Origin of the sequence: Streptomyces sp. H27-H5 (assembly GCF_026627505.1) — a bacterium.
Taxonomy (GTDB): domain Bacteria; phylum Actinomycetota; class Actinomycetes; order Streptomycetales; family Streptomycetaceae; genus Streptomyces.
Genome location: NZ_JAPNLK010000009.1, coordinates 1 through 56,301 on the forward strand (window position 1 = coordinate 1; position 56,301 = coordinate 56,301).

Genomic DNA, 56,301 nt, shown 5'->3' on the forward strand with positions numbered 1-56,301 from the left:
CACCACCTCCGACCTGGACGATCTCCTGGCCAGGCTCGACCAGCACACCGCCGATCACCCAGAAGAATCCTCCGCCGCCAAGGCCGCGTGATCAACCCCCGAAGGACTTACGACGCAGACCACTTAGGCTCGGTGGGCCATCAGCCGACCCCGGGGGACCTCGCGCATGGAACGCCTACGTCAGGACGACCCCTCACACGTCGGGCCGTACGTGGTCCTGGCGCGGCTGGACGCCGAATCCGCGGAACGCGGCCTGCCCGAGCGCCGGTTCCTCGCCCGTACCGCCGACGGCCGGCGGACCGTCCTGCTGTGTCTGCCGCGCGTCGGCGCCGACCCGTCCCGGTGGGCGGTCGAGGCCGAGGGCGCACGGCGCCTCCGCGCGCCGCGTCTGCTCCCCGTCACGGAGGTCGGCGGCGCCGCCGGATCCCCCTGGTCCACCGCCCCCTACACGCCCGTGCTGCCCCTCCCGGCCGCGCTCGCCGCGTACGGCGGGCCGCTGCCCGAAGACCTCGTGCGCCGACTGGGCGCCGACCTCGCCGAGGGCCTGGCGGACCTGCACGACCGGGGGTTCACCCACGCCGGGCTGTCGCCGGCGGCCGTCCTCCTCACGGCGGACGGACCGCTGTTGACCTGTGTGGGTGCCGTACGGGCCGCCGCCCCCGACGGGACGCGTCGCTCCGGGCTGCCCGGCCTCGACCCGGGCTGTCTGGCCCTGGAGCAGGCCTCCGGCGGGCGGCCCACGCCGCCGGGCGACCTCTTCGCGCTCGGCGCCGTACTGGCCTACGCCTCGACGGGCCACACCGTGCCCGAGCAGAGCGAACTGCCTCCGGGGTTGCGGCGGTTGATCGGAACCTGTCTCGCGTCGGCGCCCGCCGACCGGCCGCGGTCGGCGCGGGAACTGCTCCACGGGCTCACCGCGCACGTCGCCGACGCCCCGCCCGGCGCGCCAACCCCGGCTCCGGCCGGTCCGGCCGCCCTGCCGGGCCGGGTCGTCGCCGCGCTCGCCGCCCAGTCCGCCGGACTCCTGGCGGCCGAACTGCCTTCCGCCGAGCCCACCCTCCCCCCGCCGTTCCCGACGGTCACCCAGAAGGTGCACTGACCCCGATGCCCGCCACCCCGGCCGACCGTTCCCCCCTCGCGCCGCTCACCCACGACGATCCCCCGCACCTCGGCGACCACCGGCTGCTCGCCCGGCTCGGCAGCGGCGGCATGGGCACCGTCTACCTGGCCCGTTCGCCGCGCGGCCGGACGGTGGCGCTGAAGACCGTGCACGCCAGGATCGCCGCCGACCCGGCCTTCCGTACCCGTTTTCGACTGGAGGCGGACGCGGCCCGGGTCATGGGCGGCAGGTACGGTGCGGCCGTCTTCGCGGCCGACGCGCTGGCGAGGACGCCCTGGCTGGCCACCGAGTACGTCATCGGCCCGCAGCTCGACGAGGCCGTCCGGCTCGGCGGACCGCTGTCCGAGGTGTGCGTCCGGAACCTGGGCGCCGATCTCGCCCTGGGGCTCGGCCAGTTGCACCGCTCCGACGTGGTGCACCGGGACCTCAAGCCGTCCAACGTCATGATCACGGCCGAGGGGCCCAAGGTCATCGACTTCGGCATCGCGCGGGCCCTCGGGGACGAGCGGCTGACGCGCGTCGGCGCGGCCACCGGCACCCCGGCGTTCATGTCCCCGGAGCAGGCCGGCGGACTCGACCACACGCCGGCGGGCGACGTGTTCGCGCTGGCGGGCGTACTGGTCTTCGCGGCGGCCGGGCACGGCCCGTTCGGCGGCGGTCAGGCCGCCGACCTGCTGTACCGGGTGCGCTACGCGGAACCGGACCTGACCGGCGTCCCCGAGGCACTGCTGCCGCTGCTCGCACGCTGCCTGGACAAGGATCCCGCCGGACGGCCCACGACGGCCGAGCTGGCCCGGTGGCTCGCCCCCGCGGGCGGTGTCTTCGCCGACGGGCTCGCGCCCGCCGTGCTGGCCGACATCGCCCGGCGCGGCGCGGCCGTCTGGGAGGAGCCGCCGGCCCGACTCCCGGCATCCGCCTCGGACTTCTCGACGGAGCCGCCGACCGTCGCACCGCCGGGCGGCACGTCCCGCCGCGGACTGCTCGCGTGGGGCGGCGCGGCCGCCGGCACCGCCCTCACCGGCGGCGGGCTGTGGGCCTGGCTTGCGAGCCGCGGAGACGAGGCGCAGACGGCCGAACCCCCGCTGCCCGGGGGCCCTTCGGCGCTGTGGGCGAAGGAGATCGCGCACACGAGCCGCCGCGCGGGACCGACCCGTACCGGGGACGTTCTCGTACATCCCGGCGGATCGGCCGTCACCGGCATCAACGTGAAGACGGGCAGGTACGACTGGTCCGAGGACGTCGAGGACGCCACACGGGTCGCGGTCGACGGCAAGGCCACCTACATCCTGCGCATGTCGACCGACGCGGACAAGGCCCTCGCCCTCGTCGCCGTCCCGCGCGCGGTCGACGACAAGAAGCCGCCCGTCCTGACGCTCGCCGCCTTCGACGGCGGCGAGCCGAGGAACCAACTGCTGTGCGTGCGCGACGGCACGGCCTACTTCCACGCGAAGGCCGTGTCGGGCGACGCGTGGTTCCTGCTGGCCGCGAACCTGGCGTCCGGAAAGGAACTGTGGCGCGAGCCGGCGCAGGCGCCTTCGGGAAAGTACGACAGGGTCTACCTCCTCGCCGATCTCACGAAGGGCGGGCTGCTGGTGTGCGGGAAGGCGCAGGCCATGAACGGCCTGACGCTGACCCTGCGCGACCCGGCCACCGGAAGGCAGCGGTGGGAGAAGACCCTGATCGTCCCGGGTGAGCCGCCCTACGGGTTCACGGCGGACGACGAGCACGTCTACTTCGGCGCCGACGCCCTCCAGGCCGTGCGGCTGACCGACGGAGGCGTGGCGTGGTCCTTCGGCGCGGACCGCGACCTCGGGAACAACGCCCAGGGGCAACGTCGTTACGGGATCCCCGCGGTCCGGAACGGGGTCGTCTACGCCGCGGAGGGCGGACGCGGGCTCGTCGGCGTGGACGCGCGCACCGGCGCCGGGAAATGGGCGGAGAAGACCCGGAAGGACACCCTCACCACGGGGGAGGCCGCACCGGTGGTGGGCGCCGCGTACGTGTACGACATCGACACGATCGGGCTGCGGGCCGTCGAGCTGGGCACGGGACGCCCCGCCTGGCGGTACACGTGCACGGCCGTGTGCCTCTCCGCGGACTCGGACGGCGAGCTGCTCTACGGCGTGGAGGCGCGCAAGACGATCGCCCTGCCGATGTCCTAGACCCCGGTCCCCGGCCCGGTCGCCTGCTCCGGCCCCGGCCCCGGCCCCGGCCCCGTCGTCGGCGCCTCGTCCGGTGGACCGGCAGGCGAAAACCGCCGTGCGGCCCCGGAGTCCGGAGCCGCACGGCGTGCGCTCATCCCTCGCGCGCACCCTCGCGCAGGCCGGTGCTACTTGGGCATCAGGACGGTGTCGACGATGTAGACGGTGGCGTTGGAGGTGGGGACGTTGCCGCAGACCACGTTGGAGGTTCCGTTGACCTTGTAGGCCTCGCCGGAGCCGGCCGTGGTGATCTTGCCCTTCTCCAGGGTGTCGAAGGAGCCCGAGTCGAGCTGCTTGGGAGCGAGCTTCTGGCCCACGACGTGGTAGGTCAGGATCTTGGTGAGCATGGCCTTGTCGGCGAGGACCTTGTCCAGGTCGGCCTTCGGGATCTTCGCGAAGGCGTCGTTGGTGGGCGCGAAGACGGTGATGTCCTTCGCGTTGTTGAGGGTGTCGACCAGTCCGGCCTGCTTGACGGCCGCGACCAGCGTGGACAGGGCGGGGTTGTTGGAGGCTGCGGTGGCGACCGGGTCCTTGGCCATCCCGTCGAAGGAGCCGGCGCCCTCCTTCGGCACACCCGCACACGCCGGGCCGAACGGGGCGTCCATCGCCATGGCGGGCGTGGAGGCGGCGTCCGTGCCGGGGGTGGCCTGCTCGGAGGCGGCGCTGCCGGCGCTCGACTTCTCACCGGAGTCCGAGCAGGCGGCCAGCGCGAAGGGAAGGACCGATGCGGCGGCGACGGCGACGGCGGTACGGCGGAAACGAAGAGCCATCATGACGGTTGTTCTCCTTGGGTTCATCTGGGGGTGATGCGGGGGGGGATCAGGCATGGGGGTGGTACGGAAGGAGCGAAGTGGGGGTGGCGGCACCGCCGCCGGGCGGGTCAGCCGGCGGGAACCACGACCGTGTACCGGCGGCTCGCGCGGCCGGTGGGGGGTCTGCGGTCCGGGCCGGGAGCACCGGTGGGCGCCGCGCCCGGCCGGTCGGGAGTACCCGACGCCGCCGAGGCCCGCGCGGAGTGCCCCGTCGCCGACGGGAGACCCCGACGGGTCACCACCGTCCGGACGGGTACTCCGGACGGCAGGACGGTCGGCGCCGCCGGGGCGTCGCGCTCGATGGTGCTGCCGTTGTCGCTCACACCCCGTCTTCGGCACGGGCGGACGGGTGGATTGGTCATTCCTCCTCTCGGATGACAACCGATCATCGGGTTGACGTCCTGCGAGAATCCGCGGATGGACTCGACCTCGTACGAAGCGCCCCTGAAGCTCCTTCCCGTCACCGAGGAACTGCGTCCCGTGGTGGAGCGGTTGGCTCAGCTGTACCGGCACGACATGTCGGAGTTCCTCGACTTCCTGCCGGGGCCCGACGGAAAGTTCGCCTTCCGTCCGCTGCCCCTCTTCTTCAGCGAACCCGGGCGCACGGTCCAGTTGATCACCCACGGTTCGACGCCGGCGGGCTTCGTCCTGACCCGGCCGACGGAGGACGGGGCGACGTCGATCTCCGCGTTCTTCGTCGTACGGGCGCTGCGCAGGCGGGGCCTGGGCCGGCGGGCGGCGTTGGAGCTGCTGCGGTCCCGGCCGGGGCGCTGGGCGATCGCCTTCCAGGAGGCCAACGCGGGCGCCGCCCGGTTCTGGCGCGGCATCGCCGACGAGGTCGTGGGCCGCGAGGCCTGGTACGAGGAGCGGCGTCCCGTCCGCGCTCCGGGGGCGCCGTCAGGGGTGCCCGACGACCACTGGATCCTCCTGGACACGGGCCCGGGGCGCGCGACCCGATAGGCGAGGAGGCTCGGCCGACGGGGTGTCACGTCCACGACTCGGTGATCGACGTACCGAGCGACGGGGCAGGCGAGGCCGGACACGGGCGAGGTCCTCGCCGCCCCCGGCGAGGATGCGCCGCTTCCCCTCGCACGGGACGCGGGGAAGGCGTCCACCGGGAGGCGGGCGAGGCGTGCCGGCAAGTGCGCCACGCGGTGCCCCGCGTCGGGGCCCTCGGGCCGGGGTCACCGTAGGGTGGTGGAAGGACTGCCCCGGTGGACGTGAGGCGAGGAGATTCCGGTGCGTGACGCAGACTTCTTCCGACGCTGGATGGACGCCGTCGCGGCCGTCGTCGAACGGGAGGCGGACCGGCTGACCGAGCTCGACTCCCCCATCGGGGACGCCGACCACGGCAGCAACCTCCTGCGGGGGTTCGCCGCCGTGCGGGCGGCCCTCGAAGCGCAGAGCCCCGGGACGCCCGGCGCGGTGCTGCAACTCGCCGGCCGGACCCTGATCTCCACGGTCGGCGGCGCCTCCGGACCGCTGTACGGAACGCTGCTGCGCCGCACCGGCAAGGAGCTGGGCGACGCCGCCGAGGTCTCCGACGAGGATCTGCGCAAGGCCCTGTACGCGGGAGTGGGCGCGGTCGCCCAGCTCGGCGGGGCGGCGCCGGGCGACAAGACGATGCTGGACGCGCTGGTGCCGGGGGTGGCGGCGCTCGCGACCTCGTACCGTGCGGCCGGCGAGGCCGCGCAGAACGGGGCCCTGGCGACGGTGCCGCTCCAGGCGCGCAAGGGCAGGGCCAGCTACCTGGGCGAGCGCAGCATCGGGCACCAGGACCCGGGAGCCACCTCGTCGGCGCTGCTGCTGGGGGCCCTGGCCGAGGTCTCGGAGGCGCGCGGATGAGCGCCGAGCCGCTGGTCGGGATCGTCCTGGTGTCACACAGCAGGGAGGTCGCGGAGTCGGTGGCCGCGCTGGCCACCGGTCTCGCCGCGGGCGGCGCGACGGCCCTGGTCGCCACGGCGGGCGGCGGCCCCGACGGCGGCCTGGGCACCGACCCGGAGCTGATCGTGACGGCCGCCCGGACCGTGGACCGGGGCGCGGGCGTCGCGATCCTGGTGGACCTCGGCAGCTCGGTGCTCTCGGTCAAGTCACTGCTGCTGGACGAGGAACTGCCCGAGGGCAGCCGACTGGTCGACGCGCCGTTCCTGGAAGGGGCGGTGGCGGCCGTGGTGACCGCCTCCACCGGAGCCCCCCTCGACGCGGTGGCGACCGCGGCCGAGGAGGCGTACGCGTACCGGAAGGCCTGAGCCCCCCGGCACGCTCCGACGGGGTGGCTCTAGCGACCGCGCAGGGTCTCGATCTCGCGGCGCTCCCGTTTGGTCGGGCGTCCCGCACCGCGGTCCCGGATGCCGACCACGGCCACCTCGACGGGCGTGGGCGGCGGGCTGTTGTCGGTGAGGCATTCGGCGGCCACCGGGGCGCCGACCCGCTTCGCGACCGTCCGCCGCACCACCACGATGCGCTCGCGCCCCGCGTGGAAGAGCCGCACCTCGTCCCCCACCCGTACGGGCTGCGCCGGTTTGGCGCGTTCCCCGTTGACCTTCACATGGCCCGCCCGGCAGGCGGTCGCCGCGGTCGAGCGGGTCTTCGTCAGGCGCACGGCCCAGATCCACGCGTCGACCCGAACTGTTCCCGATCCCTCTTCAGCCATGCCCAGACTTTAACGAGCGGCTCGGGGAAACCCGGAATGGCTTTTGGCGGAAACAACAATTGCCATGGCATCTGCCATGTACATCGGCCCAATGGAATTGCAAATGCGGGACAAGTGCCCCTACCTTGTCGCCCATGCAGTCCTACACCATCGGACAGGCCGCGCGTCTGCTGGGCGTCAGCCCGGACACGGCGCGTCGCTGGGCCGACGCCGGCCGGGTCGCGACCCATCGCGACGAGGGCGGTCGTCGCCTGATCGACGGCCGCGCCCTGGCCGCCTTCTCCGTCGAGGTGGGCCAGGGAGCCCACACCGAGGACGAGGAGCCCTACACCTCCGCGCGCAACGCCTTCCCGGGCATCGTCACGGCCGTCAAGCTCGGCGACGTGGCCGCCCAGGTCGAGATCCAGGCGGGTCCCCACCGTCTGGTCTCCCTGCTCACCCGTGAGGCCGTCGAGGAGCTCGGACTGGAAGTCGGCATGCAGGCCACCGCCCGCGTGAAGTCCACCAGTGTGCACATCGACCGCACCTGATCCCTCCCTCGTGGCGGGTCGGTGCGTCCCTGACCGACCCGCCGCCGATCAGCGGTCCCCGCACCACCGCTCAGCACCACCGAACGTCCCCACCCGCTCCGCCCGTCACCGGCGCGGGTCACCACCACGCGGTCCCGGCACCAGGCCGGCCGCCGACCCGACCGAGGAGCCCCTGCTCATGTCCCCGACGCTGAACCGCCGTCGTACCGTCGCCGCAGCCCTGACCACCGCCCTGCTCGTACCGGTCCTGGCCGCCTGCGGCAGCGGTGACGACAAGAAGGACGAGTCGGCCTCCTCCCCGAGCGCCGCCCCCTCCTCCGCGACGTCCGCCGCCCCCAAGGCCGCGAACCTGACCGTCCTCGCCGCGTCCTCCCTCACCGACGTCTTCAAGAACGCCGGCGCCGCCTACGAGAAGACGCACCCGGGCACGGAGGTCACGTTCTCCTTCGCCGGTTCGCAGGAACTCGCCGCGCAGGTCAAGCAGGGCGCCCCGGCCGACGCCCTGGTCACCGCGGACACCAAGACGATGGACGGCCTCAAGGCCGAGACCAACAGCCCGACCGTCATCGCCAAGAACCGCCTGGTGATCGCGAGCGCCAAGGGCAACCCGTTCAAGATCGACGAGCTGAAGGACCTCGCCGACACCAAGATCAAGGTCGTGCTCGCCGCGCCCGAGGTCCCCGTCGGCCGCTACAGCAAGCAGATCCTCGACGCCCAGAAGGTCGAGGTGAAGCCGGTCTCCCAGGAGCCCAACGTCCGCGCCGTGCTGAGCAAGGTGGAGCTGGGCGAGGCCGACGCCGGTCTCGTGTACAAGACGGACACCCTCAAGTCCGGTGACAAGGTCGCCGTCGTCGACATCCCGGACGGGCAGAACGCCGTGGCCTCCTACCCGGCCGCCTCGCTCAAGGGCTCCAAGAACGCCGACGCCGCTGCCGCGTTCGTCGCCTGGCTGAGCACCCCGGAGACGCAGAAGATCCTCCAGGACGCGGGCTTCCAGAAGCCGTAACGGGCCCCGCGCCCGCATGCCGAGAGGGGTTGCCTGGTCCGGGGGGACAGGCGGCCCCTCTCGGCTTGTCCCGTCCGCGAGTCCCGTGCGCGTGTCCCGTGCGCGTGTCCCGTGCGCGTGTCGCCCGACCTGCCGCGCCGTCCGCCCCCGTCGCCGTACGCTTCCCACCCGGCGAAGCCCCCAGCCAGGAACCCCCCATGACCAGAGTCCGTACCCGTGTCAGGCCGCCCGTGGCCCTGGCGCTCCCCGCCCTGCTCGCCGTCGCGTTCCTGCTGCTGCCCCTCGTCGGCATCCTGTCCCGCACCCAGTGGGCCGAGCTGACCACCCACCTGACCAGCCCCGACGTGGTCCAGGCCCTCGAACTCTCGCTCGTCGTGTCCTTCTGGGCCCTCGGGCTCTCGCTGGTCCTCGGGGTGCCGCTGGCCTGGTTGTTGGCCCGGGTGGAGTTCAAGGGGAAGGCGTTCGTCCGCTCACTCGTCCTGCTGCCCATGGTGCTGCCGCCGACCGTCGGCGGTGTGGCCCTGCTGCTGGGCTTCGGCCGGCGCGGCCTCCTCGGGCCCTGGCTGGAGGACACCTTCGGCATCACGCTGCCCTTCCACACCTCCGGCGCCGTCGTCGCCGCCACCTTCGTCGCGATGCCCTTCCTCGTCATCAGTCTGGAAGGGGCGCTCGGCGGACTGAAGCACAGCTACGAGGAGACCGCGTCCTCCCTCGGCGCCTCGCCGGTCCGGGTGTTCTTCACCGTGACCCTGCCCATGGTGGCCCCCGGCCTGGTCGCCGGAGCGGCGCTCACCTGGGCCCGCGCGCTCGGCGAGTTCGGTGCGACGATCACCTTCGCCGGGAACCTGCCCGGCGAGACCCAGACCCTGCCGCTCCAGGTCTACCTGCTGCTCCAGGACAGCCCCGAGGCGGCCACGTCCGTGTCGCTGCTGCTGCTCGCGATCGCCATGGGCGTACTGATCGCCCTGCGCGGGCGGTGGACGGGAACCCCCGTCGCCCGCAAGGACACCGAGACCCCCGCGGCGCCCGAGGACTCCCCCGCCGCCCACGTTCCGCAGGCACCGCCGGCCGCGGCCCAGGACGACGGCCGCTGGGCGTTGCACGCCGAGGTGACCGGCTTCAACCGGCTGACCCTCGACGCCGAACCCGGCACCACCATCGCCGTCGTCGGCGAGAACGGCGCCGGGAAGACCACCCTCCTGCGCGCGCTCCTCGGACTCACCCCCCGCGCCCACGCCCGACTCACCCTCGGCGGCGCCGACGTCACCGCCCTGCCCGCACACAAACGGCACGTCGCCTGGGTCCCCCAGGACGGCGCCCTCTTCCCGCACCTCACCGCACTCTCCAACACCGCCTACGGACTCCGCGCCCACGGCACGTCCCGCGCCCGCGCCCGTACGGAGGCCCGGCAGTGGCTCGACCGCCTCGGCGTCGGCCACCTGGCCCACCGCAAACCCGCCCAGCTCTCCGGCGGCCAGGCCCAACGCGTGGCCCTCGCCCGGGCCCTCGCCACCCGACCCCGGCTCCTCCTCCTCGACGAACCCCTCGCCGCCCTCGACCAGACCACCCGGGCCCGCGTCCGCCACACCCTGCGCACCCACCTCGCCGGCTTCGGCGGGGTCTGCCTCATCGTCACCCACGACCCCGTCGAGGCGGTGTCGCTGGCCGACCGCGTCCTCGTGCTCTCCGACGGCCACACCCTCCAGGACGCCCCGCCCGCCGAGGTCACCCGCCACCCCCGCAGCCCCTGGGTCGCCCGCATGCTCGGCCGCAACGCCTGGCCCGGCACCACCACCGCACACGGACTGGCCCTCGCCGGAGGCGGCCGGCTCGTGGTGCCGGAGACACAGGCCGAGGGGGCGTCGGCGCTCGCGATCATCGCCCCGGAGGCCGTGTCGCTGCACCGGGAGCGCCCGAGCGGAAGCGCGCGCAACGTCTGGTCCGGGACCGTACGGGAGATCACCGCGACCGGCAGCCGACTGCGCGTGCTGGTCGCGTCGGCCGAAGTGCCCGACCTGGTCGCGGAGATCACCCCGGAGGCGGCCGCCGAACTGGGCGTCGTCGACGGGGCGTCCGTCTGGTGCAGCGTGAAGGCCACCGAGATCACGCTGGTGTCGCTCTGAGCGGTGCCCGCGTCAGGGCGCCGTCGCCGAGCCGGGCAGGATCGAGAGCCACTCCCCCGCCGCGAAGGCGTCGACCCCGATCAGGGTCCGGCCGGCGCGCCCGACCGTGACGGTCGGCACGCCCTCGGTGCGACCGGCCGCGAAGCGGGGGGCGTCGAGCGTGAACAGGGCCGCGCGTTTGCCGCTCGCGCGCCGGAACTCGGCGAGGCGCCGGGTCAGCAGGGCGGCCTCGTTCCGGTCGACGATGCCCGGCGCGTACCGCTGTACGACGGCCACCGCGCCCGTACCAGGCTCCCGTGCGGCGGCCGTGAGGGCTTCGGCGAGGACCCGCATCCGGTCCAGCCCGCCGCCCGCGTCGAGCGTACGGCGGCGACCGTCGAGCGGCACGAAGCGCACGCCCCGGTGCGTGAAGCCCGGGCGGCCGTCCACCCCGGCGAGGACGAAGTCCGCGCCGGCGCCCGGCGCCCGCCCGTCCGGCGAGACCGCGAACCGCCAGGGCCGCGCCCGTACCCCGGCGGGGGTCGACACGACCGGGTCCGGGGGGAGGGTGACCCTCGGGGCGGCCCCGGTCGGCGGGGTCTCGGCGGTCAGCGTGTCCAGCAGCAACCGGGCCGGGCCGCCGCCCCCCTCGGTGGCCGACAGGCCGGTGAGGCGCAGCGGTCGCTCGGCCGTCGCCGGCAGCGGCAGGGTGATCCGGCGCCAGCCGGACCGGTCCGCTGCCGGGCCGCGCAGGGTGAGACCGGCCCCGTCCCCGTCGGTCAGGTGCACCGCCGGGCGCGCCCCGGATCCGTCTCCGCGGACCCACAGGGACACCGAACGGGCCTGCTCCGGCAGGGGGATCGGCCGGGGGGCGGCGGCGGTGGCGGTCGGGGCGGCGGCGGGGAGGGTGAGGGCGATCCCGGTGCCCGGGTGGCCCTCGCCCGGGGCGGCGGCCGCACCCGTGCCCTTCCAGCGGCCGGCGTCCTCCAGGTCGGCGAGGGGCAGCGCGTCCAAGCCCGCCCCGACGGTCAGTTCGGCGGTGGCGCCGGTGGCCGGGACGGTGAGGCGCAGCCGCCCGGTGGCCCGGGCGACCAGGGCTCGGACCGTGAAGCCGCCCCGGCCGTCGGGGGCGACCCGCCAACGGGAGCGGTCGTACCGCAAGGCGGTGTCCCGGGGTTCGACGGTGGTCGCGCGGCCCTGGGCGTCGTACCCGGTCAGGTCGAAACCGGCGCTCTCCGTCCGGTCGGCGAGCCCGATCCGGTCCCGGGTCGGGCGGATCCGGGTCAGCGGCCCGAGCACCTCCAGCGCCAACGAGCCCTCGGCCCGACCGCTTTCGGCCGGGCGGCCTCCGGGCCGGTCCGTGCGGGCCCGTACGGTGACGGGTCCCGGCCGCGACCCGCGCAGGACCCCCTCGGAGCCGATCCGGCCGGCGCCCTCGGCCGACCAGGAGGGGGTGCCGGGGGCCGGGCCGAGCGCGGAGTCGTGGCCGGTGGCGGTCAGGGTGCGGGTCAGTCCGGGAAAGAGGCGGGTGGCGCCGTCGGCGGCCTCGACCCGGTAGCCGGTGAGCCGCCCGGAGCCCATCGGGGCGGTGAGCGCGAGGCCGTTGGGGACCGGGCGGGGCTTCCCGTCCGACGGGGTGTTCTCCAGGATCGGGCCTGTCGCGCCGGAGAGTGCGGCGAGGAGCGTCGAGGAGCCGCCGCCGTCCAGGTTGAGCGCCTCGTGGGACCCGAGCCGGCGCATCATGCGGCCGAGCCCGGTCAGGGTGAGCCCGCCGCTGGCCCGCATGCGGCCGTCGGCGGTGACCAGCCGCAGCGACCGGCCGTCCCGCGAGAGGCCGACCGCCGTGCGCGGGGCGGCGGTGTTGTTCGGTTCGCCGTCGTGGTTCTGCGGGATTCCGGCCACGACGAGGGGCTCCCGCCCGCCGACGGCCGCCAGGGGTGCCGGTCCGGCCTCCGGCAGCGGCGCGGCGGTGACGCTCACGGGATCCCCGACGCGCAGCGCGCCGAGTTCGGGCGCCGCCGCCCCGGCCGCGGCCAGCAGGGTGGTGCCGGGAGCGGGGCGTGCACGGCGCGCGGGACGCCGCAGGACCGGTACCGCGACCGCGACGGCGACCCGGCCGTCGCGCAGTTCCACCGTCGGCCCGGTGTCCGGGAGGACGGAGCCGGGCCAGTCGGCGGTATACACGGCGAAGCCCTCGGCGAGTGGCCGGGCGGCGTTGTACCCGGCCGGGGTGCGCACCGCCCCGCCGGGCAGGGTGATGCTCCCGGTGAGGCCGAGGCGCAGGACGCGGCCGCTGCCGTCGGCGGCGAATCCGACGGCCGCGCCGCCGCCGGGGCCGGGAGAGGCGGAGTGCAGGAGCCGGCCGCCCCGCACCCCGGGGCCGAGGGGGGCGCCGGTTCCCCGGATGTCGAAGAAGTCCCCGTTGACGGCTCCGACGACGCGGCGCCCCGGCCCGGCCGGGTGGTGGGCGACGGCCTCGGCGACCGTCTCGGCCCCGCGCCCGCCCAGGTATTCGGCCCGTACCCCGCCGGGGGCGGCGAGGTCGACGACGAGTTCGTCGACGCGCAGCCAACGGTCGCTCTCCAGCCGGTCGTACGACTCCAGCCGCACTCCGGGGGCCACCGGGCGGGAGGTGCGGGCGGTCTCGATGCCGTCGTCGACCTCCGCGGCGAGCGCGGCCGGCGGTCCGGCGAGCAGGGCGCCGCAGAGCAGCGGGGCGAGCAGGGCCACCGGGGGCGGCCGGAGGATCGACACCCGGGAAGGATTCCGCGGCCCGGCGCGGCCCCGGGGCACGACCCGGGCCGGGAGCGGCGTGTTCAGCCATTCGCCGGGCGGCCGGGTGCCGACGGCCCCGGCAGGATCCGAAAGAGACGGCCTAGCCGGCCCGCCTCGGGACGATGAACTCGCACCACACGCACTTGCCGCCGCCGCGGGGCTCCACCCCCCAGTCGTCCGCGAGCCGGTCCACCAGCAGCAGGCCGCGTCCCGACACCGCCCAGTCCCCCGCCTCGCGACGGTGCGGCAGGGCGCTGCTGGAGTCCTCGACCTCGATGCGGATCCGCCCCTCCGCGGTCAGCCGCAGGCTGACGTGTCCCGCGCCGTCGGTGTGCACCAGGACGTTCGTCATCAGCTCGTCGGCGGCCAGCTCGATCTCGTCCGCGCGCTCCCGGGCGCCCCAGGCGGCCACCGCCGCCCGGATCAGGTGCCGGGCCAGAGCGGGGCCGTTCGGGTCGCCGGGGGCGAGTTCGTGGCGCAACGGGCCGCCGCCGCGCGGGGCGGGGGTGCCCCGGCGGCGCAGCAGGAGCAGGGCCATGTCGTCGCCGCCGCCCGCGTCCCCGACGAGGTCGCACAGCACGTCGGCCAGTCGCTCGACGTCGACCGGTCCGCCCCGGACGGCGTCCATGACCTCCCGCATCCCGGAATCGGCGCGGTCGCCGCGGCGTTCCGTCAGGCCGTCCGTGCAGAGCAGCAGCGTGTCGCCGGGGTGAAGTTCGACACTGGTCACGGGGTAGCCGGTACCGGTTCCCGGGGGATCGTGGGCGGGCAGGCCGAGCGGCAGTCCACCGGCCACCTGGATCCGGTGGCAACTGCCGTCGCCGCGGCGGACGATCGGGTCGAGGTGACCGGCCCGCACCAGGTGCAGCATGCCGGTGTTCAGGTCCACCTCGCCGTAGGTGCAGGTGGCGAACCGTTCCGTCGCCAGTTCCCGCAGGAAGGTCGAGGCGCGCGCCATCGCCGTGCCGGGCGTGTGTCCCTCGGCGATGTAGGCCCGCAGGACGATCCGCAACTGGCCCATGACGGCCGCCGCGTCGGTGTCGTGGCCCTCCACGTCCCCGATCACCACCCCGACCCGTCCCTCCCCGAGCGGGATCACGTCGTACCAGTCGCCGCCGATGTCCCGGCCCATCCTGGCCGCCCGGTACCGTACGGCGATCAGCGCGCCCGGCACCTCCGGGATCCTGCGCGGCAGCATGGCCCGCTGGAGTCCCTCCGCGAGGTCGTGCTCCTGCTCGAAGAGGATGGCCCGCTGGAGGCTCTGCGCGATGCCGCTGCCCAGGGCCACCAGCACGTTCCGCTCCTCGGTGGTGAAGTCCCCGTCCCGGCTGTAGAGCAGCCCGAGCGCGCCCACGGGACGGCCCTGGGCGATCAGGGGCAGGTAGACCCCGCTGCGCACGTCCAGCGGTTCGATGTACGGCCACAACAGCGGGTAGCTTCGCTGGAACTCCTCGCGGGAGGTGACGTAGACCGTCTGGAGGGTCCGTACGGCCTCGCTCATCGGGAAGCGCGCGTCGATGCGGGTGTACTCGATCTCGGGAACGTAGGAGCCGAGTTGTCCTTCGGCGACGAGGTGGACGCGGGCGCCGTCGACGACGCCGAGCATCACGCTGACGGCTCCGAGGTGCCCGAGGGCCTCGGGGTCCTTGAGCACGTCGGTCACGTCGTTGACGGTGCGCGCGTGGGCGAGGATCGCGGTGGTCCGTTCGACGACGCCGGTCATCCGGCGGCGCCCCTCGTTGCGTTCCCCGGCGGCTCCCGGCTCGACCGGGTCGTGGGCGGCGTCGCGGAGGATCCCGATGACGCGGTACGGACGGCCGTCTCGCGGGTCCCGCAGGATGTGGCCCTGGATGTGGGTCCAACCGAGGGTTCCGTCCCGGCTGCGGCTGCGGAAGTACGCCCCGTAGTGGCTGCGGCCGTCCTTCAGCGCCTGGGCGACGCGCGCGTCGATCCGCGACTCCTCGCCGGACACGAGCCGGATGCGCAGTCCGGCGGGGGTCCCGGTGAACTCGTCCGGACGCAAGTCGAGGACCTCGAGGGCGGTGGGATCCAGGTGCATCTGTCCGCTGTCGAGGTCCCAGTCGAAGGTGCCCATGCGGTTGAGCGCGAGACTCGTGTCGGGCCGCGCGGGCCAGTCGACCTCGGGGGTCGTGATTCCCCGCTGGTCCATGCAGCCAGGGTCTCACTGTTCCCCGGCCGGGGCGCGCGGTCACCCCGTGCGGGGGCTCGCCTGCGACGGGGGCGCGGCCGAGGACGGCGTGGGCGGCGGGGTGTCCGACGGGGCGACGCGGGCGGGCGGCGAGTCCGCCGGGGCCTCGCTCGGGGGGCTGTCGCTCGGGGTGGTGTCGGCGGGCGAATCCGAGGCGGGCTCCTGCGGGGACTGCTCGGAGGACCGGCCCGGGGGCTGCGCCGAGGACTCCGGGGGGCTGTCGGACGGAGTCACGCCGGGGGTGTCGCCCGGCGATCGCGTCGGGGCGTCGGTGTCCGTCGGCGAGCCGTTCCCCGGGGACGTGGGGGTGTCCGGGGGCGTGGTGCCCGTCGGGGTGGGGGTCACCGGCGGGGGCACCGGCTTGTCGCGCTTGCCGTCGTGGTCGGCGCGGCCGCGTCCGTACCAGGTCCCGTCGTGGTGGTCGTAGATCACGAAGGTGTTCACGACCTTCACCGAGGGGGCGACCACCACCACCCGCTGCGGCTGGTACGCGGGCCACGACTGCCCCGTGCGCTTCGCGTCGGCCCCGAGCGCCACCGGCTCCCCCAGCGGATTGCCGCACGCGCAGCGCACCCGCGGCACCCCGCGGTCGTCCACGAGCACGGCCGTCCCGGCCTGCAGCACCGCCTGGTAGGGGGTGGCCTTGCCGTCGCGGTAGCCGTGGTTGGTGACCCGGGTGTCCGCGCGCAGCCGCAGGGGGGTCAGGGAGCGCAGGTAGGCGGGTACGGCCGCGGGTCGGATCCCGAGGGCGGAGGCGAAGGCGGCGTTCTTGGCCGGTTGCCCGGTCAGCGCCGTGATCTGCTTCCCGACGTCGCAACTGGCGGTGTTCCGGGTCCCCCCGTACAGCCCGGGCGCGGCTCCGCTGACGCTGCGCGTGACCGTCGCGCCGGTCGCCGGCGCGCTGTCGCTCGCGGAGGGCGGCGGGCTCTGCGCCGGTGGTGTGGCCTCCTCGGCCGCCGTGGACTCGGTGAACGGGGCGGGCCCGGTCGCGGAGGCCGGTTGGAGGAAGACCTCCCCGCCGCCCGCCCGGGTGGACGAGGGCGTGCCGCTCGGCCGGGTGAGCACCACCACCAGCGCCACGACGGCCGCCAGGGCGACGACCGCCGCGGCCAACCGGGGTCCGGAACGCCACCACGGGCCCTTGCCGGACGGCCCGGTGGGCGCGGGACCGTCGGGGCCGGCGGGCCCCCCGGGCGGTGGCTCGGGCGGCCCTCCCCGGCGCCCGCCCGAGAGGGGGCCGGAAGGGGGACCGGACGGGCGCTCGGCAGGCGACTGTGACGCCCGCGGCGGCAGCGGCGGTTCCTGGCCGGAGGGTTGCGTGGTCACGGGCTCTTCTTCCCAGACGGAGGAGTCTTCCCTGACGGAGGAGTTCCGGTCCGGGGCGGACGTTCCGTTGCGGTGTACGGACATCTCCGGATTTCTTGCACTCCTGCGGACCATTGTGTGGGGCCTCCCGGTGGTGGCCGCAAGCCGAGGGTGCCTACCGTTGTCGGGTGAGCCGAACGTCAGCAACGACCTCCGGTGGCCCCGCTCGGGCCTGGCGTGACGCGCTCGTCGCCGTCGTGGCGGGCTTCGTGGTGATGATCGTGATCGCCGCGGCGGGACTGGCCTGCGCGGGTGCGGGCGACCTCCCGGAGGACGCGTTCCCCCGCGTGGTCGCCGCCGTGGTCGTGATGGCGGCCGGCGGCTCGATCGGGGTGTCGGGCGGCGCCGGATTCCTGGCCGAGGCCGACGTGAACCTGTCCGTGCTCCCGCTCTCGGTGACCCTGGCCGGCGCCCTGACGGTCGGCCTCTGCTTCCTGCGCCCCCTGCACAACCGGGCGGTGGCCCACCCGCGTGAACTGCTCCGACGGGTCGTGCCGTTGGTGGTGCTGTGGCTGCTCGCGCTCCTCGGTGTCGCCCTGGTCGCCAGGCAGGACTTCGGCATCTCCACGGGCGACTCCCCCGTCGGGGAGATCGGCGAACTGCTCGACGCGGCTCCGACGGTGGGCTTCCGGGCCGAGGTGCCGGCCACGCTGTTCTTCGGACTGCTCTGGATCCTGGGCCTGTTGGCGATCACCCTGCTGGTGTCCCGGCGTGCGCCGTTGCCCGCCGCCCTGGTGCGCTTCCACACGGCGGTGCGCCCGGCCGCCTTCGCCACGGTCGTGCTGCTGCTGGCGTACGTGGCGATCGGTGTCGTCGTCGGTCTGGTGGTGGCCGCCACCCGGGGAGACGCCGCGCAGACGTTCGCGGTGATCCTGCTGGGCCTGCCGAACCTGGCGTGGCTCGCACTGACCCTGGGCTTCGGCGGGTCCTGGGAGGGCCGCGTGGACGGGCCGTTCGGGCTGCCGATGCCGCGGTTGCTGGACCAGACGCTGCGCGGCCCGGACCTGTCCACGGTGGACGTCGCCTCGCTCGCGGAACACGATTCCCGGGCGTGGTGGCTGGTTCCGGTGGCCGCCGTCCTGCTGCTGGGCACCGGGGTGCTGGCGGCCGTACGCTCCCCCGCGCACGTCCGGGCGCGGCAGCACGCGCTGCACCTGGCGGTGGCCCTGGCGCCGGCGACACTGGCGGTGTGCCTGATGGCCTCCGTCCGGGCCGAGTTCGGTCTGTCGCTGCTCGGGATCGGCGACGCGGGCGGTCTCGGGGGCACGGTGGAACTCAGCCCGCACCTGTGGCGCAACGTCGGTCTGGCCCTGCTGTGGGGCGCCGTGGCGGGCTTCCTCGGCGCCCTGGTGGCCCGCCCCCTGCGGCGCCGCGGCCGGGTGGAGCGGCCCTGAACCCGGCAACCGCTGGGCCGTACGGGTGAAGAGCGGGATATCGGTTCATCGGGGCATCGTTTCTGCATGTCAACCTCACCTCCGTGAACACGTTTAAAGGCCTGTTCCGGCCGCTCCACGCCGGCGGCCTGCTTGCCGTCTCCGCCGTCGCCCTGACCCTGTCCACCGCCCTCCCCACGGAGGCGACGTCCACCGGCGCCCGCTATCTGGCCGGTCCGGTCGGCGCGCAGGACACCACGCCCCGCAAGGTCTCCGGGAGCGCGGTCTACTGTCCCGACGGCATGCTCGTGCAGTCCGGCGGCTACTCCCTGGAGAACGGTCGGACCGGCCCCGTCCTCGCCAGCCACCCGGTCGCCGGTCCGCATGGGCGCAAGGGTTGGTACGCCTCCGCCTCGCACGCGGACGTCCGGGCGTACGTGCTCTGCCTGCCCGTCGCCGACGGGGAAGGACCCTGACCCGCTTCCGGCGACAAGCTCCCACACCGCGACACGGGGACGGTGTCAGCCCCGGCCTCGCGGCCGGAAGACGGGCAGCGCCCAACGCGGTGGCGGGGGCGCCGGTTCCGACTCCCCGGGCGCCGCGGCGTCGACGGGCGACGCCGAGGCCGTCCGGGTGGGCGGGCGCCGGCCGGCCGCCCCTTCCTCCCCCGCCCGGCGCAGCGCCCCGGTGAACTCCAGGCAGGTGCGCCAGCGTTCCTCCGGAGACTTGGCCAGGGCCTTCGCCAGCACCTCGTCCACCGCGGCCGGCAGGTCCGGCCGCTCCGCGCTCACCGGTGGCGGCGGGTCGTACTGGTGGGCCCACAGGAGGGCCATGTCGTCGTCCCGCCGGAAGGGCGGTCCGCCGGCCAGCATCTCGTGGACGACGCACCCCAGGCCGTAGACGTCGCACCGCCCGTCCACCGGCTTTCCGGAGATCTGTTCCGGGGCCACGTAGTCCAGCGTCCCGACGAACTGTCCGACGCTCGTGAACCCGGTCAGCGACAGGGACTTCTTCGTCAGCCCGAAGTCCGTCAGGTACACGTGCTCGGGGTGTTCGCTGTCGGTGCCCTCCGCGACCAGGATGTTGCCCGGTTTGACGTCCCGGTGGACGAGGTCGTGATCGTGGGCCGCGTCCAGCGCCGAGGCCACCTGGCCCGCGATCCGCGCGGCCGTCGCCACCGGAAGCGGGCCGGTGCGGTCCAGCATCGCCCGCAGGTCCTGTCCGGCGACGTGGCGCATGGCGATGTACAGCAGGCCGTCCGCCTCGCCCGCCTCGAAGACGGGCACGATGTGGGGGTGGTCGAGGGACGCCGCCACCTTCGACTCGTGCGCGAACCGCTGTCGGAAGGTGTCGTTGCGGGCCAACTCGGGTGCCAGCAGCTTCAGTGCCACGACGCGGTCGAGGCGCAGGTCCCGCGCCCGCCAGACGACGGCCATGCCGCCGCGTCCGATCTCGCTCTCCAACCGGTACCCGGCGATGCGTGTCCCCGGCCCGGCCGGTCGGCCTCCCGCGGTGTCCGCGGCGGACATCACCGGCCCCCGCCCCCGGGAGTGTCGACGATCCGCGTCGGCTCGTGTCCGTCGGCCGGCCCGGGTGGCGCCTCGCCAGGGCCCTCGCCCGCCGCGGCCGCCCGTTCGTCGGGCGCGGGCTCGGACGTGGGCCCGGGCTCGGGCGCGGCGGGCTCCTGTGCGTCGGGTTCCGGGGCCTCGGCCGGCGGCTGTGGGCCGGGGGCGGCGCCCGGTTCCTCGACGACCGCGTAGGTTGCCCGCCGGGTGCCGTCGCCGTACATCCACCGCCCGGCCGTCTCGTCGTAGAGCCAGATCTCCGACCCGTCGAGCACCACCCCGGCGCGCAGGCCCCGGGTGGCGCGCCGGAAGCCGTCGGCGTCCGTCCGGCCGGAGGCGAGTTCGTCGGCGGCCCGGCGGTAGCGCTCCAGGGCTTCGACGCCGCGGGCGAGGAGCGGTCGGGGGTCCTCGGCGCGGGACAGGGGGCGTCCCGCCGTGGGCGGCGGCTGCGGGACGACGACCAGCAGTCGCCCGTCCACCCAGGCGGACCAGCCGTTGGCGCACAGGATCTCCGCCCATTCGCCGCGCCGGGACAGCAGTTGCACGGGCAGGAAGGCGTCCAGGGCCGCGGTGGGCCGCGAGACGTCCGGTGCCTCCCAGGCGGGCAGGCCGTCCCGGGGCACGACGTGGGTGGGCCGGAAGTCGGCGGCGCCTTCGGGTGCTTCGGGGCTCGTCACGCGGCCTACTTCCGCATGATGGCGGGTTCGTGGCGCCGCAGCAGTCGGGAGACCAGTACGCCGAACAGCAGGGACAGCGCGACCAGCATCCCGAGGTTCAGCAGCCACACGCCGACGGTGTGCGCGAACAGCGGGTCGTCGGTGAGGGGGCCGGGCACGATCGCGCCCAGGTCGATGGTGCCCGCCATCGCGCCGAGCGCCCAGCGGGAGGGCACCAGCCAGGACAGCTGTTGGATCACCGGCACCCCGTCCAGTTGCAGGAGCGCCCCGCAGAAGACCACCTGGACGATGGCGAGGAGGACCAGCAGCGGCATGGTGACCTCCTCCTTCCTGACCAGGGCGGAGACCAGCAGGCCGAGCATCATGGCGGTGAACGACAACAGGGCGACGGCGATCGTGATCTCGAGCAGCGGCGGCATGAGGACGCCCTTGCCGCCGGGGGCTCCGAGGTTCACGCCGAACAGGGCGACGAGGGTCAGCACGACGGCCTGGGCCACCGTGATCGCGCCCAGGACCACCACCTTGGACATCAGGTAGGCGGAGCGTGACAGTCCCACCGCGCGTTCTCGCTGGTAGATGGTCCGTTCCTTGACCAGTTCGCGCACCGCGTTGGCGGCGCCGGTGAGCACGCCGCCCACGCACAGGATGAGCAGGGCGTTGATCGCCGTCTCCTGGGTGAGGCGGCTGCCGGCCAGGGCGCGGGCCATGGCCCCCATCACGAACGGCAGCGCGATCATGATGGCGAGGAAGGTGCGGTCCGCGCTCAGCGCCGCCGCGTACCGCCGGATCAGGGTGGAGAGCTGGGAGCCCCAGCTCTGCGCCTTGGGCGGAGGGGCGACGAAACCGGCCGGTCCGGGCCTGCCGGCCGCGGCCGGGGGCCGGGCGGCGGCCCCGCGCACGTACCTGCGGTGCAGGGGGGATGCCGCGTACTCGGCGGCCCAGTCGCGGTCCCGTTCGTTCTCGAAGGCTTCGAAGGCCTCGGGCCACTGCTCGTAGCCGAAGAAGGCGAGGGTCTCGTCGGGCGGCCCGAAGTAGGCGACGCGCCCGCCCGGGGCGAGGACGAGCAACCGGTCGCAGACGTCGAGGCTGAGCACGCTGTGGGTGACGACGATGACGGTGCGGCCGTCGTCGGCGAGGTCGCGCAGCATGTGCATCACGGAGCGGTCCATCCCGGGGTCGAGGCCGGAGGTGGGTTCGTCGAGGAAGAGCAGGGAGGGTTTGGTCAGCAGTTCCAGGGCGACGGACACCCGTTTGCGCTGGCCGCCGGAGAGGCTGTGGATGGACTGGTCGGCGCGCTGCCCGAGGCCGAGCTCGCCGATCACCTCGTCCACCCGCGCCTGGCGTTCCGCCTTCTCGGTGTCCTGCGGGAAGCGGAGTTCGGCGGCGTAGGTCAGGGCGCGGCGCACGGTGAGTTGGGCGTGCAGGATGTCGTCCTGCGGCACGAGGCCGATGCGGCTGCGGAGTTCGGCGTAGTCGCGGTAGAGGTCGCGTCCGTCGTACAGGACGGTGCCCTGGTCGGCGGGGCGCAGGCCGGTGAGGGCTCCCAGCAGGGTGGACTTGCCGGCGCCGCTGGGGCCGACGACGGCGAGCAGGCATTTGGCGCCGACGGGGAAGGAGACGTGGTCGAGCAGGACCTTGCGGCCGTGGTCGACCGCGACGGAGAGGTCCTGGACGTCGAGGGAGACCTCTCCGGTGTCCACGTACTCCTGGAGCTGATCGCCGACCAGGCAGAAGGCGGTGTGGCCGATGCCGACGATGTCGCCCTCGGCGATGGGCGCGCGCTCGACGCGGGCGCCGTTGAGGTAGGTGCCGTTGTGGCTGGTGAGGTCGACGATCTCGTACGTGCCGTCCGCGAGCGCCCGCAGCTCGGCGTGGCGCCGGGAGACGACGAGGTCGTCGACGACGAGGTCGTTGTCCGAGGCCCGCCCGATGCGTACCTCGGTCCGCGCGGGCAGCGGGCGGACCGAGGTCGGCCGGGCGAAGGTGCCGGTCAGCCCGGGGTGCGACACGGAGGACGGTCGTGAGGTCCCGCCGGCGGAGCCGGTGGACGCCACGTACGCCGATGGCCACGCGGGGGTGGCGGACGGCTCGGGGGTCACGGGGGCAGCCGGGGCGGGCGGGGCCGGCGCGGGGGCGGATGACGCGGACGGGGCCGGCGCGGGGGTCGCCGCCGGCTCGGCGGACGGCCTGGCGGACGGCTCGGCGGCCTCGGCGGACGGCTCGGCGGGCTTGGCGGACGGCTCGGCGGGCTCGGCGGACGGCTCGGCGGGCTTGGCGGACGGCTCGGGGCCGAGCAGGAGGGCGCGCGGGCCGTCGTCGACGCTGCCGAAGCGCAGTTCGCTGCCGGCGCCGACGTTCCAGGCGTGGATGCGGTGGCCGTCGGCCCAGGTGCCGTTGGTGCTGTTCTCGTCCTCGACGGTCCAGTGGTCGCCCTCGGCGCGCAGCACGGCGTGGTGCCAGGAGACGCGGGCGTCGTCGAGGCAGATCTCGCAGAGCGGGTCCCGACCGACGTGATAGGTCCGGACCGGGCTCATCGCGGTGGAGCCACCGGGCGTTTCCAGAACGAGTTCGGGTGCGGTCGGCACACCGGGGCGCTGGACCATGGTCAGATTTTCCCACGATCCGACCAGCTCGGCATAACCGCAGGTCAGAGCCCTCTTAAGGGTAATGACAACGGTCCCCGTTGCAGCCTTTGCCCATCTTCGAAAGGTGCGCTTGACTTCACGCGTCGGAACCGAACAAACGGGGGACGCCATGACCGGGCACGACCACGCGAAGGATCACACCCACGGCCACGGCGGCCACGGCCACGGCGGTCACAGTCACGGGGTCGACCCGAACGCCGACCGCCGCTGGCTGGGAATCGCCCTCGCGCTGATCGCGGGCTTCATGGCCGTCGAGGTGGTCATCGGCGTCATGGCCCACTCCCTGGCGTTGATCTCCGACGCCGCGCACATGCTGACGGACGCCGTCTCGATCGTCCTCGCGCTGATCGCGATGCGGCTCGCCGCCCGGCCGGCACGCGGCGGGTTCACGTACGGCCTCAAGCGCGCCGAGATACTCTCCGCCCAGGCCAACGGCCTGACCCTGCTCCTGCTTGCCGTGTGGTTGGCGTACGAGGCGGTGCGCAGGCTGCTCGACCCGCCGCCGGTGGAGGGCGGGCTCGTCCTGGTGACGGCGCTCGCGGGGATCGTCGTGAACGTGGCGGCGGCCTGGTGCATCTCGAAGGCGAACCGCTCCTCCCTGGCGGTCGAGGGCGCCTACCAGCACGTGCTGAACGACCTGTTCGCCTTCATCGGCACCGCCGTGGCCGGTCTGATCGTGCTCACCACCGGATTCGTGCAGGCCGACGCGATCGCCTCGCTCGTGGTGGTGGCGTTGATGGTCAAGGCGGGCTACGGGCTGGTCCGCGAGTCCGGTCGGATCTTCCTGGAGGCCGCCCCGGCCGACACGGACCCGGACGCGGTCGGCGACCGGCTCGTCGGGCATCCGCCGGTGACCGAGGTCCACGACCTGCACATCTGGACCATCACCTCGGGTCAGGCGGCGCTCTCCGCGCACGTCCTGGTGGAACCGGCGGGCGACTGCCACGCCGTGCGCCGCGATCTGGAGGGGCTGCTGGAGAAGGAGTACGGGATCACGCACACCACGCTCCAGGTGGACCACGTGCAGGACGAGCTGCTCTCGGTCGGGCGGCGGCCGGGTGATGTTCCGGCGGGCGACGCGCACTGCGCGGACGCGCACGGTCCGGTCCACCGCGAGGGTCCGCACGACCACTGACGGCCCGGTGGTGCCGATGCCCCTTCCGCGGGGCATGGATACCGGCATGGCACAGAAACGCAGCGCCGGACTGCTCCTCTTCCGACGGGCCGGCGAAGAGGAGACCGACATCGAGGTCCTGCTCGGGCACATGGGCGGACCGCTGTGGGACCGGCGCGGCGACGCCGGTACCTGGGCGATCCCCAAGGGCGAGTACGGCCCGGAGGAGACCCCGCTCGACGCGGCCCGCCGGGAGTTCACGGAGGAGATCGGCCTGCCGCCCCCGGAGGGCCCGTACCTGCCCCTGGGCGAGAGCCGGATGCCGAGCGGGAAGCTGGTGACGATCTGGGCGGTGCGGGCGGACCTGGATCCGGCCCTCATGGTGCCCGGGACCTTCAGCATGGAGTGGCCGCCGCACTCGGGACGGATCGGTGAGTTCCCGGAACTGGACACGGTGGCCTGGTTCACTCCGGCGGTGGCCGAATCCAGGTTGCTTCCCGGCCAAGTGGCGTTCCTGGAGCGGCTGTTGGTGCTCCTGAAGGGTTGACCCGACCTTGACTTGCCAACAAACCCCACCTGCGTGGACATTGCACATATGACGAGCCTCGTGCTGGTGGGGACCCTGGACACCAAGGGTGTGGAGTACGGCTGGTTGCGCGAGAGGCTGCTGCGCGCCGGCGTCGAGGTGGTGCTGGTCGACACGGGGATCATGGACGAGCCCCGGGTGCCGGCGGACGTGTCGCGCGAGGCGGTCGCGCGGGCCGCGGGAACGGAACTCGCGGACCTGCGCGCCGCCGCCGACCGGGGGTCGGCCGTCACCGCGATGGCCGCCGGGGCGGAGGCGACCCTCCTGCGCCTGCACGCCGAGGGGCGGCTGCACGGGGTGCTCGCGATCGGCGGCAGTGGCGGGACGTCCATCGCGACCCGGGCCATGCGGGCGCTCCCGCTGGGCGTTCCGAAGGTGATGGTCTCCTCGATGGCGTCCGGGGACGTCGCCCCGTACGTCGGATCCTCGGACATCACCATGATGTACAGCGTCGTGGACATAGCGGGGATCAACAGCGTCTCCGCTCCCGTGCTCGCGAACGCCGTGGAGGCGGTCGCCGCGATGTCCGGGGGCTTCGTCCGCTCCTCCCGGGAGCTCGGCCCGGCCCGGCCGGCCGCGGGTGGGCGGCCGCTGATAGCGGCGAGCATGGCCGGCGTGACCACGATCGGCGTGGACGCGGCCCGGGAGCGACTGACCGAGCTGGGCTACGAGGTGCTCGTCTTCCACGTCAGCGGCACGGGCGGCCGGACCCTGGAGAAGCTGGCCGGTCAGGGGATCTTCGCCGGCGTGCTGGACCTCACCCTGAGCGAGCTGGCCGACGACCTGTGCGGGGGCATCCTCACGGCGGGCCCCGACCGGCTGAGCGCGGCCGGTCGTGCCGGGATTCCGCAGGTGGTGAGCCTGGGCGCACTGGACATGGTGAAGTTCGGCCCGTTGGAGAGCCTGCCCGAACGGGCCCGGTACCGGCGGGTGCGCGTGCACAATCCCTCGATCACGGTGATCCGTACGACCGTGTCCGAGTGCGCCGAGCTGGGCCGGCGGGTCGCGGCCAAGCTGCGGTCGGCCACCGGCCCCACGGCGGTGTGCGTCCCCTTGCGCGGACTGTCCACGCTCGGGGCGCCGGGTGGCCCCTACCATGACCCCCGTGCGGACGGGGCGCTGTTCTCGGCTCTGCGCGAGGGATTGCGGGGCAGTGCCGCCCGGCTGTACGACTACGACACCCACATCAACGACCCGGCGTTCGGCCGGGACGCGGCCGACCGACTGCACGCCATGATCGGCGCGGAGCGGGCGGCGGCCTGACACCCGTTCGAGACACCCCGCGAGGTTGGGAACCGGCCGTGGCGGAAACCGTGTCCCTGGTGGTGGCCGGTCGGGGGACGACCGCAACCGGGCGCGACGACGCCAGGGACGGGGGGAACGATGAACGAGGTGTGGACCGTACCCGGGTACACCCAGGTCCGGGAGCTCGGTGCGGGCGGCAGCGGCCGCGTGGTTCTCGCCGTGCACGAGGCGACGGGCACCGCGGTCGCGGTGAAGTACCTAGGCGACCGGCTGCGCGAGGACCCCGCGTTCGTCCGCGAGTTCCGCGCGGAGGCGCGGCTGCTGGGCGGGCTGCGCTCGCCGTACGTGGTCGGACTGTACGAGTACGTGGAGGCGCCCGGCGGCGCCGCGATCGTGATGGAACTGGTCGACGGGATCTCCCTGCGCGCGCTGCTGAAGCAGTCCGGCCGGGCGGACGCCGAGGCCGCGCTGGTGGTGCTGAAGGGGTCCCTGCTGGGCCTGGCCGCGGCGCACCGGGCGGGGGTGGTCCACCGGGACTACAAGCCGGAGAACGTGCTGGTCTCGGCGGACGGTTCGTCGAAGCTGGTGGACTTCGGGATCGCGGCGGGCCGCGGCAGCACGCCCGGCGTGGCGGGCACGCCCGCGTACATGGCCCCCGAGCAGTGGCAGGGACGGCCGGCCTCCCCCGCGGCCGACGTGTACGCGGCGACGGCGACGTTCTTCGAGTGCCTCACGGGCCGCAAGCCCTTCGACGGGACCAACTTCGCGGAGCTGGCGGTCCAGCACATCGAGGCGCCCGTACCGGAGACGGAGGCCCCGGAGCCGGTGCGTCCGCTGATCCGGCGCGGTCTGGCCAAGGAGCCCGAGCGACGGCCGGAGAACGCCGAGGCGTTCGTCGCGGAGTTGGAGGGCGTGGCGCTGGCCGCGTACGGGCCCGACTGGGAGGAGCGCGGGCAGCGCAAACTGGCGGCGCTGGCCGCGCTGCTGCCCTTGCTGTTCCCCTCGGCGGGGGCGCCGGCCGCCGGTACCACCGCGCTGGCGACGACCGCCCTGAAGCCGCCGACGAGCCTGCTGCCGGGTCGGCGGGGAGCGCTCGCGGCGGGCGCGGTGCTGGTGGTGGGGGCGCTGCTGATGTTCACGTACGACGCGGTCGGCGGCGAGCCGGACGGCGCGGCGGCGCTGAGCGCGTTCGCGACGACCAGTCCGGGTGCGCCGGCGGCCTCGCCGGCCCCCGGTCCGAGCCCGTCGGGCCCCCCTTCGGCGTCGGTGTCGCCGTCCGCGAGTCCCTCGGCGTCCACGTCGCCGTCCGCCTCGCCCTCGACGTCCACGAGCCCCGGCGCGAGCGTCACCCCGACGCCGACCCCCACGCCGACCGTGACCGAGCCGACCCCGACGCCCACTCCCACCCCCACTCCGACCCCCACACCGACGCCGACGCCGACTCCGGTGGTCGTCTCGGGGGTGTCCGTCACCCTGTCCGCCGCCCCGAGCGCCGGTCGGGCGACCGTGTCCCTGGACGTGCGGGGCGGACCGGCGACGGTGACCATCGAGTGGTTCCGCGGCGACAGCCCGGGCGACCTGCGCTCCGCGGACGGCGCGGACTCCGTCGCCGTCGAGGCCGGGACGGGCCCGGTGACGCGGAGCCACGCCCTCGCTCGGGTCGGCGGCTGCTACTTGAGCGCTCGTGTCACCACCAAGCCGACGTCCGGCAGGACGGCCGTCGACTCGATCTTCATCCCCAGGTGTCAGGAGGTGCCGCGATGAGCGAGGCCCGGGCTCCCGAGGGAGACGACTACAGCGCCACCGTCCTTGGCAGCCACTGGTTCAGCGGCCCTCCCGGGGACCCCGCCGACGAACCGGCGACGCGGCGGCTCGACGGAGCGCCCGACTCCGACCCGGACACGCGGCGCCTCGACGACCCGGACACGAAACGGTTCGACACCCCGCAGACCACCCCCGGAGCGGTGCCCGACCGGATCGAGGGCTCCGTCCTGCGGTTCGGGCCCGGGGTGACGGCGGCCGTGCCCGCCCCGTTCCCCGTGATCGTCGGGACCGCGGTGGGCGCCCCGCGCCGCCGCGGGGGGCAGTGGCGTCGGTACACCCTGGCCGTCGTGGTGCTGGCCGCGGTGCTCGCGTACCTGGGGTGGCAGCGCTTCGGGCCGGCCGTCGAGGTCCGGGACGTGGCGGTGAGCACCGATCCGAAGGGGCCGAGCTGCGATTCCGCCGCCGACGTGGTGGCGCTCGTACGGACCAACGGGCGCCCGGGGACGCTCGCGTACCGCTGGCTCCGCAGCGACGGCACGCGCTCCCGGCAGCTCACCGAGCGGGTGCCGAGCGGCCAGCGGGAGGTCTCGCTGCATCTGCTGTGGACGTTCCAGGGCGCGGGAACCTACCCCGCGCGGGCCGAGATCGAGCTGCTGTCGCCCGCGCGGCACACGGCCTCGGTGGAGTTCACGTACCGCTGCCGTTCCTAGACGACGCGGGGAGGACCGCGGCCGCTTCGGGGAGCGACCGCGGGTCGACGCCCCGACAGGACCTAGAACCGCGCGTGCGCGGTGATGTCCGCCGCGAACTCCCCCGTCATCGCCGGGGTCACCGAGGGCCGGCACTGGGCGATCGCCGCGAGGAGGTCCTCGGTGCTCGCGCCGAGCTGCGCCGCGGACGCGCCCCGGGTGCCCACGCCTTCCAGGTCCCGTTCGAAGGACGTCTGCGCGGCCGTCCGGGCCGCGTGCTCGATGTCCGCCGGGGTGAACAGGTCGCTCGCCTCCACCAGGGCCGCCACGTCGACGTCCGTCCGACCGGCCGTGTGGCGCGACCACATCGCGGCGCGGGCCCCGGCGTCGGGGGTGCCGATGGGGATCAGGTAGTCGAAGCGGCCGGGGCGCAGGAAGGCCGGGTCGAGGGAGCGGACGGAGTTGGTCGCGCAGACCAGCAGCCGTTCGTCGCCCTCCCGGAAGCCCGGTATCAGCTTGAGGAGTTCGTTGGTCACCCCGTGGATGCCGCCGGGCTGCGCGGGCTCGGTGCGTACGGGGGCGATCTCCTCGACCTCGTCGATGAAGACGAGGACGCGTTCGAGTTCGCCGATGCGGGCGAAGGCGTCGCGCAGCGCGGCGGCGAGGTTCCCCTCGTCCGCGAGGCGGGAGGGCAGCAGTTCCACGAAGGGCCAGCCGAGCCGGGAGGCGATGGCGCGGGCGAAGGTGGTCTTGCCGGTGCCGGGGGGCCCGAAGAGGGCGATGGCGCGCGGCGGCCGTACCCCGTGCGCGGCGGCCCGTTCGGGTTCGGCGAGCGGCAGCACCACGCGGCGCTCGATGAGGTCCTTCTCCTTCTCCATGCCGGCGACCTTGGTCCACAGGTCGTTCGGCAGGAACCGACCGCCGAGGTCGTCGAGGAGTCCGGCGGCCGGTCCGTGCAGCGGCTCGGTCTTCTCGAAGTAGGCGACGGCGGGCTGGCGGGTGTAGCCGGCGTTGAGCAGGCCTTCGCCGAGCAGGTCCTCCTCGGGCAGGACGTAGGCGATCCGGCCGACGCGGGCGGCGATGAGGCGGCGTTCCAGTTCGACGAGGAGGGCGCTGGCCAGGCCCCGGCCGCGCCAGCCGGCGGCGATCGCGATCCGCATCACCCAGGCCCGCTCTCCGGTGACGCAGGCGAGGGCCGCGCCGATGGGGACGCCCTGGTGGACGGCGACCACGCAGGGCTGCCGGTCGGTGAGGGCGCTGATGCACTCGGCGAGCGAGAAGACCGATTCCTGGCCGAGTTCGGCCGTGGTGTCGATCAGATGCACCACCGCTGCGAGATCGCTCTCGCGGTAGTCGTGGATGAGCCAGTTCACCGGGTACCGCCCCTCGTTTCGTGCTCCTGCGGCGAGGCTAGGGGCGGTCGGGCCCGGCGATCACGCTCCGTCGTGCACAACAGGCGTACGGGAAACCCTCCGTGTCGTCCATAGACCGGGTACGTGCGTCGTCGGAGCGGGCGCGTGCGCCGTCGCTTCCCACCGAGGTCCCGGTTTCCTTCATGGCTTCGCACAGGCGCGGCGGCCGCGCGGGCCGGCCGGGGGGTCAGTGCGTGTGGGAGTCCAGCCAGCCGAGCGAGGTGCGGGCCAGGTCCGGCCAGCCGTGGTCGACGGTGAGGGAGTGGCCCCGGTCCTCGAAGCACTGGTACTCGGTGGTGGCGCGGGAGTCCCGGTACTGCTTGTAGGTGGAGCGGGTCAGCACGTCCGGGACGGTGTGGTCGAGGCGGCCGGACAGCAGGAGCAGCGGGCCGCGGGTCTCGTTGTCGGTGTTCACCCGGGCGGCGGAGTGCGGGACGAAATTGCCGAGCGCCAACTGGAACAGGGGGCGGGCCGGGCTCGGGATCGTCCACTCGTCGTACAGCTCGGCGGACTCGCGCTCGGAGACCGCGTTGGCGAAGCCGTAGCGGAACTGTTCGGTGTTCAGCGACACGGCGTGCTTGATGTTCACGGGGTCGCGCAGGAAGGCGAAGGTCGATTTCGCCTGCGCCGGGGCGATGGCCTTCACCCCTTTGATCTGGCCGGGGCATACGGCCACGGCCGCCGATCCCAGGCCTTGGCCGAGCAGGTGCTGGGCGATGAACCCGCCCACCGAGTGTCCGACGAGCACCGGCGCGGTGGGCAGCTCGCGGATGACCCGGGCGTGCGCCTCGGAGATCTCGGCCAGCCCGACCCCGGCCTGGTCGCCGGGGCGCCGGCGGGCCTCGGTGACGGTGGCGGGGACCCCGGGCCACTCGGGGAGGATCGGTTCGAAGCCCGCGTCGAGGAAGGCTTCGGCCCAGCCCTGCCAGCTCGTGGAGTGCAACCAGAGCCCGTGGATGAACACCACGGGCGTGCGGTGCGGTGTGGTCATGGCGGGACACCTCCTGGGACCCCCGGCGCCTCTGCCAGTCTCGCCCCGGCCGGGAGGGGACGCCTGCGGAGCCCGCTTCGACCGCCGGCGGATCCGGCCGCCGGAGCGTCGGGGGTCCTCGTCGGGGGCCGGGGTCCTGCGCGCGGGATCGCCGAGGAGCCCGGATCCTGGATGGACCCGGATCGCCGCGCGACCGGGCTTCGCGAGGTGGTTTCGTCCGGGTCCGGCATTCACAGCGGATTCATATGGAATTCCGTGCTCCGGACACAGTGTCGAAGGGCAGGCTCGGAACATGATCCATCGCGTGCTTCCCCGACAGACCGGCCGCGCCCGTGCCCGGCGGGCGCCCCGGATCGTGCTCGCGCTGGCCGCCATGGGCGCGCTGCTGGGCATCGACCTGCCCGACGCGGCGGTCCTGCCGCCCGAGGGGGTCACGGCGCAGGCCGTCCCCGACCGGACGGCGGACCGGGTGGGCGCGCTGTTCGCGGGCGGGTTGGAGGGCGGGCACTTCTGCACCGCGGCCGTGGTGCGCAGCGCCGGCCGCGATGTGATCGCCACCGCCGCGCACTGCCTGGACCATCCGGAGTCCACCGTGTTCGCACCGGGCTACCGCGACGGGCGTGCCCCGTTCGGCGTATGGAAGCTGACCGATGTGCACGTGGCCCCGGGCTGGACGAACGACGAGGACCCGGACGAGGACATAGCCTTCGCCTCGGTCGTGCCGACGGACGGGGGAACGGCGGCGATCGAGGACGTGGTGGGCGGGTTCCCGGTGGCGGCCGAACAGCCGGACGACGTGGCGGTGACCATCGTCGGCTATCCCAGCACCGAGGACGCGCCGCTGCGCTGCGCCAACGACACCTCGCTGTTCTCCGACACGCAGCGCCGCATCGACTGCCCGGACCTCAGCGGCGGCACCAGCGGCAGCCCGTGGCTGGCGAACGGCGCGCTGGCGGGGGTGCTCGGCGGCCACGAGGGCGGTGGCACGGTGCCGGACGTGTCCTACAGCGCCGTGGTGGGAGACCAGGCGCTGGAGCTGTACCGGGAGGCTGCGGTCCCGGCGGGCTGACCGGTCCTCGACCCGCGCCCGGCAGGGGGTGCGGTCCCGTGCGGCGCGCGGTCCCCCCGCTCCGTCACTCGTCGCCCACCTCGTGCGCGGGCCCGCTCGACGCGGCCGTCAGCGCCTCGGAGGGGGCTGCGAACCAGGTCGGTTCGTCGGTCAGGGCCCGGTGGATGCGGTCCAGGCCGAAGTCGTCCAGCGGGGGCAGCGCGTCCAACGCGAACCAGGCCACTTCCAGCGACTCGTTGTCGTTGGCCCGGGCCTCGCCGCCGGTGGCCCGGCAGCGGAAGGTGATGTCCTGGAACTGGCAGACGTCCCCGTTCGGGTACACGATCGGCTGGAGCATCTGGACCAGGACGACCCGTTCGGGAACGCAGTGCACGGCCGTCTCCTCGAAGACCTCCCGCACCGCCGTCTCCGCCGGCTGCTCGTCGGGCTCGGCGATGCCGCCGATCACGGCCCACTGGCCGGTGTCGGCCCGGCGGCCCAGCAGCACCCGGCCCCGGTCGTCGAAGACGATCGCGGTGACCCCGGGGAGCAGGAGCAGCTGGTGCCCGGCGGTGGCCCGGATCGCGCGGATGAAATCAGGTGTGGTCATGACTCGACCCTACGAGGCTCCGCGCCCGGCGATCGACCCTCACACCGCCCGGCGGGCCCGGATCCGGCGGACCAGGACCCAGCCGAGGCCGGTCGCGGCGAGCAGGAGCAGGACGTACTCGGTCAGCGGCCCGAGGCGGGTGGCCGGGGTCTGGGTGGAGCGCAGCGGGATCTTCTCCACCAGCGCGTCGGCGGTGAACATCTTCGTCTGGCGGACGACCGATCCGTCGGGGCGGATGACGGCGCTGACGCCGCTGGTGACGGGGACGAGCACGGTACGGCTGTGCTCGACGGCGCGGACGCGGTCCATGGCGAGCTGCTGGTAGGTCATCTCGGAGCGGCCGAAGGTGGCGTTGTTGCTCGGTACGGCGATGACCTGCGCTCCGGCGCGGACGGTGGAGCGGACGGCGTCGTCGAAGGCGGCCTCGTAGCAGGTGACCATGCCGACCCGGCTGCCCGCCATGTCGAAGACGCCGGGGTCCTTGCCGGGGCCGAAGTCGCGGCGGACGCGGTCCACGTCCTTGCTGAAGATCCGGATGACGGAGCGCATGGGCATGCGCTCGCCGAAGGGTTGGATCTTGCGCTTGTCGTAGGTCTGGGTGGGGCCCTTGGCCGGGTCCCAGAGGATCATCGTGTTGCGCAGGGGGCCGGTCGGCGGCGCCAGGACGGAGCCGATCGCGACGGGGACGCCGATGCGCTTGACGGCGTCGTCGATGACGTCGTGGGCGTCGCGCTCGGCGTAGGGGTCGATGTCGGAGGAGTTCTCCGGCCAGACCACGAAGTCGGGCTGCTCGGCGCGGCCCGCCTTGACGTCGTCGGCGAGCCGCAGCGTGCGGTTGGCGTGGTTGTCCAGGACGGCGCGGCGCTGGGAGTTGAAGTCGAAGCCGGCGCGGGGGACGTTGCCCTGGATGACGGCGGCCACCGAGGTGCCGTCCTCGGCCGCGTCCGACACGAGCGGGCGGGCCGCGAGGGCCGCGCCGATCGGCGCGACGACGGCGAGGAGGGCGAGGGCCACCGTGGTGCGGCGGGGGTCGTGGCGGGCGACGCGCGCGACCTCGTACAGGCCGAATCCGCACAGGGCGACCGCGAGGGACAGCAGCGGGGTGCCGCCGAGCGCGGCGAGCGGGAGGAAGAACCCGTCGGCCTGGCCGAAGGCGAGCTTGCCCCAGGAGAAGCCCCCGAAGGGGACGCGGGCCCGCAGGGCCTCGGCGGCGACCCAGATGGCGGCGGCCCACAACGCCCGGCCGGGGAGCTTGCCGACGAGGGCGATGCCGAGCCCGGCGAGACCGAGCAGCAGGGCTTCCAGGGTGGCGAGGGCCAGCCACGGGACGGGGCCGACCTCCTCGCCGGTCCAGGAGAGCAGCGGGACGAGGTAGCCGAGGCCGAAGAGGAAGCCGAGGCCGAAGCCGGCGCGGGCGCGGCGACCGTGCAGGCAGCCGGCCAGCAGGGCGAGGGCGAAGGGCGCCAGCCACCACAGGGGGCGGGGCGGGAAGCTCGCGTAGAGCAGCAGTCCGGCGAGGACGGCGATCAGGGAGCGCGTCTGCCAGGGAGCCTTGCGGGCACCGGCGCGTACGGTCCGCGAGAGGCGCGCGGCCGTCCACTTCCCGTCGTCGGGACCACCGGGGTTCGCGTCGGCCGCGGCCGACGCGGTGGAGGGGGAGGGATCGTTCCCGGCCGCGCGGGTGACACTGCTGCTCATCTGGCGGAGTGTACGTCCCTCCGCGCGCGAAGCGGGTGACCGGCTCAGCGGGCTCAGTGGGCCAGGGCCCGCAGGTGGGTGCGGATGACCCGGACCGCGTTCTCGGCGTCGTCGACGGTGACGGTGAACAGTTTCCCGTCGCCCAGGCGCAGCTCCACGCCCTCGCCGCGGCGGACGACGACGGCCGTGCCCTTGTCGGGGCGCCAGCGGTAGCCCCAGCCGCCCCACTGCTGCGGGGTGATCTGCGGCAGGAACTCGGCGGAGGTCACCTCGGACAGCGGGATGGTGCGGCGCGGCAACCCGATGTGGCCGCAGCGCACCTCCATGGCCCGGGAGTCGACGGTGACGGCCACGTGGACGAAGGCGAGGGTGCCGAAGAGGACGAGCAGGCCCACCGCGAGGCAGCCGATCACGGCCATGAGCAGGGGAATGATGCCCGCCGTCCACGCGTAGTCGACGGCGAGTTCGATGCCCAGGGCGAGGCACGCCGCACCGATGCCGGCGAGCAGCCACTGTGCGCGGTTGGAGGCGCGGCCCGTCCAGAGCGGACCCGGGGGGTGACCCGTCATGTGTAGCAGCGTACTCACGTTCCGCACGCGCGCCACCGTCCCTCCGCCGCCCGGTTCGACGGCGTCGCGCCCGGGCGGGCCGCCCGGGCGGGCTCCCGCCCGGGCGAACGCCTCAGCCGGGGAGGAGCCCCACCAGCGCGTCCCGCAGGGCCGAGTGCCTGACGGTCATGAAGCGGTGCAGGGTCCGGGAGGCGAGGGCGACGCGCTGGGCGCTGCGGCGGCGCTCGGTGTCGTGGGCGCGTGAAGAAGCGGCCGTCGCCCCAGGTCTCGCCGTACGTCCCGGTCTCGAAGCCGGCGATGCCGATCCAGGCCGCGGTGGCGAGGGAGCGCAGGGAGCGCACCCGGCTGCCGGTGCCGAAGCGGGTGGTGCGGACGACGCTGTGGATGCCGTCGGCGCCGACGACGAGGTCGGCGTCGAGCGTGGCCGGGTCGACGAGCCGGGTGCCGGACGCGATCTCCGTGTCGCCGAGTCGGAGCAGTTCGGCGTGGAGGGCGTCGAGGAGGTGGGGCCGGGCACGACCAAGAACTACTTCCCGTCCCGCGACGCGCTCCTGCGCGGCGTGGCCGCACACTGCCTGGAGCAGTACCGGAGCCGCTCGGCCGCCCTCGCCGGCGCCGTGCCCCCGGTCGACCGGGCCGGGCTCGCGGGGTTCCTCGCCGCCCTGCTGCGGGACGTGGCCGGTCCCGGACGGGCCCGCGTCCTGGCCTACCCGGAGCTCCAGGTCGAGGCCGCCCGGCGGCCCTGGCCGGCCGCGCTGCCGGCCCCGATCGGCGCCTCGGACTTCGCGGCGCACGGGCACCTGCTCGGCGCCGCCGGACTGCCGGGCGGGCCGGGGCGGGCCCGCGCCCTGACCCTCGCCCTGCACGGGTCGATCCCACACCTCCTCGCCGGGGCCCCGAACCCCCTGGCCGCCGCCGGACTCGACGACCTGGAGGGTTTCACCCGCGGCCTGCTGGACAGCATCTGCCCCGACGAACAGGAGGCCCCGTGACCGATCGGCTCGATCGTGCGGTGGGAGCGGTGCTGGGCTCGGCCGCGGGAGACGCGCTCGGCGCGCCCTTCGAGTTCGGCCCCGCCGGCGAACTGGCGGCGCGCGGGAGGGAGATGGTCGGAGGCGGCGGCTGGGATCCGGGCGAGGCGACCGACGACACGCAGATGGCGGTGCTGGTCGGCGAGTCCCTGTTGGAACACGGCGGACTCGAACTCCCCGACGTGTTCGCGAGGTTCCGGCGCTGGGCGGCCGGGCGGCCCAAGGACATCGGGCTCCAGACGGAGGACGTGCTGACGAACGGCGAATCGTGGGACCTGGCCGCCGCCCTGCACTTCCAGGTCAACTCCCGCGCGGCGGGCAACGGTTCACTGATACGCGCGGCCACCGCGGCGGTGTACTTCGCGGCCGCCGGGCGGGAGACCACCATGGACGCGGCCCGACGGATCGCGGCCCTCACGCACGGCGACCGCGCCGCCTGGGAGGGCACCGCCGTCCTGCACGAGCTCGTACGGGTGGCCCTCGACGGGGCCGATCCGCTGGCCGCGCTGCCCGCGACCCTCGACGCGGTGCACCCGGACCACCGTGAACGCTACGGGCGCGTACTCGCCCCCGACTGGCACCCGGACCTGGCCACCGAGTTCAACGGGGCCGTGTGGCCCTGCCTCGGTTCGGCGGTGTGGGCGCTGCGGACCACCTCGGGGTTCCCCGAGGCCGTACGGGCCGCGGTGAACCTGGGCGGGGACACCGACACCGTCGCGGCGGTCACCGGAGCCCTGGCCGGAGCCCGCTACGGCCAGGGGGCGATCCCGGACGCGTGGACCGGTCCCCTGCACGTGCCGATGCCCGGCTACGGGGACCGGACCCTCGACGCGGCCGGACTCCGGGACCTGGCCCGGCGACTGGCGGACGCCGGCCCGGGCGCCGAGGACCCCGACGTCGTCCCGCCGGCGACAGCGGGCCGGCCCCACTGACCCTTGCGACCTTCGGGCCGCCCGCGCGGGCGGCCCGCGATCACTGACCGACGGTCGCGCCCGACCCGGCGAACAGCCGACCCTCGGCGTAGCCGAGCACCTCGGCGGGCAGCTCCGAAGGGCGTCCGCTGAGCAGTACGGTCAGACCGCCCGTGCGCGGCAGACCCGGCTCGGGGCGGGCGCCGATGCGGCGCAGCGCCTGTCCGGCGACGGCCTCGGCGGACCCGTGGAAGACGAACCCGTTCCCGCCGGTGCGCTCGATCAGGGCGGCCCGGATGGGCGCCTCCACCAACTCGTAGTGCGTACAGCCGAGGACCACGTCCGTGACGTCGGCCGGGGTCAGCGCGGCGGCCGCGGCGACGGCGCGTACGACGGCCTCCTCGTCGGCGTACTGCACGGCGTCGGCCAGGCCGGGGCAGGGCACCTCGGTGACCGGGACACCGGCGGCGAACGCGCGGATCAGGTCGCGCTGGTACGGGCTGCCGGTGGTGGCGGGGGTGGCCCAGATGGCCACGCGACCGCCGGCGGAGGCGGCCGGCTTGATCGCGGGAACCGTGCCGATGACCGGGATCCCGGGCTCCAGCGCGGCCCGCAGGGCGGGCAGGCTGTGCACGGACGCGGTGTTGCAGGCCACGATCAGCGCGTCCGGCCGCAGCGCGGCGGCGGCCCGGGCCACGTCCAGGGCCCGCCCGGTGAGGTCGGCGGGGGTGCGCGGCCCCCACGGCATCCCGTCGGGGTCGGAGGAGAGCACCAGATCGGCGTCCGGCCGCAGCCGGCGCATCGCGGCGGCCGCCGCGAGGAGGCCGATTCCCGAGTCCATGAGCGCGATCTTCACTTGGTCACCTTAATCGACGCCCCCCGCGAACCCGACCTCCACGCCCCACGACGCCCGGCCCGCACCCGCCACGACGGCCCGGCCCGGCACGGCCCCACACCGGCCCCCGCGCCCCGTCCGGGGCGGTGGGCCGCGGCCCCGGGCCCGTGTCCACCGGGTCGCCACGCCCCGAAGTGCGCGACACGACCCGCGGGTTTCGGCACACTGCGGCCATGGGCCTCCTCCTGACCGCCGCGTACGTCTCCCTCGCCGCCTGGCTCTGGCTCACCCTCGCCCAGGGCATGTTCTGGCGCACCGACGTCCGGCTCCCCCGGCGCACCGACCCCGCGCACTGGCCGTCGGTCGCGATCGTCGTCCCGGCCCGGGACGAGGCGCGGGTGCTCCCCCGCAGCCTCCCCTCCCTGATCGCCCAGGACTATCCCGGCGCCGCCGAGATCTTCCTGGTCGACGACGGCAGCACGGACGGCACCGCCGACCTCGCCCGACGGCTGGCGGGCGAGCAGCCGGGGCTCCCGCTCACGATCGTCTCCCCCGGCGAACCCGAACCGGGGTGGACCGGCAAGCTGTGGGCCCTGCGCCACGGCATCGGCCAGGCCCGCACGGCCCGCACCGCCGAGCCGGACTACCTCCTGCTCACCGACGCCGACATCGCCCACGAGCCCGACAGCCTCCGCGAGCTCGTCGCCGCCGCGACCTCCGCGGACCTCGACCTGGTCTCGCAGATGGCCCGGCTGCGGGTGACGAGTCCGTGGGAACGCCTCGTCGTCCCCGCCTTCGTGTACTTCTTCGCGCAGCTCTACCCGTTCCGCCGGGTCAACCGCCCCGGCGCCCGGACCACCGCCGCCGCCGGGGGGTGCGTGCTGCTCCGGACCGCGACCGCCGTCCGCGCCGGCGTCCCCGACTCCATCCGGCAGGCCGTCATCGACGACGTGTCGCTCGCCCGCGCCGTGCGTGGCTGCGGCGGCAGGATCTGGTTGGGGCTGGCGGAGCGGGTGGACAGCGTGCGCCCGTACCCCGCGCTGGGCGACCTGTGGCGGATGGTCTCGCGCAGCGCGTACACCCAACTGCGGCACCAGCCGCTGCTGCTGGCCGGCGCGGTGGCGGGCCTGACCGTGGTCTACCTCGTCCCGCCCCTCGCCCTCGTCGTGGGCCTGGCCACCGCGCGGCCCGCCCCGGCATGGGCGGGCGGCCTCGCCTGGCTGCTGATGGCGGGCACCTACCTGCCCATGCTGCGCTACTACCGCCAGTCGGCGGCCTTGGCCCCGCTGCTTCCTTTCACGGCGCTGCTCTACCTCCTGATGACCGTGGACTCCGCCGTCCTGCACCACCGGGGTCGCGGGGCCGCCTGGAAGGGCCGCACCTACGCCCGTCCCACCGACGCCTGAACCGACCGGCCCCTCATCTGAAGCCGCGTCATCCGAGGTCATCGCGTTGTGACGGAACGTCAGCACCACATGGGTGCAACGCACAACCGGTCGGCACGAGTAGGAGCAAGTCGGGGCGGAAGTGGTGAATCGTGCACGTGGACGTGAAGTGAAGCCTGTGGCTCTGACCTGCGAATATGCAGGTCAGAGCGGTGTTGGCCACACCTCGCTATGGACCCGGTGAAGTCGTGGGCTTAACTTAGGTCCCATGACCTCCCCCCGCTCCACTTATGGCGGCGGTTACTACTCCGCGCCCTCCTTCCCGGACACCCCCATCTACGACTCCCTCGTCGCCGAACGCGGCACCCCGCAGATCGCGCCGATCCGTGTCCCGGCCCAGTACGACTCCCCGAGTGCCGGTTATTCGAGCGGTGGGTACCTGCCGGCCCTCCCGTCCGCCCTGCCCGCCCTGCCGCCCGCACCGCAGCAGCAGGCTCCGGCGTACGGGTACCCGTACCAGCAGCAGTCCGCACCGCAGCAGATGCCCGTGCCGTTGCAGCAGGCGCCCGCGCCGTACATCCCGCAGCAGCAGCCCGTCGCCTCCCGTCCGGTGTACGCGCAGCAGCAGCCGCAGCAGCCCCGTCCGGCCGCCGCGGGCACCGGGTACGAGGCCATGCGCCCGGCGGCCCCCAGGCCGATGCAGGCGCCCGTGCAGGCCACCTCGTACGAGGACCCGTACGGCCGCCAGTACCAGGGGCGCGGCTACTGACCGGTCCTCCCGGAGGTCGCGTGGTCAGCGCCGTACGGCGCTGACCTGGGGACGCGTGGGGGCGGCCGATAAAATGTCCTCATGCCGGCCCTGTACGTCCGCTCGCTCCACGTCCATCCCGTCAAGTCGGTGGCGGGGATTGCTCCCGACGAGGTGGCCGTGGAGCCCTGGGGTCTGTCCGCCGACCGCCGCTGGGCCGTGATCGACGTCGAGGGTTCGATCGTCACCCAACGGCAGCGGCCCCGACTGGCCTTGGCCTCGTCGCGCCCGCTCCCGGCCGGCCGGGTCGTGCTGTCGGCCCCCGGGATGGCGGACCTGACGGTGGAGGTGCCGGAGCCGGGGCCGCCGACGCCGGTCGTGCTGTTCGGCAAGAAGTTCGAGACGGTGCTCGCCGCGGAAGCGGCCGGCGACTGGTTCAGTGCCTTCCTCGGGATGCCCGTCCGGCTGGTGCACCTCGACGACCCGGCCGTCCGACGCCCGGTGGACCCGGACCACGCGCTGCCCGGCGAGACCGTGAGCCTGGCCGACGCCCATCCACTGCTGATCACCACCTCGGCTTCGCTGGACGCCCTGAACGAGCTGATCGCCCGCGGGGACCATCCCGAGGAGGGGCCGCTGCCGATGAACCGCTTCCGGCCGAGCCTCGTGGTGGCGGGTGCCGAGGCCTGGGCGGAGGACGGCTGGCGACGGATCGCCGTGGGTGACACCGCCGTGTTCCGGGGGGTGCGGGAATGCGGGCGGTGCATCGTCACGACCACCGACCAACGGACGGCGACGCGGGGCAAGGAGCCCCTCGCGACCCTGGCCCGCCACCGGCGGATCGGGAAGTCCCTCGCTTTCGGGCGGCAGGTGGCACCGGTGACACTGGGCACGGTGCGCGTGGGCGACGAGGTCCGCGTCCTGGAGTGAGCACGCCGACCACGACCGGGCCGGGGTGGTTGCGGCCGGGTGGTGGCGGCCGGGTGGTGGCGGCCGGGTGGTGGCGGCCGGGTGGTGGCGCCGGAGCAACACCTTCGAGGGGCTCGACCCGCCCCCCGGAACCAACCGGCACCGCGGAGCCGTTGAATGACTCAGGACGGGTGACACCGGGTACGGCCGGGGCACGGGGGACGTGCACCGGATCGGGTGGCCACCTGTCCGCGCGTCCCGGAATGCGCGTCCACCGGGCATGCGGGAGGCTCGGACGCGCAGACAGGCGGAGGCAAGGGGGTGCCGGACCGTGCGGACAGCAATGGGTGTGTGGCGTTGGCGGCGCAATCCGCTGCGCCGACCCACCGATCTCTTCGAGGCGTGGGTGGCGTTCGCGGCCGTGGTCTGTGTCCTGGTGGTGGCTCCGGCCGTCGGCTGGGCCACGGGCCTCCAGGTGGACGGCACCCTTCAGCGGGCCGCCCGCGAACAGCGGCAGGAGCGGCAACTGGTGCCGGCGGTGGTGCTCCGGGCGGCTCCGGAGCCGCCCGCCCGGGCGGAGAGCGATGCAGCAGCAGCCGACCGGCAGACCCCGGCACGGACTCAGGTCGTGGCCTCGTGGATCGCGCCCGACGGCACCAGCCATCAGGGGACGGTGCCGGCCGCCGAGGAACCACCGCGCCCCGGCGACCGGTTCCGGATGTGGACCGACTCCGGGGGACGGCTGGTGGGCCGCCCGCTCGACCCGTCGGCGGCGTCCTTCCACGCCACGATGGCGGGGCTGGCCGCCGCCTCGGGCCTGGCCGTGCTGGTGGAGACGGTCCGGCGTCTGGTCGTACGCCGGCTCATGCATCGGCGGTACTCGTGTCTGGACCGCGCGTGGGCGGCGGCCGGCCCGGACTGGGGCCGGGCAGGTGCGGGCAGCTGACCTGGCAACTCACCGGCCCCGCGCGCGCTACGGTGGTCCGGGTGGTTCAGCCGCTCCAAACACTTCGATCTCTTTGAGCTGCCTCGGTGACGTCAGTCGCTTCGGCAGCGCGCATACCGCGAATACGAGGGTGGGGGCACGACAGCACCATGGCTCAGGGCACGGTCCAGGTGACACACGGCGGGGCTTCGCGGTGGCGCCGCCGCTCCGGTGAGTATCCGACACTGAGCGCCGCACTCGCCGTCGCCGGCGACGGGGACGTCCTCTCCATCGGCCCCGGCACCTACCGCGAGAACCTGGTCCTGGAACACGCCGTCACACTGCGCGGCCTGGAGGGCGGGGTGGGTTCGGTACGGATCGCCCCGCTCGACGGGGTGGCGCTGACCGTGCGCGCCTCGGCCGTGATCCAGGACCTGTACCTGGAGGGCCAGGACCGGGCGGCGCCCGCGCTGCTCGTGGAGGAGGGCTCCCCCGAGCTGACCGACCTGCGCGTCAGCACCCGCTCGGCGGCCGGCATCGAGGTGCGCGGCAGCGGGGCCCGGCCGCTGGTGCGCCGCTGCACGGTGGAGAATCCCACGGGGGTCGGCATCGCCGTGCTCGACGGCGGCGGCGGGGTGTTCGAGGAGTGCGAGGTGGTGGCCGCGGGCCAGACCGGGGTGTCGGTGCGCGGGGGCGCCCGGCCGCGCCTGGAGCGCTGCCGCATCCACCACGCCACGGGTGCGGGGATCGGCGTCACGGGTGAGGGCTCCGGTCTGGAGGCGCTGGGCTGCGAGGTGTACGAGATCAAGGGCGCCGGCGTACAGGTCGCGGCACGGGCCACCGCCCGGCTCACCGACTGCGCGGTGCACCGCACCTCGGCCGACGGGGTCACCCTCGACACCGACGCGGTGCTCACGCTCGCCGACTGTGACATCCACGACATCCCGGAGAACGCGGTCGATCTGCGCTCCCGTTCGGTGCTGACGCTCAGCCGCACCACCGTGCGGCGCTTCGGTCGCAACGGCCTGTCGGTGTGGGACCCGGGGACCCGGGTGGTCGCCGAGTCCTGCGAGATCCACGACAGCACCGGCGACTATCCGGCGGTGTGGATCAGCGACGGGGCCACGGCCTCGCTGGACTCCTGCCGGGTGCACGACGTCCCGGACGCGCTGTTCGTCCTGGACCGGGGCTCCCGTGTCGACGTCGTCGACAGCGATCTCTCCCAGGTCCGCAACACCGCGGTGTCGGTGAGCGACGGGGCGACGGCGCAGTTGGACGACTGCCGGATCCGGGAGGCGGCGACCGGGGCCTGGTTCCGCGACCACGGCAGCGGCGGCACCCTCGCCAACTGCACCGTCGACTCGGTGCAGACGGGCGTGATCGTCACCAAGGGCGCCGACCCGGTGTTGGAGCGGTGCACGGTCACCTCCCCCACCGAGGCCGGGTTCTACGTGTCGGCGGGCGGCCGCGGGACCTTCACGGCCTGCCGGGTGACCGGCAGTTCCGGCTTCGGTTTCCACGTCATCGACGGCTCGCGCACCACCCTCGCCACGTGCCACACGGAGCGTTGCGCGCGCGGCGGCTACGAGTTCGCGGAGGACGGCCCGGTGACCGAGGACTGCACGAGTGACGAGTCCGGGCCTCGGCTCGCCGCCCAGTCGGCCGCGATCGGCGGGCAGGGCGGGGCGCAGGCGGGGATCCGTACCGTCGTGGCGGACCAGGGTTCGGCGGCGCGGGCGGCGGACGTGCCGCCCGCCCGGTCCGGCGAGCCGGAGGCGGAGCGGGCGACGCCGGCCCGCGGGTCGGGCGAGGTGCTGGGCCACCTCGACGCACTGGTGGGCCTGGACAGCGTCAAGCGGGAGGTGCGTGCCCTCACCGACATGATCGAGGTCGGTCGCAGACGGCAACTGGCGGGCCTCAAGGCCGCCTCGGTGCGCCGGCACCTGGTCTTCACCGGCTCCCCCGGTACGGGCAAGACGACCGTGGCCCGTCTCTACGGGGAGATCCTCGCCTCCCTCGGGGTGTTGGAGCGCGGTCACCTGGTCGAGGTGTCCCGGGTGGACCTGGTCGGCGAGCACATCGGGTCGACGGCGATCCGTACCCAGGAGGCGTTCGATCGGGCGCGCGGCGGGGTGCTGTTCATCGACGAGGCGTACGCGCTGGCCCCGGAGGACTCGGGGCGGGACTTCGGGCGCGAGGCGATCGACACGCTGGTGAAGCTGATGGAGGACCATCGGGACGCGGTGGTGGTGATCGTCGCCGGTTACACCGCCGAGATGGACCGGTTCCTGACCGTGAACCCGGGTGTGGCCTCGCGGTTCTCCCGCACCATCACCTTCGGCGACTACGGCCCCGAGGAACTGCTGCGGATCGTGGAACAGCAGGCGGAGGAGCACGAGTACCGGCTGGGCGAGGGCACCCCGAAGGCCCTGTTGGCGTACTTCGCCGACCTTCCCAAGGGGCCGGCCTTCGGCAACGGCCGTACCGCGCGGCAGACCTTCGAGGCGATGGTCGAGCGGCACGCCGGTCGGGTGGCGCAGCTCTCCGATCCGGGGACCGACGAGCTGACCCTGCTCTTCCCCGAGGACCTTCCGGTGCTGCCGGGGCCGACGACGGCGCTGCCGGCCGGGGCGCTCTGAGACGTCGGCGGTCGGCGGCGTCCGTTCGCGCGCCGGTTCACGGCGTCCGTTCGCGCGCCGGTTCACGGCGTCCGTTCAGCGGTCGAGCCGGTTTCCCGGTCTCTGCTGCGGGACGTCGGCCGCTTCCGCCCCCGTCATGGCGGCCAGGCGGGCGAGCAGTCTGTCCCGTTCGGCGGTGAACGCCGGATCGGCCTGGTAGTCGGAGTGTCCGAGGATCGGCGCGGGCAGCGGGTGGAGTTCGCTGCGCCCGTAGGCGAGCGGATCGACGAGCGGGCCCCGGTCCACGTCCTTGTCGGGGCCGGCCCCGACCGGGCCGCCGATGGGATCGGTGGCCCGCCACAGGTTGCGCCAGCAGTCCAGGTCGCGGTGGAGGGCGGTGAGGGGTCCGGGTCCGAAGTGGGCCGGGAACCAGCGTCCGTAGAGCCGGGCCAGCGGGGATCCGTACGTCAGCAGCGCGACCCGGCCGCGGACGTCCGGCGGCAACTGCCAGACGGCGGCGGCCGCGAGGACACTGCCCTGTGAGTGACCCGAGATGACCAGGCGGCCTCCGGTGAGCCCGGTCCAGGCGGTCATCCGCCAGGTCAGGTCCGGTACGGCCCGCTCGGCGTAACAGGGCGGGGCGAACGGGTGGGCGGCGCGCGGCCAGAAGGTTCCCACGTCCCACAGGATCCCTATGGTGCGACGGGCCGCCGGGTCCCGGTAGGCGCGCCGGCCCCAGGTGACGAAGAGGACGAAGCCGAAACCGATCAGCCAGGAACCGGTGTCCTGGGCGGCGCGGGCGGCGGCTTCCACGGCGGGGTGGCTGCCCCTGGCCGCCTCGCCCGGGACCTGCTCGCTGATCCAGGCCCCGGCCAGGGCGCCCGCGCCGAGCAGGAGGGTTGTCCCGGAGACGGCCGCCACGAACCAGGGCGCGGAGTCGGTGAGGGCGGCGGCCGCCCGGGCGCCGGCGATCCGGCGGCTGCGCGCCGGGTCGGCGGGCTCGTCGGGGTACTCGGCGGCGACGGTGGCGGCCAGCCGGCGCGTCGCGAGGGCCCCGCGTACGGCGAACCAGGCGGCGAGCAGGGCGACGACGAGCAGCAGGGGCGGCAGCACGGCGGCCTGCCAGGACAGCAGTACGGGCGGCCCGGGCAGGGTGGCTCCGGCCATGCCGGGGGTGTCTCCCCCGTCCAGCCAGTCGGCGACGCGTTGGGCGACGCCGCCGGACATGACCCCGCCGAGCGCGCACCCGAGCATGGCCACGGCCGGACCGCCGAGTCCCCGCAGGGCGGCCGCGGGGTCGGGGGCCGCCCGGTGGAGGCGGCGGGCCACGACGGCCAGGGCGAGGGCGCAGCAGCCCTGGCCGAGCATCAGCGCCCCGAACGCGAAGTCTCCCGGCAGCCGTCCGGTGGAGGTCCAGCCGGGTCGGGACCAGCAGGCGTACACCAGGACGGCGCCGAGCAGTCCGAGGGCGCCGCGCGGCAGCAGGGCCACGGCGGCCCGGTCGAGCCGGTGGTCGGGGCGGGCCTCGGTGCGACCGCGCCGGCAGACCACGCAGGCCACGGAGAGGGCCGTGCCGGCGAGCAGGGCCTGGAGCACCCAGCCGGCGGCTTCGAGGACGGGGGTCCCCGCGCGGCGGTCGAACGCGGCGGTGGGCACGGCGACGGCGACCGCGACGGTGAGCAGTCCGGCGGCGGTGTGGGCGGCGCGCAGCCGGGCCACGAGCCGGCGCCCGTACCAGAACCCGGGCCGGCCGAGTGCGGGGGTGTCGTCCTCGGGGTTGTCGGGCTCGGCGGCGCCGGCGGGGGGCGGCTGGGACTCGTAGGCGCTCCAGGTGCGGTTGGAGAGGTACCAGAGCAGCCCGGTCAGCGCGGCCGGGAGCAGTGCGCCGAGCGCGAGGCGGCGTCCGGGCTGCCCCCAGGGGCCGTCGGCGCGCGGGAAGGGCAGTGTGTCCGCGCAAGCGCCGGACCCCGCGCACTGCCAGGCGACCAGGTCGAGCGCGACCTCGCACGCGGCGGCGATCAGCAGCACGGTGAGGCTGAGCGCGACGAGCCGTACGAGGACTCCGTACGCGCGCACCGCGCGGGGCGAGCGGCCGGTGGCCGGCGCGGCCGGCCGGGCCCAGTGGGCGAGGTTGGCCACCATGAACGGCAGGAGCAGCAGCCACAGGGCGCGGGCGCCGTTCCCGGAGGTGAGTCGCGACCAGCAGTAGGCCTCGGGCACGGGTCGACCCACGTATCGCTCGGGGTGGGCCTCGGCGTCGGTGTCCTCGGCGCGTCGGAACACGGCGGCGGTGGAGTCCCCGGTGATCCGGACGGTGCGCGGGTCGCCGAGCAGTTCGCCGGGGGCCGCGCCGGCGACGCCGTGGACCAGCAGTTCCAGGGCGAGGGGGACGGGGGTGGCAGGGGGTCGGGACGGGGACGGTGGAGCTGGGGGGTGGTCCGGCACGGCGGCCTCCGCTCGCGGGGCGGTCTCGGCCCCTGACCAGGATCCCGCCCGGCGGACCCGCTGCCCAGGCCCCCGTTCGCGTGAAAGTTCTCCCGCCGGGGACATCTGACGGCGCGCCGGCTAGGGTGGCGCGCACACGTGTTCCCTCTTCGTACTCAGGAGGTACCGCCATGGCTCGCCGACTCCGCCCGGTGGGGCTGGACTTCATCGAGGTCGCCCCGGTCCGTCTGCTCTTCACGGCGCGGGCGGCGGCGACGCCCGAGGCCGTGTACCGGGCGCTCGCGGAGGAGGTGACCGGCTGGCCCGACTGGTTCCGGGCGGTCACCCTGGCCCGACCGACGGAGGGCGGGGCCGGCCGCGAGGTCCGGTTGACGGGCGGGGTCCGGTTCCGCGAGACGATCATGGCGGCGGAGCCGGAGCGACGGTACGCGTACCGGGCGGACGAGACCAACGCGCCGGGCTTGAACGCCCTGTTGGAGGAGTGGCTGCTGTCGGCCGCGGGACCGGAGGCGTCCTCCGGTACGCGGATCCGGTGGACCTTCGCGGCGGACGGGCCGGCCGCGTTCCGGCTGGCCTTGAAGGCCGCCCGCCCCGGGCTCGACCACGCGTTCCGGTCGGCGGTACGCACTCTCGACGCCCGCCTCACGGGCCGGCGCGACGCGGGCCGCTGAGGCGGGACGGCCCCTGTGTCAGTTCGTCGGTTCCTGCCAGACGCCGGTCGTCAGCAGCGTGTCGATGGTCTGCGCGTACGGGGCGATGTCCAGGCCCTGTTCGGCCAGCCAGGCGTTCGAGTAGTACTTGTCCAGATACCGGTCGCCGGGGTCGCAGAGCAGCGTCACGACACTGCCCGTCCGGCCTTCCGCCACCATCTCCGAGATGATCTTCAGGGCGCTCCACAGGCCGGTGCCGGTCGAGCCGCCGGCCTTGCGCCCTATGGCCCGTTCCAGGGCGCGGCAGCCCGCGACGCTCGCCGCGTCCGGCACCTTCATCATGCGGTCGATGGCACCCGGCACGAAGCTCGGCTCCATCCGGGGACGGCCGATGCCCTCGATCCGGGAGCCGCAGTCGCTGCTCGCGTGCGGGTCGTGGTGGGTCCAACCGTCGAAGAAGCAGGAGTTCTCCGGGTCGGGCACACAGATCCGGGTGTCGTGCTGCATGTAGTGCACGTACCGCGCGATGGTCGCGGAGGTGCCGCCGGTGCCGGCCGTGGCGACGATCCAGGTGGGCTCGGGGTACCGCTCCAGCCGCAACTGCTGGTAAATCGATTCTGCGATGTTGTTGTTGCCGCGCCAGTCCGTCGCCCGTTCGGCGTAGGTGAACTGGTCCATGTAGTGCCCGCCGGTCCGCGCCGCCAGCTCCGCGGACTCCTCGTACATCTTCATCGAGTTGTCCACGAAGTGGCACTCACCGCCGTGGAACTCGATCAGCCGACACTTCTCCGGGCTGGTCGTGCGCGGCATGACGGCGATGAACGGGACGCCGATCAGCTTGGCGAAGTACGCCTCCGACACGGCCGTGGAACCGGACGAGGCCTCGATGACCGGGCGACCGGGGCGGATCCAACCGTTGCACAGCGCGTACAGGAACAGGGACCGGGCGAGGCGGTGCTTGAGCGAGCCGGTCGGGTGAGTGGACTCGTCCTTGAGGTACAGGTCGATGCCCCACTCCTCGGGGAGCGGGAAGCGCAACAGGTGGGTGTCGGCGGACCGGTTGGCGTCCGCCTGTACCTTCCGTACGGCTTCTTTCAGCCAGGCGCGGTAGTCCGCGTCGCTGCGGTCGACGTCAGCGGTCGTGGCCGTCGTGCGGATGGTGCTCATGCGCCGTGCTCCTTCGTGCCTTCCGTGGTCCCCTCCTTCGCAATGTACCTCCCTCACCTGCGCAAACACTTGCTTTGGGTCTCCATGCGCATCGCTTTAGGTCCCCGCCGGCGGGGGCCCGCAGCGCCCGTCGTGCTCGTTCGGTTGCACAGCGGGGTGGTGTGGGTGACCCTGGTGGAGCATTACCGAGGGTGCAGCACCCGTAACACTCATGTCGGGGAGTCGCAGCCGTGATCAGTCATTCCCGCAGGCACTGCGTCGTCGAACTGCAGGCCCTGCCCTCGCGGATCGGCCAGGTCCGCCGCATCGTTTCCGCTCAACTGCGCCACTGGCAGCTCGACCCGCTCATAGACCGGGCTGCGCTCGGTGTGACGGAGTTGCTCGGCAACGTCCACCGCCACGCGCAGCCGAGCAAGGTCTGCACGGTGGAGATCGAGCTGCGTCTGGGACGCCTCACCGTCTCCGTGGCCGACAGTGATCCGCGCCTGCCCGTCCTGCGGGCGGCCGGCGATCTGGAGGAGCTGGAGACCTGCGGCCGCGGGCTCGCGCTCGTCGAGGCCGTCAGCGAAGCGTGGGGAGCGCGGGAGCGGACGGACGGCGGCACGGGCAAGGTGGTGTGGTTCTCGCTGCGGGCGGCCCCCGCCGTGACCGCTCCGACCCGTACGGTCCGGATCCCGACCAAGCCCGTGCGCGAGCCCGCCCCGGTCGTGTCGGTCGCCGTGGAACCCGCGGCCGTGATCGCGAACGTGCCGGTGTCGGCTTCGCTGCCGGCTTCGCTGCCCGCGTCGATGGCGGCGTCGATGGCGGACGCGGCGCCGGCGCCGGTGGCCGTCGGCGCCGAGTCCGGTTGACAGCCGAAGCCGTCTGACAGCCGGATCCGGACGACTGCCGGGGCGATGACGGCCGGCACCGGTCGGTCTCTCAGGCCGCCGCGCCCAGCGCCCCCAGCGGGTCGTCGAGCACCGGCTGCCATGCCAGTTCCGCCGCGCCGACCAGGCTGTTGTGGTCCAGGGTGCACGGCAGGATCGGTACGCCGCCGCTGCGCCCCCACAGGCTCCGGTCCGCCACCACCGCGCGCAGCCGCTCCGGGTCCGCGGACAGCAGCTCCCGGTGCAGGCCGCCCAGGATGATCCGGTCCGGGTTCAGGATGTTGACCAGTCCCGCGAGGCCCAGGCCGAGCCGGTCGATGAGCTCCTCGGCGGCCGCCCGTACGGCCGGCTCTGCGTACTCGGCGCGCAGCAGGTCACGCGCCTGCTGGAGCAGTGACACCTCGGGCCCGGGCGTGCGGCCCGCCGCCGTCAGGAAGGCCAGCGGGTCCGCCTCGACGTCCAGACAGCCCCGGCTCCCGCAGTGGCAGGCCCGACCCTCGGGATTGACGGTGAGGTGGCCGACTTCCAGGGCCAGCCCGGCGCTGCCGCTGTGCAGGCGGCCGTCCAGGACCAGTGCCCCGCCCACCCCGCGGTGACCGGTCGCCACGCACAGCAGGTGCTGCGCGCTGCGGCCGGCGCCGTGGCGGTGCTCGGCGAGCGCGGCAAGGTTGACGTCGTTGCCGGTCAGCGCGGGGCCGTCGATCCCGGCGGCCTTCACCCGTTCGGCGAAGATGGCCCGTACGGGAGAACCGGCCGGCCAGGCCAGGTGCAGCGGGTTCAGTGCGGTGCCCTCCGGCTCCGCGACCGCCGAGGGAACCGCGAGGCCCGCGCCGACGCACCGCAGCCCGGACTCGGCGAGCAGCGCGGCGCCCGCGTCGACGACGGCGCCCAGCACCTGCGCGGGGTCGGCGGAGACGGTGACCTTGCCCGGTGCGGTGGCCACGATCCGCCCGCCGAGACCGACCAGGGCGGCCCGGAACCCGTCGGGGTGGACCTGCGCGGCCAGCGCCACGGGCCCGTTCTCGTCGATGGAGAGCCGGTGCGAGGGCCGGCCCTGCGCGCCGCCCGCACCGCCGGGACGGGAGTCGACGCGGATCAGCCCGAGGGCTTCCAGTTCGGCTGCGACGGCCCCGGCGGTGGCACGGGTGACGCCCAGCTCGGCGGTGAGGACGGCGCGGGTCGGGGCCCGGCCGGTGTGCACGAGCTCCAACGCCGGACCGAGTGCGCCGCGCCCCCGCTCCAGCCTGGTCCTCGCGGACGCCGCGGACACCGTGGACGCATCCCCCACCCGCGGCGGGGCCCCGTTGCCGTTCATGACAGCGATCCTCGCATGATCGGGAGGTGCCCGAGGCCGCTCACGGGGCGAGGCCGCCGACCCGCAGTGTGATGTTCAGCCGACCGCTCAGGCCGAGGGCTTCCGGCCCGGTGCCGGGCAGGACCTTCGGCACGCCGTGGTGGGCCGGTCGGCTCGGGCCGCCGAAGACGAACAGATCCCCGCTGCGCAGCTCGACGTCCCGGTACGGCCGTCCGCGCGAGGCGGTGTTCCCGAAGCGGAAGACGCAGGAGTCACCGAGGCTGAGCGAGACGACGGGCGCCCCGGACCGCTCGTCGGCGTCGCGGTGCATGCCCATGCGGGAGTCCCCGTCGTAGAAGTTGATCAGCGCGATGTCGTAGACCTCGTCGCCCTGCCAACCGTACGAGGGGTAGGAGCCGCACAGCCCCGCAGGCAGCTCCCCGCCGGCATGCCCGTGCGCGGCCGCCTCCCCGTACGCAGCGGCCACGGCGGCGCGCCCCAGCGCAGCGAGCCGGGCGGGCATCGGTTTGACCGGCGCCCCGTCGCCGTCGACGGCGGTGCGGGCGTATCCGTACGGGTACCAGTGCAGGCCCAGGCACACCTGCCGGGCGGTCATCGTGCCGCCGCCGGGGGTGTGTACGGTGCGCAGCCCGGCGGGCGGGCGTGCCCACTCCCGGCAGTCCGCGAGCAGTTCCCGCTGCAGGTCGGGGCCGAGCCAGTCGGGCACGTGCACGGCGCCGGGTGCGATCTCGGTCCGCTCGCGCGGGAAGAGTTCCCCATGCATGCCTCCCATTGTCACGGCCGACCGACCCGCTCGCCCGCGCGGTGCCCCGACGGCGTCCGGGGCGGGTCCCCCGGGGCGGGGCGGTCGGATGACGGGCGGGGCCGCGGGCCAGGCGATGGGCGGCGGCGGGGCCGGCGAGGCGACGGGTGCGGGTGGCGGGGTGTTCGTATCGAACAGCGGCTCGAAGAAGCCCTTGTGACGGTCCGTAGGGCATTGGACACTGCCCGCATGGAGCGACGCACACAGGCCGATCGGGACGCGATCACCATCGAGATCGGCTACGCCTTCGTCAGCGCGTGCCTCGCGGCCGGCCTCGTCTTCGCCGCGGTGTTCGCGCCCGCGCCGGTCTTCGACCTCTCCCCCACCGCGCACCGCTTCCTGGCCGTCGCGGGCGGGATCCTGGCCGGCGTGGTGTTCGTACTGCGCGTCACGCATCTGCTGTGGCGCTTCGCGCGCCGCCCGGAGAACGACGGCCGCTGAGCCCCGGCCCGCCGGCTCCACCTGTCTCGCGGGGTCAGCCCAGGGTGGCGGCGTACGTGGTCTGGCTTCGGTACTTCCATGTCGGTCCGGTGTTCCACGGGTTGGGCATGACCGTGTTGGTGGCATAGGCGTAGCCGGCGCCGCGTTCGAAGGCGGTGCGCAGTGTGGTGCGCATGGCGGGGGCGTCGGGCACGTCGTGGACGAGGTGCCAGAACGAGGTGCCGCTCGGGTCGAGTTCGTCGCCGGCACGGTATCCGGTCGCCTCGTTGAAGACGTTCCCGCCGAGCCACCCCCCTGAGGTGTAGGCGGCGTAGGTGTCCTCGTACGTGACGAAGACATCGGCGGTCCGCCGGCCGGGTTCCAGGTAGCAGTCGGCGATGGCGGTGCCCGGGTTGTTGACGACCAGGTCGGGGGCGGTCGGGTCGACGGCGTCCATCATCTCCTGGACGTAGCGGCGCAGTTCGGCGTAGTGGTCGCGGGTGGCGTTGTCCGGACCGCAGTCGCGGCTGACGACGTCGAAGAAGATCCCGTCCACGTGCAGTCGGCCGTCGGGTGTCTTGAGGTAGTTGTCCACGGAGGCCTTGACGGCGGCGATGTCCCGGTTGCCGTGGTCGGTGTGGACGTAGCCGAGCACCCTGGTCCGCTCGCCGGTGGAGGTGGTGCCGCCGCGCAGGGCATCGGCCCGGTCCCGCCACGGGGTGTCGAAGAGGGAGTCGCCGTTGCCGGGGTTCAGGACCACGAGCGAGGCGGCGGGGCCGGTGGCGGTGACGTCGTTCAGCATCGGGTCGTCGGCCCACACGTACGCGGGGACGCCGACCTCCAACCCCCGAACCCCGGGCTGCCGGGGCACGGGGGGCGTGGTGGGTGCCGGGGCCGGCGCGGGTGTGCGGGCCGCCGGCGCGCGGCCGACGCTGTCCGCGGCGGCGGTCACGGCCGGCGCGGGGGCCGCGAGGAGGAGGGTGGCCAGGACGGCGAGCAGGGCCTTGCCGGCACGAGCGCGGGTCATGGCTGTTCCTCCGGCGGCAGTGGGCGGGACCCGACGAACACTAGACGGACGGACGGTTCGTGAAAGCCGAACCAACCGCTTTCGCATGAGGAACAGAAAAACGATCCTTCACCTCATCATGTGAATCTCCGTCAGATTCGGCCGCCTCCCCCGGCCCCCTGTGCGATCACGCCGAAGCGGGCCCCGACCTCGGCCGATACAACTCCTTCGGCAGCGCTCCGAAGCGGCCCGCGCCGACCAGCGGGGTCCGGGTGGGGTGCTAGAATGATCATGTTGGCCTTCAGCGCCCCCGGCCCGGGCGTTCGGAGGCTTTTTTCATGCCTTCTCACACCAACCGCCCCGCGGTGCCCGCCACGGCCGGCTACCGATTCCTGCTTCGCAACCGCGAGTTCGCCGGTCTGTACGCCGGCTTCACCCTCACGGCCGCCGCGAGCACCCTGTCCGGTTTCGCACTCGGCACCCTGGTCCACGACCGGACCCACTCGCCGTTCCTGACGGCCGTGAGCATGTACGGAGCGACGTTCGCGGCGGTACTCGGCGCGCTGACCCTGATGTCGGTCGCGGACGGGCACCGCCCTCGCCGCACCCTGGTCACGCTCCAGTGCCTCTCGCTGGGGGGTGTCACCGCCCAGGCGATACCGGGGCTCCCCCTGCCGGCCCGGTTCGGGCTGCTGTTGCTGCTGGGGTTCTTCCAGTCCCTGGGAACCGGTACCCGGATGGGGCTGCTCGCCGAGATCGTCCCGACCGCTTCCTACGCGACGGCGCGTTCCCTCATGAACATCACCTCCGGTGGCACGGCGATCCTCGGCTACGCCCTCGGCGCCGCCCTGCTGAGGCACCTGACTCCGCACGGCGTGTTCCTCGTCGCCGCGGCCTTGACCGGCATCGCCCTCGTCGTGGTCGGGGCCACCGTCCGGGAGCACTCGATCCGTCTGACGCGACGCCCGGGACTGCGTCAGACCTGGACCACGAACGTCGAGCTGTTCTCCCACCCCGGCCGGCGGGCGCTGCTGCTGAACCTGTGGGTCCCCAACGGTCTGATCGTCGGCTGCGAGGCGCTGTTCATCTCCTACGCGCCGGACCGGGCCGGCGCCCTCCTGGCCGCGGGTTCGGCCGGCATGCTCCTCGGAGACCTCACCGTCGGGCGCCTGTTCACCGCCGAGCGGCGACGGCGCTACGCGTTCGCCCTGCGGCTGCTGCTCGCCGCCCCCTACCTGCTGTTCGCGTTCCACCCTCCCGTACTGGCGATGACGGCCGCCGTGTTCGTCGCCGGTGCCGGGTTCGCCGCGACCCTCCCCCTCCAGGAGCAGCTCCTCGAACTGACCCCCGTTCCGGTCCGCGGCCAGGTCCAGGGGGTGGAGTCCGCCGGCCGGATGACCTGGCAGGGCATCGGGGCCGCGATCGCCGGCGGCATCGCCCAACACCTCACGCCGGGCACCACGATCACCGCGATCGCCGCGGTCTCCGTCGCCGTCACCGTGGCGTCCCGACCGTACGTGGCGCGCGCCCACACCGACCGCGGGGCGAAGGGCGGGGCGTAGTGGGGCGGGGTGGTGGCGGGTCGGGGGTGGCGCGCGCGCTCCACACGGGCGGGCCCCCGGCGGCGGACGTCACACGGCGGGGAGTCCGACCCCCTGCGCCAACTGTCCGGCGGCGTGCGTGAAGAGCCCGGCACGATCCTCGACCACCCGGTTGAACTGGCCGAACAACTCGAAGGAGACCATCCCGATGAGTTGCGCCCAGGCGACGACCAGGGCGGCGGTGACTTCCGGGGGCAGCCCTTCGGCGAAGTCGGCGGTCATCCGGACGGCCTCCGGGCGCAGGCTGTCGGGCAGCGGCGGCAGGGCGAGGCCTCGCCCCTCGTACGCGGTACGCACCACGCCGATGAAGGTGTTGGCCACGCGGGACGCGGGGCCGACGGTGTCGAGGGGGGCGCTGTAGCCGGGAACGGGGGAACCGTAGATCAGGGCGTACTCGTGCGGGTGCGCGAGCGCCCAGGCCCGGAAGGCCTCACAGATCGCGAGCCAGCGCGTCCGGGGCGGGGCGCCGGCCGCGCGGGCTGCGGCCTCGGCCCGCTCCGCCGCCGCGCCGACACTGTCGTACGCGTCGACGATCAGCGCGGTGAGCAGCTCGTCCCGGCTGGGGAAGTAGCGGTACAGGGCCGAGGAGACCATGCCCAGCTCGCGGGCGACGGCGCGCAGCGAGAGTTTGGCGGCGCCCTCGGCCGCGAGCATGCGGCGCGCCTCGTCCTTGATGGCGGCGGTGACCTCGATGCGGGCCCGTTCCCTTGCCCCACGCACGGTGCTCATGTGGATCAGTGTGCCACGCAGGTGGAGCAGTGACCAAAAAAGAGAGCGCCGCTCCATTGAGAGAGCACTGCTCTTGCTTTGCTTCACGCATCCGTGCACACTGATCTCAAGCGAGAGCAGTGCTCTCCCAAGCGGTCCCGGAGGCCATCATGAACGCGCCCGCTCCCTATTACGTCAAGGCCGGCCCGTTCGGCGTCCGCTTCAACGCCCTCTTCGGCAAGCTCGCCCGTCTCGGCGTGAGCCTTGCCGGTACTGCCGAGCTGTCCGTTCGGGGTCGCACCTCCGGCAAGATGCAGCGGATCCCGGTCAACCCGCACACCTACGAGGGCGAGCAGTTCCTGGTCTCCGCTCGCGGCCACTCCCAGTGGGTGCGCAACATGCGGGTCGCGGGCGGCGGGGAGCTGCGCGTGGGCCGCAAGGTGCGCGCCTTCACGGTCACCGAGATCACGGACCCGGTGCAGCAGGCGGCGATCCTGCGCGCCTACCTGGAGAAGTGGGGCTGGGAGGTCAACAGGTTCTTCCAGGGAGTCACCGCGAAGTCCTCCGACGCCGAGCTCCAGGCGACGGCCGGCGACCACCCCGTCTTCCGAATCACCGTCACGAAGTAAGGCGCCGACTCCCGCAGTCCCCACGCCGGCGGAGTGCGGGAGGGCCCGGGTCACGGCCACGCTCAACCCCACGCTCCCGGCCTACGCACCCACCCACCCGCACCCAGGCAGCCAGCCCGGTTCCCGGCCCCGGTCCCGACCTCGGCCCGCGCCAGGGTTTGACTTCGGGCGCCCCGCACGGACGGCCGGACGGCCGGACCGGCAGAAAGCAGACGGGCAGACGGGCGACCCCGTCACCGACTGAATCCCGTCGTCGACCTGATCGCACCGGGCCAGACGGACCGGACCAGCCGGACCTGTCGGACCGGACCCAAAGCGAGGCCTGTACCAGTCGGGCCCGCCGACCAGACCGGACGCAAAGCCGGGCATGACGAGTCAGCCCGGCCGAACCCGCCGGCCAGGTCGCCCCGGGCCCAAAGCCGGCCCGCTCAGTCCGGACCCGCCCGAGGCGCTATCCGGTCGCGGCCGTGCGGCCCGGACGGGGACCGGTACCGGCCAGCCCGGCCCGACCCCGACCGAGGCGCGGACCGGACGCGGGCCGTGTAGGCCGGTCGCGGCTCGGCCGCCC

Annotated in this window: 49 protein-coding genes; 28 read left to right on the forward strand and 21 right to left on the reverse strand. The window is 74.3% G+C overall.

Going from position 1 to position 56,301, the window contains the following annotated elements:
- The first annotated feature begins 166 nt into the window (after positions 1-166).
- Both OTB19_RS05915 and OTB19_RS05920 read left to right on the forward strand, forming a co-directional pair.
- Positions 167-1,099 (forward strand): serine/threonine protein kinase, encoded by a 933-nt coding sequence (locus OTB19_RS05915; RefSeq protein WP_267796948.1) that lies wholly within the window; start codon positions 167-169, stop codon positions 1,097-1,099.
- A 5-nt stretch (positions 1,100-1,104) separates the two neighbouring features.
- Positions 1,105-3,282, forward strand: a complete 2,178-nt coding sequence (locus tag OTB19_RS05920; RefSeq protein ID WP_267796949.1) for a protein kinase domain-containing protein — start codon at positions 1,105-1,107, stop codon at positions 3,280-3,282.
- Positions 3,283-3,449: 167 nt separating this feature from the next.
- Here OTB19_RS05920 and OTB19_RS05925 read toward each other — a convergent pair whose 3' ends face one another.
- Positions 3,450-4,094, reverse strand: a complete 645-nt coding sequence (locus OTB19_RS05925) for a fasciclin domain-containing protein (protein WP_267796950.1) — start codon at positions 4,092-4,094, stop codon at positions 3,450-3,452.
- Between the two features lie 107 nt (positions 4,095-4,201).
- Positions 4,202-4,456: a hypothetical protein gene (locus tag OTB19_RS05930; RefSeq protein ID WP_267796951.1), complete on the reverse strand. Its 255-nt coding sequence runs from the start codon at positions 4,454-4,456 to the stop codon at positions 4,202-4,204.
- A 94-nt stretch (positions 4,457-4,550) separates the two neighbouring features.
- Here OTB19_RS05930 and OTB19_RS05935 point away from each other — a divergent pair, with 94 nt between their 5' ends.
- The 3 genes from OTB19_RS05935 (at position 4,551) to OTB19_RS05945 (ending at position 6,382) form a co-directional block, all read left to right on the forward strand.
- Positions 4,551-5,093: a GNAT family N-acetyltransferase gene (locus tag OTB19_RS05935; RefSeq protein WP_267796952.1), complete on the forward strand. Its 543-nt coding sequence runs from the start codon at positions 4,551-4,553 to the stop codon at positions 5,091-5,093.
- A gap of 279 nt (positions 5,094-5,372) precedes the next feature.
- Positions 5,373-5,978, forward strand: coding sequence for a dihydroxyacetone kinase subunit DhaL (dhaL, locus tag OTB19_RS05940; protein ID WP_267796953.1), 606 nt, complete (start codon positions 5,373-5,375; stop codon positions 5,976-5,978).
- Positions 5,975-6,382, forward strand: a complete 408-nt coding sequence (locus OTB19_RS05945) for a PTS-dependent dihydroxyacetone kinase phosphotransferase subunit DhaM (RefSeq protein WP_267796954.1) — start codon at positions 5,975-5,977, stop codon at positions 6,380-6,382. The genes dhaL and OTB19_RS05945 overlap by 4 nt, the downstream gene beginning before the upstream one ends.
- Positions 6,383-6,411: 29 nt before the next feature.
- On the opposite strand, the gene OTB19_RS05950 is transcribed toward OTB19_RS05945, so the two are convergent.
- The gene (locus tag OTB19_RS05950; RefSeq protein WP_267796955.1) at positions 6,412-6,786 is read right to left on the reverse strand and encodes an RNA-binding S4 domain-containing protein; all 375 of its coding nucleotides are present in this window, start codon (positions 6,784-6,786) and stop codon (positions 6,412-6,414) included.
- Between the two features lie 134 nt (positions 6,787-6,920).
- On the opposite strand from OTB19_RS05950, the gene OTB19_RS05955 reads away from it, so the two are divergent.
- From OTB19_RS05955 to OTB19_RS05965, 3 genes are all read left to right on the forward strand, one after another.
- Positions 6,921-7,316: a TOBE domain-containing protein gene (locus OTB19_RS05955; protein ID WP_267796956.1), complete on the forward strand. Its 396-nt coding sequence runs from the start codon at positions 6,921-6,923 to the stop codon at positions 7,314-7,316.
- A 178-nt stretch (positions 7,317-7,494) separates the two neighbouring features.
- On the forward strand, positions 7,495-8,322 hold the full coding sequence (gene modA, locus OTB19_RS05960) for a molybdate ABC transporter substrate-binding protein (RefSeq protein ID WP_267796957.1): 828 nt from the start codon (positions 7,495-7,497) through the stop codon (positions 8,320-8,322).
- Between the two features lie 197 nt (positions 8,323-8,519).
- Positions 8,520-10,445, forward strand: a complete 1,926-nt coding sequence (locus tag OTB19_RS05965) for an ABC transporter permease (RefSeq protein WP_267796958.1) — start codon at positions 8,520-8,522, stop codon at positions 10,443-10,445.
- Between the two features lie 12 nt (positions 10,446-10,457).
- Here OTB19_RS05965 and OTB19_RS05970 read toward each other — a convergent pair whose 3' ends face one another.
- The 3 genes from OTB19_RS05970 to OTB19_RS05980 all read right to left on the reverse strand — a co-directional run bounded on the left by OTB19_RS05970 (position 10,458) and on the right by OTB19_RS05980 (position 16,701).
- Complete coding sequence (locus tag OTB19_RS05970; protein ID WP_267796959.1) at positions 10,458-13,178, reverse strand: phosphodiester glycosidase family protein; 2,721 nt, start codon at positions 13,176-13,178, stop codon at positions 10,458-10,460.
- A 121-nt stretch (positions 13,179-13,299) separates the two neighbouring features.
- A complete protein-coding gene (locus tag OTB19_RS05975; RefSeq protein ID WP_267796960.1) occupies positions 13,300-15,369 on the reverse strand; it encodes a SpoIIE family protein phosphatase in 2,070 nt (689 codons plus the stop codon).
- A gap of 39 nt (positions 15,370-15,408) precedes the next feature.
- Positions 15,409-16,701: a DUF6777 domain-containing protein gene (locus OTB19_RS05980; RefSeq protein ID WP_324290503.1), complete on the reverse strand. Its 1,293-nt coding sequence runs from the start codon at positions 16,699-16,701 to the stop codon at positions 15,409-15,411.
- Between the two features lie 200 nt (positions 16,702-16,901).
- On the opposite strand from OTB19_RS05980, the gene OTB19_RS05985 reads away from it, so the two are divergent.
- Positions 16,902-18,167: a streptophobe family protein gene (locus OTB19_RS05985; protein ID WP_267796962.1), complete on the forward strand. Its 1,266-nt coding sequence runs from the start codon at positions 16,902-16,904 to the stop codon at positions 18,165-18,167.
- Positions 18,168-18,250: 83 nt separating this feature from the next.
- On the forward strand, positions 18,251-18,622 hold the full coding sequence (locus tag OTB19_RS05990) for a hypothetical protein (RefSeq protein WP_267796963.1): 372 nt from the start codon (positions 18,251-18,253) through the stop codon (positions 18,620-18,622).
- Between the two features lie 45 nt (positions 18,623-18,667).
- Here OTB19_RS05990 and OTB19_RS05995 read toward each other — a convergent pair whose 3' ends face one another.
- Genes OTB19_RS05995 through OTB19_RS06005 form a run of 3 tightly spaced genes read right to left on the reverse strand, consistent with a single transcriptional unit; the run spans position 18,668 to position 22,991 of the window.
- Positions 18,668-19,675, reverse strand: coding sequence for a serine/threonine-protein kinase (locus tag OTB19_RS05995; protein WP_267796964.1), 1,008 nt, complete (start codon positions 19,673-19,675; stop codon positions 18,668-18,670).
- Complete coding sequence (locus tag OTB19_RS06000) at positions 19,675-20,388, reverse strand: hypothetical protein (RefSeq protein ID WP_267796965.1); 714 nt, start codon at positions 20,386-20,388, stop codon at positions 19,675-19,677. Before OTB19_RS06000 ends, OTB19_RS05995 begins: the two co-directional genes overlap by 1 nt.
- A 5-nt stretch (positions 20,389-20,393) precedes the next feature.
- The gene (locus tag OTB19_RS06005; protein ID WP_267796966.1) at positions 20,394-22,991 is read right to left on the reverse strand and encodes an FHA domain-containing protein; all 2,598 of its coding nucleotides are present in this window, start codon (positions 22,989-22,991) and stop codon (positions 20,394-20,396) included.
- Positions 22,992-23,142: 151 nt separating this feature from the next.
- Between OTB19_RS06005 and OTB19_RS06010 the strand changes: the two genes are divergently transcribed.
- From OTB19_RS06010 to OTB19_RS06030, 5 genes are all read left to right on the forward strand, one after another.
- On the forward strand, positions 23,143-24,168 hold the full coding sequence (locus tag OTB19_RS06010; protein ID WP_267796967.1) for a cation diffusion facilitator family transporter: 1,026 nt from the start codon (positions 23,143-23,145) through the stop codon (positions 24,166-24,168).
- 46 nt (positions 24,169-24,214) lie between these two features.
- Positions 24,215-24,694: an NUDIX domain-containing protein gene (locus OTB19_RS06015; RefSeq protein ID WP_267796968.1), complete on the forward strand. Its 480-nt coding sequence runs from the start codon at positions 24,215-24,217 to the stop codon at positions 24,692-24,694.
- 48 nt (positions 24,695-24,742) lie between these two features.
- Positions 24,743-25,996, forward strand: coding sequence for a Tm-1-like ATP-binding domain-containing protein (locus OTB19_RS06020; RefSeq protein ID WP_267796969.1), 1,254 nt, complete (start codon positions 24,743-24,745; stop codon positions 25,994-25,996).
- 120 nt (positions 25,997-26,116) lie between these two features.
- Entirely contained in the window at positions 26,117-27,742 is a 1,626-nt protein-coding gene (locus OTB19_RS06025) for a serine/threonine-protein kinase (protein WP_267796970.1), read from the forward strand.
- Positions 27,739-28,452, forward strand: a complete 714-nt coding sequence (locus tag OTB19_RS06030) for a hypothetical protein (RefSeq protein ID WP_267796971.1) — start codon at positions 27,739-27,741, stop codon at positions 28,450-28,452. The genes OTB19_RS06025 and OTB19_RS06030 overlap by 4 nt, the downstream gene beginning before the upstream one ends.
- 62 nt (positions 28,453-28,514) lie before the next feature.
- Here OTB19_RS06030 and OTB19_RS06035 read toward each other — a convergent pair whose 3' ends face one another.
- Both OTB19_RS06035 and OTB19_RS06040 read right to left on the reverse strand, forming a co-directional pair.
- Positions 28,515-29,804, reverse strand: coding sequence for an ATP-binding protein (locus tag OTB19_RS06035; protein WP_267796972.1), 1,290 nt, complete (start codon positions 29,802-29,804; stop codon positions 28,515-28,517).
- Between the two features lie 226 nt (positions 29,805-30,030).
- The gene (locus OTB19_RS06040) at positions 30,031-30,834 is read right to left on the reverse strand and encodes an alpha/beta hydrolase (RefSeq protein WP_267796973.1); all 804 of its coding nucleotides are present in this window, start codon (positions 30,832-30,834) and stop codon (positions 30,031-30,033) included.
- A gap of 304 nt (positions 30,835-31,138) precedes the next feature.
- Between OTB19_RS06040 and OTB19_RS06045 the strand changes: the two genes are divergently transcribed.
- Positions 31,139-31,903: a trypsin-like serine peptidase gene (locus tag OTB19_RS06045; protein ID WP_267796974.1), complete on the forward strand. Its 765-nt coding sequence runs from the start codon at positions 31,139-31,141 to the stop codon at positions 31,901-31,903.
- Between the two features lie 64 nt (positions 31,904-31,967).
- On the opposite strand, the gene OTB19_RS06050 is transcribed toward OTB19_RS06045, so the two are convergent.
- Genes OTB19_RS06050 through OTB19_RS06060 form a run of 3 tightly spaced genes read right to left on the reverse strand, consistent with a single transcriptional unit; the run spans position 31,968 to position 34,759 of the window.
- Positions 31,968-32,492, reverse strand: a complete 525-nt coding sequence (locus tag OTB19_RS06050; protein ID WP_267796975.1) for an NUDIX hydrolase — start codon at positions 32,490-32,492, stop codon at positions 31,968-31,970.
- Between the two features lie 39 nt (positions 32,493-32,531).
- Positions 32,532-34,190, reverse strand: coding sequence for an apolipoprotein N-acyltransferase (gene lnt, locus OTB19_RS06055; protein WP_267796976.1), 1,659 nt, complete (start codon positions 34,188-34,190; stop codon positions 32,532-32,534).
- A gap of 53 nt (positions 34,191-34,243) precedes the next feature.
- Positions 34,244-34,759, reverse strand: coding sequence for a hypothetical protein (locus OTB19_RS06060; protein WP_267796977.1), 516 nt, complete (start codon positions 34,757-34,759; stop codon positions 34,244-34,246).
- 380 nt (positions 34,760-35,139) lie between these two features.
- Between OTB19_RS06060 and OTB19_RS06065 the strand changes: the two genes are divergently transcribed.
- Both OTB19_RS06065 and OTB19_RS06070 read left to right on the forward strand, forming a co-directional pair.
- Complete coding sequence (locus OTB19_RS06065) at positions 35,140-35,751, forward strand: TetR/AcrR family transcriptional regulator (RefSeq protein WP_267796978.1); 612 nt, start codon at positions 35,140-35,142, stop codon at positions 35,749-35,751.
- Positions 35,748-36,722, forward strand: a complete 975-nt coding sequence (locus OTB19_RS06070) for an ADP-ribosylglycohydrolase family protein (RefSeq protein ID WP_267796979.1) — start codon at positions 35,748-35,750, stop codon at positions 36,720-36,722. Before OTB19_RS06065 ends, OTB19_RS06070 begins: the two co-directional genes overlap by 4 nt.
- Positions 36,723-36,762: 40 nt before the next feature.
- Here OTB19_RS06070 and OTB19_RS06075 read toward each other — a convergent pair whose 3' ends face one another.
- Complete coding sequence (locus OTB19_RS06075) at positions 36,763-37,557, reverse strand: glutamate racemase (RefSeq protein ID WP_267796980.1); 795 nt, start codon at positions 37,555-37,557, stop codon at positions 36,763-36,765.
- Between the two features lie 212 nt (positions 37,558-37,769).
- On the opposite strand from OTB19_RS06075, the gene OTB19_RS06080 reads away from it, so the two are divergent.
- The 5 genes from OTB19_RS06080 to OTB19_RS06100 all read left to right on the forward strand — a co-directional run bounded on the left by OTB19_RS06080 (position 37,770) and on the right by OTB19_RS06100 (position 44,142).
- Positions 37,770-38,942, forward strand: a complete 1,173-nt coding sequence (locus OTB19_RS06080) for a glycosyltransferase (protein ID WP_267796981.1) — start codon at positions 37,770-37,772, stop codon at positions 38,940-38,942.
- 247 nt (positions 38,943-39,189) lie between these two features.
- The gene (locus OTB19_RS06085; RefSeq protein ID WP_267796982.1) at positions 39,190-39,690 is read left to right on the forward strand and encodes a DUF6643 family protein; all 501 of its coding nucleotides are present in this window, start codon (positions 39,190-39,192) and stop codon (positions 39,688-39,690) included.
- Between the two features lie 81 nt (positions 39,691-39,771).
- On the forward strand, positions 39,772-40,599 hold the full coding sequence (locus tag OTB19_RS06090) for an MOSC domain-containing protein (protein ID WP_267796983.1): 828 nt from the start codon (positions 39,772-39,774) through the stop codon (positions 40,597-40,599).
- A gap of 310 nt (positions 40,600-40,909) precedes the next feature.
- The gene (locus tag OTB19_RS06095) at positions 40,910-41,524 is read left to right on the forward strand and encodes a hypothetical protein (protein WP_267796984.1); all 615 of its coding nucleotides are present in this window, start codon (positions 40,910-40,912) and stop codon (positions 41,522-41,524) included.
- Positions 41,525-41,673: 149 nt separating this feature from the next.
- Positions 41,674-44,142 (forward strand): right-handed parallel beta-helix repeat-containing protein, encoded by a 2,469-nt coding sequence (locus OTB19_RS06100; protein ID WP_267796985.1) that lies wholly within the window; start codon positions 41,674-41,676, stop codon positions 44,140-44,142.
- 75 nt (positions 44,143-44,217) lie between these two features.
- Here OTB19_RS06100 and OTB19_RS06105 read toward each other — a convergent pair whose 3' ends face one another.
- On the reverse strand, positions 44,218-46,671 hold the full coding sequence (locus OTB19_RS06105) for a hypothetical protein (protein WP_267796986.1): 2,454 nt from the start codon (positions 46,669-46,671) through the stop codon (positions 44,218-44,220).
- A gap of 65 nt (positions 46,672-46,736) precedes the next feature.
- Between OTB19_RS06105 and OTB19_RS06110 the strand changes: the two genes are divergently transcribed.
- Positions 46,737-47,237, forward strand: a complete 501-nt coding sequence (locus tag OTB19_RS06110; RefSeq protein ID WP_267796987.1) for an SRPBCC family protein — start codon at positions 46,737-46,739, stop codon at positions 47,235-47,237.
- Between the two features lie 18 nt (positions 47,238-47,255).
- Here OTB19_RS06110 and OTB19_RS06115 read toward each other — a convergent pair whose 3' ends face one another.
- Entirely contained in the window at positions 47,256-48,383 is a 1,128-nt protein-coding gene (locus OTB19_RS06115; protein WP_267796988.1) for a PLP-dependent cysteine synthase family protein, read from the reverse strand.
- Positions 48,384-48,613: 230 nt separating this feature from the next.
- Here OTB19_RS06115 and OTB19_RS06120 point away from each other — a divergent pair, with 230 nt between their 5' ends.
- On the forward strand, positions 48,614-49,234 hold the full coding sequence (locus OTB19_RS06120) for an ATP-binding protein (RefSeq protein ID WP_267796989.1): 621 nt from the start codon (positions 48,614-48,616) through the stop codon (positions 49,232-49,234).
- A 70-nt stretch (positions 49,235-49,304) separates the two neighbouring features.
- Here the strand turns inward: OTB19_RS06120 and OTB19_RS06125 are convergent, their stop codons facing one another.
- Positions 49,305-50,567, reverse strand: a complete 1,263-nt coding sequence (locus tag OTB19_RS06125) for an ROK family protein (RefSeq protein WP_267796990.1) — start codon at positions 50,565-50,567, stop codon at positions 49,305-49,307.
- Between the two features lie 40 nt (positions 50,568-50,607).
- Complete coding sequence (locus OTB19_RS06130; protein WP_267796991.1) at positions 50,608-51,330, reverse strand: alpha-ketoglutarate-dependent dioxygenase AlkB family protein; 723 nt, start codon at positions 51,328-51,330, stop codon at positions 50,608-50,610.
- Between the two features lie 228 nt (positions 51,331-51,558).
- Between OTB19_RS06130 and OTB19_RS06135 the strand changes: the two genes are divergently transcribed.
- Positions 51,559-51,810 carry a DUF6332 family protein gene (locus OTB19_RS06135; RefSeq protein ID WP_267796992.1) on the forward strand — a complete coding sequence of 84 codons (252 nt, stop codon included), beginning with the start codon at positions 51,559-51,561 and terminating at the stop codon, positions 51,808-51,810.
- Positions 51,811-51,844: 34 nt separating this feature from the next.
- Here OTB19_RS06135 and OTB19_RS06140 read toward each other — a convergent pair whose 3' ends face one another.
- Positions 51,845-52,816 carry a spherulation-specific family 4 protein gene (locus OTB19_RS06140; RefSeq protein WP_267796993.1) on the reverse strand — a complete coding sequence of 324 codons (972 nt, stop codon included), beginning with the start codon at positions 52,814-52,816 and terminating at the stop codon, positions 51,845-51,847.
- A 317-nt stretch (positions 52,817-53,133) separates the two neighbouring features.
- Between OTB19_RS06140 and OTB19_RS06145 the strand changes: the two genes are divergently transcribed.
- Entirely contained in the window at positions 53,134-54,357 is a 1,224-nt protein-coding gene (locus OTB19_RS06145) for an MFS transporter (protein ID WP_267796994.1), read from the forward strand.
- A gap of 69 nt (positions 54,358-54,426) precedes the next feature.
- On the opposite strand, the gene OTB19_RS06150 is transcribed toward OTB19_RS06145, so the two are convergent.
- Entirely contained in the window at positions 54,427-55,125 is a 699-nt protein-coding gene (locus tag OTB19_RS06150; protein WP_267796995.1) for a TetR/AcrR family transcriptional regulator, read from the reverse strand.
- 149 nt (positions 55,126-55,274) lie between these two features.
- Between OTB19_RS06150 and OTB19_RS06155 the strand changes: the two genes are divergently transcribed.
- Positions 55,275-55,733: a nitroreductase/quinone reductase family protein gene (locus OTB19_RS06155; protein WP_267796996.1), complete on the forward strand. Its 459-nt coding sequence runs from the start codon at positions 55,275-55,277 to the stop codon at positions 55,731-55,733.
- Positions 55,734-56,301: the final 568 nt, after the last annotated feature.

Excerpts from the sequence above, each read along its gene's own strand:
- OTB19_RS05965 (WP_267796958.1), top strand. The coding sequence starts at position 8,520 with ATGACCAGAGTCCGTACCCGTGTCAGGCCGCCCGTGGCCCTGGCGCTC.
- OTB19_RS05995 (WP_267796964.1), bottom strand. The coding sequence starts at position 19,675 with ATGTCCGCCGCGGACACCGCGGGAGGCCGACCGGCCGGGCCGGGGACA.
- OTB19_RS05950 (WP_267796955.1), bottom strand. The coding sequence starts at position 6,786 with ATGGCTGAAGAGGGATCGGGAACAGTTCGGGTCGACGCGTGGATCTGG.
- OTB19_RS06140 (WP_267796993.1), bottom strand. The coding sequence starts at position 52,816 with ATGACCCGCGCTCGTGCCGGCAAGGCCCTGCTCGCCGTCCTGGCCACC.
- OTB19_RS06135 (WP_267796992.1), top strand. The coding sequence starts at position 51,559 with ATGGAGCGACGCACACAGGCCGATCGGGACGCGATCACCATCGAGATC.
- OTB19_RS06080 (WP_267796981.1), top strand. The coding sequence starts at position 37,770 with ATGGGCCTCCTCCTGACCGCCGCGTACGTCTCCCTCGCCGCCTGGCTC.
- OTB19_RS06155 (WP_267796996.1), top strand. The coding sequence starts at position 55,275 with ATGAACGCGCCCGCTCCCTATTACGTCAAGGCCGGCCCGTTCGGCGTC.
- OTB19_RS06110 (WP_267796987.1), top strand. The coding sequence starts at position 46,737 with ATGGCTCGCCGACTCCGCCCGGTGGGGCTGGACTTCATCGAGGTCGCC.
- OTB19_RS06115 (WP_267796988.1), bottom strand. The coding sequence starts at position 48,383 with ATGAGCACCATCCGCACGACGGCCACGACCGCTGACGTCGACCGCAGC.
- OTB19_RS06105 (WP_267796986.1), bottom strand. The coding sequence starts at position 46,671 with ATGTCCCCGGCGGGAGAACTTTCACGCGAACGGGGGCCTGGGCAGCGG.
- OTB19_RS06085 (WP_267796982.1), top strand. The coding sequence starts at position 39,190 with ATGACCTCCCCCCGCTCCACTTATGGCGGCGGTTACTACTCCGCGCCC.
- OTB19_RS06025 (WP_267796970.1), top strand. The coding sequence starts at position 26,117 with ATGAACGAGGTGTGGACCGTACCCGGGTACACCCAGGTCCGGGAGCTC.
- OTB19_RS06030 (WP_267796971.1), top strand. The coding sequence starts at position 27,739 with ATGAGCGAGGCCCGGGCTCCCGAGGGAGACGACTACAGCGCCACCGTC.
- OTB19_RS05915 (WP_267796948.1), top strand. The coding sequence starts at position 167 with ATGGAACGCCTACGTCAGGACGACCCCTCACACGTCGGGCCGTACGTG.
- OTB19_RS06130 (WP_267796991.1), bottom strand. The coding sequence starts at position 51,330 with ATGCATGGGGAACTCTTCCCGCGCGAGCGGACCGAGATCGCACCCGGC.
- OTB19_RS06005 (WP_267796966.1), bottom strand. The coding sequence starts at position 22,991 with ATGGTCCAGCGCCCCGGTGTGCCGACCGCACCCGAACTCGTTCTGGAA.
- OTB19_RS06050 (WP_267796975.1), bottom strand. The coding sequence starts at position 32,492 with ATGACCACACCTGATTTCATCCGCGCGATCCGGGCCACCGCCGGGCAC.
- lnt (WP_267796976.1), bottom strand. The coding sequence starts at position 34,190 with ATGAGCAGCAGTGTCACCCGCGCGGCCGGGAACGATCCCTCCCCCTCC.
- modA (WP_267796957.1), top strand. The coding sequence starts at position 7,495 with ATGTCCCCGACGCTGAACCGCCGTCGTACCGTCGCCGCAGCCCTGACC.
- OTB19_RS06015 (WP_267796968.1), top strand. The coding sequence starts at position 24,215 with ATGGCACAGAAACGCAGCGCCGGACTGCTCCTCTTCCGACGGGCCGGC.
- OTB19_RS05955 (WP_267796956.1), top strand. The coding sequence starts at position 6,921 with ATGCAGTCCTACACCATCGGACAGGCCGCGCGTCTGCTGGGCGTCAGC.
- OTB19_RS06145 (WP_267796994.1), top strand. The coding sequence starts at position 53,134 with ATGCCTTCTCACACCAACCGCCCCGCGGTGCCCGCCACGGCCGGCTAC.
- OTB19_RS05945 (WP_267796954.1), top strand. The coding sequence starts at position 5,975 with ATGAGCGCCGAGCCGCTGGTCGGGATCGTCCTGGTGTCACACAGCAGG.
- OTB19_RS05925 (WP_267796950.1), bottom strand. The coding sequence starts at position 4,094 with ATGATGGCTCTTCGTTTCCGCCGTACCGCCGTCGCCGTCGCCGCCGCA.
- OTB19_RS06010 (WP_267796967.1), top strand. The coding sequence starts at position 23,143 with ATGACCGGGCACGACCACGCGAAGGATCACACCCACGGCCACGGCGGC.
- OTB19_RS06150 (WP_267796995.1), bottom strand. The coding sequence starts at position 55,125 with ATGAGCACCGTGCGTGGGGCAAGGGAACGGGCCCGCATCGAGGTCACC.
- OTB19_RS06040 (WP_267796973.1), bottom strand. The coding sequence starts at position 30,834 with ATGACCACACCGCACCGCACGCCCGTGGTGTTCATCCACGGGCTCTGG.
- OTB19_RS05935 (WP_267796952.1), top strand. The coding sequence starts at position 4,551 with ATGGACTCGACCTCGTACGAAGCGCCCCTGAAGCTCCTTCCCGTCACC.
- OTB19_RS05920 (WP_267796949.1), top strand. The coding sequence starts at position 1,105 with ATGCCCGCCACCCCGGCCGACCGTTCCCCCCTCGCGCCGCTCACCCAC.
- OTB19_RS06020 (WP_267796969.1), top strand. The coding sequence starts at position 24,743 with ATGACGAGCCTCGTGCTGGTGGGGACCCTGGACACCAAGGGTGTGGAG.
- OTB19_RS05975 (WP_267796960.1), bottom strand. The coding sequence starts at position 15,369 with ATGGACCAGCGGGGAATCACGACCCCCGAGGTCGACTGGCCCGCGCGG.
- OTB19_RS06100 (WP_267796985.1), top strand. The coding sequence starts at position 41,674 with ATGGCTCAGGGCACGGTCCAGGTGACACACGGCGGGGCTTCGCGGTGG.
- OTB19_RS06090 (WP_267796983.1), top strand. The coding sequence starts at position 39,772 with ATGCCGGCCCTGTACGTCCGCTCGCTCCACGTCCATCCCGTCAAGTCG.
- OTB19_RS06125 (WP_267796990.1), bottom strand. The coding sequence starts at position 50,567 with ATGAACGGCAACGGGGCCCCGCCGCGGGTGGGGGATGCGTCCACGGTG.
- OTB19_RS06060 (WP_267796977.1), bottom strand. The coding sequence starts at position 34,759 with ATGACGGGTCACCCCCCGGGTCCGCTCTGGACGGGCCGCGCCTCCAAC.